This is a genomic window from Paenibacillus sp. SSG-1 (assembly GCF_002224835.1).
In the GTDB taxonomy this organism is placed as follows: Bacteria; Bacillota; Bacilli; order Paenibacillales; family Paenibacillaceae; genus Paenibacillus_AQ; species Paenibacillus_AQ favisporus.
In genome coordinates this window covers 7,098,055-7,155,725 of record NZ_MBRK01000001.1, presented here as the reverse complement: position 1 = coordinate 7,155,725, position 57,671 = coordinate 7,098,055, and the positions used below count along the sequence as shown (strand labels likewise).

Genomic DNA, 57,671 nt, shown 5'->3' with positions numbered 1-57,671 from the left:
CCGATTCCAAATTGTGCGCGTCGCAAGGAGAGGACAGCGTGCCGATGACATTCGGGACGCCGTATAGGACCAGTTCGCTTCCCGTCAGCGGGCCGAGGGCATCCCCGGTGGACCGGTCGGTGCCGATACACACAAAAGTGATTTTATCCAGCGGATGGCGTTCATGGATCTGCCTGAAAAACGCGGTCAGCCCCTGCGCGTTCATCTGCTTGCTGCGCTTGGTGCCGCGGATATGGTGGGGATCTTGAAATGACATGTCCGGCCTCCTCCCTGCTTCGTTCATTCTTCATTCGATAGAATGATTTTACTGCAAAATGATCCGGTTGGAAAACGGGAGCTTCTGGATGGGACAAAAAAACAGAGTAACGGACGTAAAGACATGCTACAATAGAACACAAGCTTAGGCACAGGAAAGGATGGGCGCTTGACATGGATTTATCCCAAAAGACACCTGAAAATATAGAGTATATGATTGAAGGCATTAAAACGAAGCTGAGAATGGCCAGCGGCGCAGCCATGAATGCATCGGCGTTCTCCGTCGACCGGTATGAGGACATCCAGGACGTCTACGACCTGGTGATGTCCAAGGACAATCTGAGTATTTCTGAGGTGGAAGCGCTGGTCTCCGAGCTGGGACGTCTGCGTAAAGCGTAAGGCTCCCCTTTACATTTCGAAAGCCCCCTGATGTCCGGAACCGCTGTAATCAGTCGATTCCCGGAACATCCGGGGGCTTTTCCGTCAAGGGACAGCAATTAAGGTATATCCACCAGTACAAATTCAGACTCTCCTTCGCTGCTTGTTCCTTTAATATGAAGATCGCATGATTTTTTTACCCTGGCCGAGTCTCCGGGCTCCAGATGGAATGTCCCGTCGTCGCAGCCGATTTCCAGGTGACCCGAAATCAGGAACAGAAACGTCCTGCGGTCCTCTTTTTGCGGGAACACCAATTCCTGCCCGGTCTCCAGGATCGGAAAACAGATGGACACGTCGGCATGGATCTGAAGCGCATCCGGAGATTTCGGCAGTCCTTCCGCCGATCCGCTGACAAGCGGAACCAGCTTGTTAAGCCTGTCCTGCCTCGGAAAATGGTGAGCTTTCCATGCGGGCCTGTGGCCTGGTGTGGACGGCAGGAACCACATTTGCAGAAAGCGGACCGGCTCCTCTTCCGACGGATTGGTCTCAGAGTGCATAACACCGGACCCTGCGCTCATGGCTTGAACGGTCCCCGCCGGCAGCTGAACCTGATTTCCCATGTCGTCACTATGTTCAAGCGTGCCGGAGATGACGTAGCTGACGATTTCCAAATCATGATGAGGATGTTTCTTAAAGCCTTGTTTCGGACTTAGCTGATTGTCGTTATGGGCCAATAAGCAGCCAAAATGCGCATTGCTCGGATCATCATAATCGGCAAACGAAAAGCTGAATTCGCTGTGGATCCATCCCCGCTCCGACGTATGGCGCTCCGCTGAAGTCACTACTTTAATCATTTCCATCCACCTCCATGAACTGCATATGTTATTGGAATATGTAATTCTTACCCCCAACTTCGAAGGGCTAATCAGCCCACCCTCGTTCTAGCCGTTAAAGACGGCATGGGCATGAAAAAGCCCCTCACTGCGCGCAGCGGGGGCCAAGGATTTCCTCCAAGAGCATTCATTTACTTCTATATATCAATCCAGACAGGCACCTCTGCCTCTAGCGGGACCGCTCCAGCGTAAATACGGTTTCGGCGTGACCCACCTTCCGGCCGGCATCATTGTAGATGTCTTTGGTAAATTCGGATCGCAAGCCCTCCAAAAGACGGCGGTTATCATACCCGATCTGCTCGAGAATGGATTCGACCACCCAGCCCCATTCTTCTTCCGATCCGTCCAGTATTTTCAGGGCGATGCCGAGCCGCTCCTTTTTCAGACCGAAACAATACACGCCTTTGAAGCCGCCTTTGGCGACAATGTTCGGGTCCTGCAAAATAAACGTGTCCACCCGGCGGGTTCCGCCGACCATGGCCGGATAATGGTTCATGGCTGCTGTGATCGTTCTCACGGCCGTCCGCGTCGGTTCGTCCGGAATGAGGTCCGGGCAGGCCAGCTTCACATAAGCGTTAGCCATGGCGGACAAAGGCAGCGCAAAAACCGGAAAGCCGCAGCCGTCCGTTCCCAGTCCAATCCGTTCCGTTTCCATGCCGCTCATCATCGCAATCACATCCAGAATTTCCCGCTGCGCAGGATGATCCGGTTCCGCATAGGTCTCCTCCGGGTTATGCCGCATCCGGCTGTAGCCCAGCACACCCAAATGCTTTCCGGAACAATTGTGGTACAGACGCCGCTTGCGTCCTTGTTCGCGAATGGTGTGCTCCTTGCTGTCTTCACTTAGAGGATATGTCGGCGCACACACCATCTGCTCCTCGTCCACCCCGATTTTCCGCTGAATGTTCTCCAGCACTTCGATATGCCGGGGTTCTGCCAAATGGGAAGCGGCCATAATGGCGATTTCCTCTTCAGTCAGCCCGTAATAATCCGCGATCCCCGCCCGGATCCCGGGAATGGCCTGCAGCGGCTTGGCCGCCGAACGCGTAAAGGTGACAAAATGGGGATCTCCCGCCGACGCGTACACCTCGCCTTGATCATTTACGATACATATATGTCCATAATGGGTACTTTCCACGATTCCGGCCCGATACTCTTTCACCAATAAAGCGTCCATACAGCCTCTCTCCTTTTCTGGTTGCCTACCTATGATACAACTTATTCACAGCATAATAAAGTTGATTGCCTACAGACTCATTTCCGGTTTAAAAAAAGATGGACACTCCACGATATTTGTAAAGCCACTTAAATGGCCGATTCATTAATAATATCCCATGTATTCGAAAGCATTCCCCATATTTCGCTGATTATCTTCCTTTTTTACCTCTGTTGTTTCACACCATTTCTCACCGTTTATATACGAAGTAAGATCGACGCGTTGACACCATGTCACAGCAGGTTATGCCGCATTTAGAGAATTTTATCAAACCTTATAAAAAGGAGGCGATCGTCATGTGGGGTATTATCATCAGTATCGTCATGGCCATCATTATCGGGATTATCGGTGATGCCATCGCAGGACACAACATGCCGGGAGGCGTGATCGGCGCCATGATCGCTGGCTTTGTAGGCGCATGGGTTGGAGCTTGGCTGTTCGGCGACTGGGGTCCTGTCATCGGTAACTTCGCCGTAATTCCGGCGATTCTCGGGACGGCGATCTTCGTCTTTATCCTTGGCCTGATCAGCCGCTTGTTCTCGCGTACCACCTAAATTGATATACACTAATAATAAATTAAGGAGTGATTGGTATGAATAAAGCAGAGACGGAATATCCGGTTCAAAGTGGAAGCAACTTCTTCAAGGGCGTATTTATCGGAGGCTTGCTGGGGGCGGCGGCGGCGCTGCTGTTTGCGCCGAAGGCCGGACGCGAGCTGCGCGGGGATCTCTCCGACAAGCTGAGCGTCGTTACCGACAAGACGAAGGAAGTGGCCTCTGTCGTGACAGAAAAGGCAACGGATCTGGCTAAGACGGTATCGTCCAAGACGACCGATCTCGCCAAATCCGTCAATGAAAGCAAAAATACGATTATGGAAAGCGTCAAGCAGGCTTCGGCCGACGTGGCGGATGACATGAAGAGCGCATCCGGCGACGTTGCAGACGATGTCAAAAGCGCTTCGAAGGATGTCATGGACAAATCAGCCGATGCATCCAGCGATATCCGCCGGGAGCTTAATAAGACTTCTTACTAAGCTGCCGATTCACCCGATAGCCAGCTGACCAGCTGGCTATTTTCGTGCACAGGTCCGTGATCATTAAAGCCGGAATACCGGCTGAAGAAGGAAGGGATTCTGATGAGCAAAGCCAATCCTTATGACGTGGATGAACATCCTTTTGAGCTAAGGCACGAAGTGAAGAGGCTGAACAACCGCCTTGACCAGATTGCCGATTCCCTGGAGCGGTCCGAGCTTCAAGATATGATCGAGAACTATACAAACACCAAGAAGCGGCTGATCACCAACTTTACGGCCGGCTTGTCCCGCGGGCTTGGCCTGTCTCTTGGAACCTTTGTGGTGCTTGGCCTGCTCGGATACGTCTTAAGCTTGTTTGTCGATATGCCGGTGATCGGCCAATACATTGCCAACCTGCAGGATTACATCACCCAATACAAATCGCAGTAACGGATCTTTGGATGATCAGTTTAAGGGATAAGAAGAACGTCAGTCGACGATTCATTTAAAAAGAAACGGATGGTTCCGGGGAATCCCGGGCCATCCGTTTTGGCGTTATGAAGGTGCCGGTTCTCCGTCCATCGCGAGGGTGACCGGTTCGATCTCCAGAAAGGCGCTCGTCTCAGCCGACTCCCTCGCCTTCAGGCAGATCAGGGCGCTCCGCAGACCGGCTTCGAGATCCGGGCCTGCCGCAGCCTGGCCGGCTAACCTTTCGACGAAGTGGCCAGCCAGCGCGGCGTCCCCGCCAAAATGGCGGCCATTCGCCTCAAGCTGGTATGTCTCGACTTGTGGCGTATGATGCAGATCGACCCGAACCGTTTGCGTATAAAAATCAAACTCGAGCGTCCCTTTGTAGCCCAGCAGCCGGGCGCCGCGCCTTGCCGCACCCCGGCGGGCGAAGAAGTTCTGCGAATAGCTCACGTGCATACCGCTGTCGTACATGAGCATGGCGCTTCCCGAATCCTCGTTGCCCGTGTCCCTGGCGAAACAGCAGTAATCCTGAATCTCGAAGCCGGAATCATCGGCAGTTACTCTTTCGGCACAGTCCGCCTCCTTGCACGCGGAGCAGCGCAGACCGGCCGGCTTGTCGCCCCGGAATACCCTCTTAGAGGTCATGGCCCCGATCCGGACAGGAGTCCCGCCGATGATATGGTGAATATAGTCAAAATCATGTGTAGCCTTCTGCAGGAACAAACCGCCCGTCTCCTGCTCGTCACGGTACCAGTCGTGGAAATAGACCCCGCCGTAGGGGACGTTGTTCACCGCCTGAACATGCTCCACCGTGCCGATTTTGCCAGAATCGACGATTTCCTTCACCAGCTGAACGATCCCCGACATCCGGAGCGGGAACGAGACGACGACCGGCGACGCGGATTGGCGGGCAGCCTCGTGGAGCCTGGTCCAGTCGGCCATTTGGGTGGCCACGGGCTTTTCAAGAAAAAGCGGAATGCCCCGGGCGAGCACCTTGACTGCCATTTCCGCATGCAGGCTGCAGCGGGTGCCGATCAGAACGGCATCCAGTGCTTCCCTCTCCAGCATGTCGTCAGCCTTCGCGTAAAACCGCGGGTCCCACTTGGCTGCAGCAAGCGGTCCCATTCGGTGCCTCACCCGATCCGGATCAACGTCGGTCACAGCGGCAACTTGCAGTCCAGGGACGAACGCTTCCATTTCGCGGATCATCAAGCTGATCCGAAACCCGTAGCCGATCACGCCGAGCCGCATCATCCAGCTCCCTGTTCCGAACCAGGAACCATCGTGCCACCTGGAGTTTTCGAGGTGAGCCGGAAGCTGTCAAAGTACAGCCTAAACGGCTGCTCCAGCTGGAACATCCACAGCTCGATGCCTTTCATCTGCGTCAAATCCAGCTGCACTTCCCGCAGCGGCACGGTGATCGTCCGTGTCTGTCCCGCCGGCACCGAGACGAAGTGTGTATCATCCGAGCTGCCGTTCTTTTGATGAAATTTGACATAGAAGACTGCGGTCCGGTCAGGATTCGGATTCCGGACGTCAAACTGCAGCGCGCCATAGGAAGACCAGTCGGCGGTCGCAAACCCGGTACCCGCGCCAAACAGGCGGATGTTCGGGAACTTTACGCCCGAGGAAAAATCGGCCTGCAGCCCTTGACCGCCGCTGGTCGAGAAGGCATCTGTCAGGTGAAGCGTTACGCCTGTCTTGGTCCAGCGGGACACATCGGCTTCCGAATCCGCCTCGTTCAGCGGAGCCGCGTACGGATAACTCTCAGCTACCTGCAGTTTGCGTACGGAAGTCTTCGTCTCTCCATTCTTCGTTACCGCTATCTCTACCTCGTGCATCCCCGGCTCAAGCGTTAAAGTCCGCTCAAATTTGTCGTAGCCTGCACCGGTATCGGATGCCTCCAGAGGCTCTCCGTCAATCTGCACTTGCGCTCCCTTAGCCGTATAAACGGAGAGCGTCCGGCTCGATTCGTCCGGCTTGCGGACCGTGACCAGCGGGACGCCTTGGGGATCATCTGCGAGCTGCGCAATGAGGCCCGCCACCTCTTTGCGTACTTCCAGCAGACGTTCCGGCTCCTCCGGATAATCCCGCATACTCGTGTACAGCTCGTCGAAGAACGGCTGAAGCACGTCATGCGAAGCGAATTCGTCTCCCAGGCCCAAGGATGCAGCCGATTGCTTCACAAGCTGCTCCAGCCGCCACAAATATTCGTAATCCTCCGCGCCTTCGCGGAGATTCTCCAGCCGCAGCGTCGGTACCGGTCCGTCGATGCCCAGATCATAACCGGGATAGAACAAATAACCGTCGCCATTCGCTCCAGGGAAGGCGATCGGATCGGTCCATACGTCCCGGGGGACGTACTTCTGGCCGTTCCATTTCTGAAAAATGGTCGTCGACCAGTACAGCGTCCCTTCCACGCCATAATCCTTCTGCTCCCAGGACAGCAGCCGGCTGCCCAGCAGATCGTCGTCGGTATGGTAGGTCGGGAACGGATCCTTCGGCACGACGCTCGTATACCACCATACATGATCCCCGCTTGCCTGAAGCTGATGCGCGAAGCTCTCGTCGTATTTATTGACGAGCGCCACCCACGAATGAACGCTGCCCGTCAGCTCATCGACCGGCTGCGTCGTGTTAAAGCTGCGCACGTCCGGTGCCGCCTCCCTCAGCTGCTCGGCGATGCTGACGACCTGAGGATACCTCGCCGGTCCCGGTTCATCCACCATGCTCGGGTAGAAGTAGGCTTTGTCCAGCAGCCCCTTGGAGCGGAGCAGGTCGACCAAGGCTTTGATTTTCGGTACATCTATCGACCCGTCGGTTTTGGTATACACCGGCAGCCGGTAAGCGGATACCTTGGGATTCTTAATATAAGGCTCGGCTCTCCGGACGAATTCCTCCACATCGCCGGTCGGCACCGGGAGGTAGCTCGGGGTCAGCCTCTCCTCGACCGATGCCCAGTAATACTTATCCAGCAGGCTCCAATAAGCTTCCCCTTCGACTCCTCCGTGCGCGGCGGCAACCTGGTCCCCCCATAGGGTAAACGCTGTTTCCGCATGGCTTTCATCGGTCAGCTCGAAGTCCCATACCGTAAACGAGATCGGTATCCGTACCGGGTTTCCCGTCTCGTGCAGCATGATCTCCCCCGTGTAGTTTCCGGCGGGCAGCCCTTTCGGCACATGCACTTTAACGTATATCCCCTGATTTCGTCCGGCTTCGACCTGCAGCGTCCCGTTCAGAGGGACAAGCGCATCAGGGTACCAGCCGGCAGGATACGCGCCGGTCGTCGGCTTCGTGACTTGTATGTAATGCTCTGTGAACAGCTCGATCTGATCCTTGCCGATCTTGGCGCTGCCCCCCTCCTGCTTCAGCTCGCTGATGCTGACCTGAAGGCGGCTGAGAGCTTGATCCCCGGCGTGAACGATCACCTGTCCGCCTTCGTATTCGTTACGCGCCGCCGCCATCTGAAGTACAGGCGCCGCCTGCTGCGGCACCGGATCGTCCCGGAGAATTTTATCCATGTTCGTCGGAACGTACACCGCAAACAGCGGGGAGCTCTCAGCCCGCGCAGCCGCCGGGCCCCACCAGCCTGTACCCAGCTGCATCCCGGCAAGCAGCATGGCGGCAGATACCGCCATCATCCCTTTCCTTTTCATCCAAACAGCCTCCTTAAGCCATAATGATGATCCTTCTTTGGGCAGGCCTATCATCTCCCAGTCAGCCGGACGACAAGGTCCCGCAACCTACAAAAGTTTATAACGTGTTATGTAAACTCCAATTGGTTTCGATAGCAGTATTTATTATAAATGCACCTCCTGTCTATGTTTTTCTCCGAAATACTTTTGAACACAAAAAGTAACGAACGTTATTTTTCCTGATTATGGCAGGTAGAATATAACATGATAAATCCCTGGGGTCAATCCTTTTGAAACTCCTTATTCAGACTGTAATTTCTATGTTAAATTTCAAAAAAACGCTTGACTTTTAAGTCCCGTGCCCTAAAAATGTGGAATTAAAAACAGGCTCATTTTTATAACGCGTTATTAAATTTGTTTGGAGGCGCCGCTATGAGAGTGTTCAGGAAATACTGGGATTTATATCTGCTCATCCTTCCCGTCTTGGTGTATGTGCTCGTCTTCCACTACTATCCGATGTTCGGCCTACAGATTGCCTTCAAGAATTTTGTCGCCGTCAAAGGCATTTGGGGCAGTCCATGGACCGGACTCGACCACTTCCAGCGCTTCTTCGACAGTTATTACTTCTGGCGCCTCATCCGCAATACGCTGGGCATCAGCTTGTATGAGCTGGCCGTCGGTTTTCCGGCCCCTCTTCTCCTCGCGCTGATGATTCACGAAGTCCGTCACCGCTCTTTCCGCAAATTTGTCCAAACCGTCACCTATGCGCCGCATTTCCTGTCCATGGTCGTTCTGGTCGGCATGGTCCTGATGTTTCTGTCGCCGCAAAAGGGCGTCGTCAATCATCTCATAACCTGGTTCGGCGGCGAGCCGATCTCCTTCCTGACTGAACCCGAATGGTTCAAGACGGTGTATGTACTCTCGGGCGTCTGGCAGTCTGCAGGCTGGGGTTCCATCATCTATCTGGCCGCGCTCGCCGGCATTGATCCGGGCCTTCATGAAGCCGCTATCATTGACGGAGCCAGCCGCCTGCGCCGGATTTGGCACATTAACCTCCCCGGAATCATGCCAACCGTCGTGATCCTGCTGATCCTGAACCTCGGCAGCCTGATGGGGGTTGGCTTCGAGAAGGTCTATCTGATGCAAAACAGTCTGAATAAAGAAAGCTCCGACGTCATTGCCACCTATGTCTATCAAAGCGGCATCCTCGGTTCCCAATACAGCTTCTCGGCCGCAGTCGGATTATTCAATTCGGTGGTGAACTTTATTCTGCTGGTGATCGTCAACGCCGCCGCGCGCAGGCTGAACGAAACCAGCCTTTGGTGAGGAGGGATTACCGTGGATCATCCAACGATCGGCGACCGCATTTCGGGGGCATTGATTTACGCCGCCTTGGCCGTCATTCTGGTTCTTGTGCTTTATCCGCTCATTTATGTACTGAGTGCATCGGTCAGTGAGCCTTCCGCCGTGATCGAGGGCCGAATGTGGCTGTTTCCCGTCGACTTGACGTTTACCGGATACAACAAAATCTTCCACAACGAGGAAGTGCTGATCGGCTACCGCAATACGATTCTCTACACCGTGGTCGGGACGGCCATCAACCTGTTCATGACGACCGCCGCGGCCTACCCGCTGTCCCGGAAGGACTTTGCAGGACGCGGTGTCATTACCGCCATCCTTGTGTTCACCATGTTCTTCAGCGGCGGCCTGATCCCTACATACCTGCTCATCAAAAGCCTTCATATGATCAACACCATCTGGGCGCTCATTCTTCCGGGTGCCGTGTCGGTCTATAACATCATTATCATGCGCACCTTCTTTCAAATGAGCATCCCGCCGGAGCTTCAGGAAGCGGCAGCGATCGACGGCTGCGGCAATCTGCAGACGCTGTGGCGGATCGTCCTTCCGCTGTCGATGCCCATTCTTGCGGTCATGGTGCTCTTTTACAGCGTTGGACACTGGAACTCTTACTTCAATGCCCTCATTTATCTGTCCGAGCGCAGCAAGTTTCCGCTTCAGCTGTTTCTCCGCGAAATCCTCGTCAAGGGGGAAGTCGACAACATGGTTCAGGGCGGAGCGGCCATGATCGGCCAGGACCAGCAGATTCTGGATGCCGAGATTATTAAATACGCCATGGTGGTTGTCGCTAATGTTCCCATTTTTCTGCTGTATCCGTTCCTGCAAAAGTACTTCGTCAAAGGCATTATGATCGGCGCGATAAAGGGCTAATCCGCTCTTGTCGATAAATTTGATGTGTTCAGGGAGGTCTTATCCGTATGAAATGGAAAAAAGGCGCGCAGCTGCTGACTACGGTTTTGATGGTGACCGGGATCCTCGCAGGCTGCAGCGGGGGTTCTGGAAACGGGCAGGCGGAGGAAAAGCCCGGCGGTGAAAGCAGCGGTAAATCATCCGTTAGTGCAACCGGGTTTCCTATCGTGCAGCAGCCGATTACGCTGAACTTCTTTGCCGGGCAGGCGGCCAGCGCGCCCCCGGACTGGAACAAGGTCGAGATTTGGAAGGAATATGCGGCAAAGACGAACGTCAACGTCAACTGGCAGCTTACGCCTGTGGACAGCCTGACCGAAAAACGCAACCTGCTGCTGGCGGGCGGGGATCTGCCCGACGCCTTCCATACGGCGAGGTTTACCAGCGTCGATCTGGCCAACTACGGTGCTCAGGGGCTCTTGATCCCGCTGAACGACCTGATTGACCAATACGCCCCTAACTTTAAGGCGCTGATGGAAAAGCATCCGGAAATCAAGAAAGGACTGACGATGCCCGACGGCAACATCTACTCCCTCCCCACCTTCTACGATCCCGATTTCAAATCCGTCGTCATCGGCTCGGAGCTGTGGATCAACAAAAAATTCCTTAGCGCACTCGGAATGAAAGAACCGACCACGACTGAGGAGTTCTATCAGTATCTGAAGGCTGTGAAGACAGGTGACCCGAACGGTAACGGCAAGAACGACGAAATTCCGTACGCAGCCAGCGGAGTCGGAGGACTGCTCGATCAGCTGAAGGGCTCTTGGGGTCTCGGCAACCGGGGGAACACCCACCCCCGAGTAGATATGGACCCGGATACCGGCAAGCTGAGATTTATTCCGGCGGATCCGAAGTACAAGGAGCTTTTGCAGTATGTGAACCGGCTGTATAAGGAGAACCTGTTCATTCCTGAAATTCTGACGATCAAAGGCAATGAGGTGCTCGCCAAAGGCAAGGACGGCCTGTACGGCTCCTTTATGTACACCAATGCCGATACGTTCGGCGACCATAAAGACGATTATACGGGCGCAAACGCCTTGACCGGCCCGGGTGGGGAGCGGCTGTTCTCCCGGGCACGCTCCCCGCTCGTGGATGCCGGCGCCTTCGCCATCACCAGCAGCAACAAGTACCCGGAAGCGACGATGCGGTGGGCGGATTACTTCTACAGTGAGGAAGGCAGCACGATGTTCTTCATGGGCATCAAGGACAAAAGCTATGTCGTCAAACCGGACGGCTCCGTGGACTACACCGACGAATACAAGGCCGATCCGGAATTCGGGAAAAAGTACGTCACCTGGGCCGGCGGATATTATCCGGCGATGCTGACAGCCAAGACGTTTAAGGGCGGCGAGAGCTCGCCGGCGAACCTGGAGGCTGCCAAAAAAATCGAGCCTTACTATCCGGAAGAGGTATGGCCTCCATTCACCTATACCCAGGATGAGGTGGCCCGCTTCACCTCGCTTGAAACCGACATCAGCGCCTATGTCGAAGAAATGACGACCAAATTCGTGACGGGGGATGCCCCGTTCTCCGAATGGGACAATTACGTGGCCACGCTCAAAAAAATGGGGCTGGACGAATACATGGACATCTATAACCAAGCTTACGAACGGTACAAGAAGGAATAGGCAACTTTTTTCAACGGAAATCGACCTATGCTATAATACAGCAAAGAACAGCCCGCAAGGCAGCCCATGTCTCGCCGCCACGGTTACAAGGAGAGTGTAATACGCATGTCCGTTACAAAAAAAGAAATTGCCGAGTACCTCGGCGTGTCCCGCTCCGCGGTTTCCCTCGTTCTCAATAACGCGCCGGGCAGCACGATTTCGGAAAAGACGCGCCAAAGGATCCTTCAGGCCGCCAGGGAACTCGGATACGACGGGGCGGATGTCACGCCGAAGCTGTGCTTTATTTTGTACGGACGCGCCCCCGACGACCCCAGGTACATGTACGACCTCGCGACGATTGAGCAGGCGGCAAGCCGCCACCATTTTTCGCTGCTGTTTATGAACGTGCAGGCGGATGCCGAGGGGCTCGAAAAGATGCGCAAGGCGGTCCTGAGCAAGGAGGCGGAGGGCTACTTCGTGACCGGCGATCTGGACGATAAAGCGATCGACCTGATTACCGAAGCCAAGGTACCCTATCTTTTCTACGGGGGCATCCCCCGTGAAGGCACGAACAGCATCGTGATGGATCATGAAAAAGGGGCTTACGAGGCCGTGAAGTATCTGCTGTCGTTCGGGCACAAACGGATCGCCTTCTTCAGCGGGAATTTGAACATTCCCATTCATCAGAAAAACCTGAACGGCTACTACCGCGCGCTGGAGGAAGCCGGGATTCCACTGGACAAATCGCTGGTCCAGGCCAGCAGCGGCGAAGACGGCTACGAGCTGTGCGCCCGGATGAATGTGCTCGATATCGGCTATACGGCGGTATTTTCCGTCAATACGGTTATTCAGTTCGGTGCCCTGCAGTGGCTGAAGGAGCATGGCGTGCAGGTTCCCGGCGAGGTCAGCCTCGTCGGTTACGGCTTCTCGGAGCTGGCGAAGCTGAGCAAGCCGCCGCTGACCACCTTTTACGTCGCCCCTGCGAGCCGTGAGCTGGCGGTTAACCGGATGATCGAAATGATCCGCAGGAAGGATCTGGAGCCCCAAGTGACCTATTTGACCGAGATGGAGTGCTTTCCCGGAGAGACGGTTGCCGCGAACACGGCGAACACGAAGCTTTAAGCAATGACAAGCGTAAGGTCGGGACTGGTGTTCCGCCCATCGAAGTAGACAGCTATAGGAATAAACCAGGCAGCCTTAGTACGGTACTCCACCGGACTAAGGCTGTTTCATTTTAGGCGTTTCCTGTTTTCGTTCTATTCGATTACCATCGTATAGCATTCTCTCGATAAATCATTCTTGACTTAATCCAAAACAAACAAAGCCGGCGGCTGCCGGCTTACGTTACGTGAAATGCTCCCTTGAACGATGCCGCATGCAGAAAATGCCCCGTCACTCTGCCCGCTCTTCCCCATAAAGCTCCGTCAGGTGAGCAATGTGATTGACTCCCCAATCATTCATCGCCTGGAGCAATGGCGTCATGCGTTGGCCGTAGTCTGTAATGGAATATTCGACCCTTGGCGGGATCTCCTTATAGACCTCACGATGCACGATATCGTGATACTCCAGTTCCCTTAACTGTTGGGTCAGCATTTTCTTCGTGATGTCCGGGATCGATTTCTGAAGCTCGCTGAACCGCAACGTTCCATGGTTCAACAGACGGAGCAAAATCACGGGCTTCCATTTCCCGATCAGAATATCCAGCGCCGTTTCAAACTTACAATAAGTATTCACGCACATCCTCCTATCCCTTGATTGGCTTAAGGTATATTTTTCGATACTACGTTTATTTAAAGTGCCTACTTCCATCATCCCACCCTTACTCCCTATTATATATCCATGGTTAAAGACGAAACAGAGCCAGGATAAGGAGCAGTGAAGACATGAACGTTGTACTTTGGATTGTGCAAGGAATCTTGGGAGCCGGATTCCTATATTCCGGTTGGATGAAGGCGTTTCAGCATGAACAAGCGCGAACGGCCTGGCCGTGGGTTGGAGACGTACCTAAAACGCTCGTTTGGGGGATCGGATTGTTGGAATTGGCCGGGGTTCTCGGGGTGATTTTGCCTTTGGCCACGGGGATCGCACCAATATTAACACCGATCGCTGCACTCGGCCTGGCCGTGACGGTACTGCTCGGCGCCGCTTTCCATGTGAGTCGGAAGGAATATAAAGAGATTGGCATCAATATCGTGTTTCTGGTGCTGGCAATCATAGTCGTTATCGGCCGCTGGTAATGGCGTTAAATGAAAGATCCCCTCCTAGCATACGGCTGTGCACTAACTCAGCACTTGTTTGCTTGCAGGGGATCTATCCGTCGTGCGGGATTCACCGATTAACTCGAGTCCTGTTTTTGATATTCGGCGGGATGCTAAATCTTCGATTTTTTGGATTTGACCTTGAGCAAATCGCCAGTCCATCCCTTCCGGTGCATCCAAAGGTACATGATGGCGGTGCTGAGGAACGTGATCAGCATGATCCCGACGAACCCCCATGGTACCTTGATGCCCGGCAGGTTCTCGAAGTTCATCCCCCAGATCGCGCCTGCTACGGTGGCCGGAGTAAAAATCGCCGTCAGGATCGTCAGCGTCTTCATGATTTCATTGCCGCGGAACGCCGAAATGGCATCATCGATGGATATCAGTGTATCAATCTCATCTTCGTAATGGCGGAACGCCCGGTCCATCCGCTCGATCCGGTGCAGCAGCTGCATGAACGGCCGGCTGTTCTCCAGCTTGTCCAAATACCCCTCTCTGGCAGCCGCGATCAGCTCTTGAAACGGCGTGAACAGATTGCTCCAATACAGCAAAGCAAACCGCGAGTTCAGGATTTTGTCCATCAAATACCGCTGGTTATCCATCTCCATCGCATGCTCCAGCTTGCGGAGGTTCGCTTCGAAATGATCCAGTCCGAGATGAAAATAGTGCAGAATCGTCCGGGCCAGCACGAACATACCATCTACCGCACTGTGGCATTGGTGCAGCATGGCCGTACGTTCTTCGGTAGCCATGATTTCGCGGGTATTCTGATCCAGGTTGATCGTAATCAGCTTGTCGCGCTGAACGTAAAAGTGAACCCGGTCCACGTGCGCGCTGTCCTCCACTTCCGCTTTGACCGAGTAGGGCAGCGTGCCGAACATAACGGCATCCACGCCGTTGGGAAACCGGACGGACATATAGTTCTGTGCGATGTTCGGGATGACTTCCAGCCATTCCTCGATCAAAGGGCACGCTTCCTGCAGCTGCCTGAAGTCTTCCGATGACCAATCCTCCACCACCAGATCATGCCATGTCCAGTGACCCGCAAAAGATAATATATTGCTTGAAACCTCAGCCACCATATGACCCCGCCTCCTCTATCTCACCATCCATATCTTTGTTCACCAAAAAGGACACGCCGTATATTCTCAAGGGAGAACTGGCGTGTCCTTACGAACTTCCGGTTGAGTCGAAACATAACATAAGCTTGTCCGTCATTGGTATGAATTAGACATGATTTCTTTCAGCTTTTCTGTTGCACGCTTCTGAATCCGCGAGACACTCATCTGGGAAACCCCCAGCTTCTGGGCGATTGAGCGCTGGGATTCACCATCCTGGAAGGCAAGCAGCAGCACTTTCTGTTCCTGTTCCTTCAGCTGGCTCATCGCCTGCTGGAGGTCCATCCGTTTTTCCACCGAATCATAGTCGTTGACGTCCGAACTGATCAGTTCACCGAGCGTTGCACCCGTTTCTTCCTGGGACAGCGGAGAGTCCAGTGAAACATAGTGGTAGCATTCGCGTCCTGCCAGGACCTCTACCGTTTCTTCCACCGAGAGATCCAGGAATTCGGCGATTTCGCGGACGTCCGGCGAGCGCTCCAGCTTGACGGTTAACTCATCAATAGCCTGCTGGACGAGTGCGCCTTTCTCTTTGATCCTTCTTGGAACCTGGATATACCAGGACTTATCCCGCAAAAAGTTTTTCATATGCCCGATCATGCTCTTCATGGCATACGGTTCAAACGGAATGCCCAAGCTGATGTCATACTGCTGCAGCAGCCGGATCAGAGCCATCTGGCCGACTTGGTACAAGTCCTCATAGAGGTCCGGGCGGTTACGGGCGATTTTACCCGCGGCCATCTTGACCATCGGTTCATATTTTTGGATAAGCACGGTGGCGATATCGTTGTCTTTCGTCTGCTGGTATTCCCAGATCAGACCGACCGCCTCGCTCATGGACTCGGGGGGAGTCACCTTATCATTCATACTTTCTCCTCACTTCTCATGAGCCGTTTGGTCATAACCACCTGGGTGCCGCGTCCGGCCTCATTATCTACCATCACATCGTCCATGAGCGCCTCCATCAAGTAGAAGCCGAGTCCCCCGATTTCCACATCATGAAGGTCTTTGTCATGCAATGTCACGGTGTTTTCGGTACGGTTCATCCGGTCAAAGCTCTCCCCGTCGTCCTTGACCTTGATGGACAATTGGTCATTGCCGATTTCGAACGTTACTTCCACCATGCCGCCTTCCTGACCATAAGCATACAAAACGGAGTTGTTACAAGCTTCCGATACGGCTACCTTCATATCTTCAATGTCCTCATAAGAAAAACCCATCTTCGATGCGATTCCATACAAGTTCAATCTTACGATATCTACAAAATCAGCATTGGCCGGTAATGTTATCACGACTTTTTGAACTTCAGCATTCATACTGTCTTCGATCCTTTCCTATTGGGAATTCCTACTGGCGGCAAAAAACTTCGCAATACCCGTCATGTCAAACAGCCTTTGGATTTGGGAAGGAACCTCTTCCACGACAAAACGGGCATCCATCCCATGTCTGGCCTTCAATATAGACAATAGAATGCCGATCCCTGTGCTATCGATATATTTCAGATCCTTCAAGTTAATCACTAGATCGATTTCGGAATCCCCAACTAGCGGTTCCATGACAAGCCTGAAGTCGGGCGCCACCGATAAATCCAGTTCCCCGCTCAGGTACACCGTGCAGGAACCTTCATGGCGTTCTGTCGTTGCATTGAATTTTTCGTTCTTATTCGTATTCATAGACATTCTCTCCCGAATTTTTTGTTTTTCTTGTATAAGAACAGTTAACCCTAAATTCCCCCGTTTGAATCAGCCTGTACGCAAGCTTATGCCTGGCAATATTTGGGCCCCGTCACATGGAGTTGGCATCGGAGGTCTGCAAGCCTTTGCTTTGTGCAGGCACGGGATGCTTCATCAGAATCTCCTTCACCGATTTCATATTGACCGGCTTGCTGATATAATCGTCCATCCCGGCTTCTCTGCACCGGCTTCGGATGCCTTCCATCACATTGGCGGTCATGGCGATGATAACCGGCCGGTATCCCTGAGGCTGCATCTCGCGGATAAGGGCCGTGGCCTCCAGACCGTCCATGACCGGCATTTGCAAATCCATGAAGATCAGCCGGTACACCGGATTGGCGCGGATTTTATCCACCGCCTGCCGCCCGTCCTCGGCCACTTCTGCTCTCAATCCCAGCTTGCCCAGCATGCTCACCATCAGCTTCTGGTTGACCGGATGGTCGTCTACCACGAGGATCAGCGGTTCTTCGTCTTTTGCAGACGGCAGGGAAACAAGCAGGTCGTCGCCCATGCCCATCATGCCGTCATCCGATTCAGGCTCGCTCGTCTGGATCGTAAAGATAAACGTGGCGCCCTTCTCCTCGGTCGATTCCACCTTAATGCTGCCGCCCATCATTTCAACGAGCGATTTGCAGATGGCCAGTCCCAGCCCCGTGCCCCCGTATTTCCGGGTCATCGAAGAATCCAGCTGGGAGAACGGCTGGAACAAGCGGTTTTGCTTATCCGGCGTAATGCCGATACCCGTATCCTTTACCGCAAATTCGATCATGAGGCTGCCGTCTTCGGCTCTTTCCCGTAGTGACACCATCAGATAGACTCCGCCCTGATGCGTAAACTTCACCGCATTGGAGATCAGATTGATCAGCACCTGACGCAGGCGGGCCATATCCCCGTAAATGATGGGCGGGATGGCTTCATCGATAAAGTACACCAGCTCCAGGTCCTTTTTCCCTGCTTCCATAGAAAAGAGGCTGAATACTTCCTTGATGCAGTTTTGCAGCTCAAACGGATGCTCCTCCATCTCCATTTTCCCGGATTCCATCTTGGTAAAATCGAGGATGTCGTTGATCACCGTGACCAGTGCGTCGGCGCTTTTGCGGATAATCTCCGTATATTCCAGCTGCTCTTCCTTAAGCTCGGTTTCCATCAGCAGATCCACCATACCGATCACGCCGTTCATCGGCGTGCGGATTTCATGGCTCATCATCGCCAAAAATTCGGTTTTGGCCTTGGCCGCGATTTCAGCCGCCTCTTTGGCTTTAATGAGCTCCTGATTGGCTTTTTCCAGTTCCTGCGTTTTTTGCTGCAGCAGCATGGACTGGGTTTTATGCTTTTTGTTGGTCAAGTACATTTCCACAAAGCCTTCAATTTTGGACTTCAGGATTTGCGGGATAAACGGCTTCACCATATAATCAATCGCACCGGCTGAATAACCTGCGAATAAATGCTCGGCTTCTTTACTGTTCGCTGAAATGAAGATGATCGGAATGTCCTTCGTTTTATCCCTTGCCTTGATCAATTTGGCTGTTTCAATCCCGTCCATACCTGGCATTTGAACATCCAGTATGATCACAGCAAACTCATCCTTCAGCAGGCACCGGAGCGCTTCCTCACCGGAGGTCGCCTTCACAAGATTATATTGCTCACTCTCCAGCACTGCTTCAAGGGCGAGTAAGTTCTCCGGACGGTCATCAACCAGCAGAATATGAATCGGTTCTTGAGACCCCATGGAATCCTCCCACTTCTCTAGTTAATCTTCCTGTAGATTTTCTCCACACGATCCAGCGGTTCGTAAGAATCACTGTATTCTGTAAACTGTATCGACTCTTTTGCTCCAAGAACCAGAATTCCGAAACGGCTTAAGCTTTCATAAAACAGGCCGTGGACATGATCCCGGAGCGTGTCGTTAAAGTAGATCATCACATTACGGCAAAATATAACGTTAAACTCGTTGAAGGAGCGGTCCGTTGCCAGATTATGCTCCGCAAAGATCATATTTTTGCTTAGAAAGGGCTGGAAAATCACCGAGTTATACTTAGCGGTATAATACTCGGAAAAGGAACGGGTTCCGCCCGCCTCAATGTAATTTTTCGTATACAGCTTCATTTTCTCAATCCCGAAGATCCCCTGCTTCGCCTGCTCCAGGGAACGGTCGTTCATATCCGTGGCGTAAATCCTCGCCTTGTCCAGAAGTCCCTCTTCATGCAGCAGAATCGCCATGGAGTAGACTTCTTCTCCGGTGGAGCATCCTGCATGCCAGATGCGGATATACGGATAGGTTCTCAGCAGGGGGACGATCTTTTTTCGAAAAGTCAGAAAGAGGTTCGGATCGCGAAACATCTCTGTGACGGGAATCGACAGATTATGAACCAGCCGCTCAAAAACGGGCCGGTGATGCAGCACCTTCTCCTGCAGCTGGGAAATATTGCTTAAACTTTCCGCGCGTATAAAATGCCATATCCGGCGCCGGAGCGACGGAATCGCATAATTGCGGAAATCGTAACCATATAAACGGTGAATGCCTTCCAGAAGAAGCTCAAGCTCGATATCTTCCCGTTCCGTCTCATCCTTTACGGGGATGTCCTGATCTGTATGCCCCAAATCCATTCTCTTTCCTCCTGCTTACGTTTGCTTCAATGATGAAAATGTAATGCTATTACCTATTACCCCGTTATTGCCCTTACGAATACAACCAAACCCTCATCAGGGATAATAACTGTTCCGTTTGGATCGGCTTCTTCACGTAATCGGAAGCACCGGCCTCGATACACTTGGAGCGGTCTTCTTTCATCGCCTTGGCGGTCAAGGCAATAATCGGAAGCTTATGGAACTGAGGTATCTGGCGAATCTGCCGCATCGCCTCGTAGCCGTCCATCTCCGGCATCATCATATCCATCAGCACCAAATCGAACGGCTGGCCTCCGGTCAGGATATCGATCGCCTCGCGTCCGTTCTCGGCGAAGGTCACCTCCATGCCATAATTCTCCAGAACACTCGATAGCGCAAAGACGTTCCGGATATCGTCGTCGACGAGGAGGATTTTCTTCCCTTCGAACAGCGCTTCCCTGTTATGAAGCTTCTGCAAAATTTGACGCTTGTCCTCAGGCAGATTGGCTTCCACCCGGTGCAGGAACAAGGTAGTTTCGTCCAGAAGGCGCTCAGGCGATTTCACGTCCTTGATAATAATGGACTCGGTGTATTGGCGCAGGCGCATTTCTTCCTTGCTGTCGAGATCTTTGCCGGTGTACACAATGATCGGAAGGTAGCCCAGGTTCTCGTCCTGCTGGATCTGATCCAGCAGCTCGAAGCCGGTCATATCGCTCAGCATCAAATCGAGCACCATGCTGTCGTAGCGTTTCTTCCGCAGCTCGCTGAGCGCCTCCTTGCCAGTGGACACAGCGGTAATGGCCACGTCATCGTGATCGATAAGCTCAATAATCGAACGGCGCTGGATGTCATCGTCCTCAACGATGAGGAGATGCTTCAGCGACTGCTCGGTATACGACTCAATATGTGAGAAGGCATGCTCCAGGGACGCTTTGGTCGAAGGCTTCTTCAAGTAGGCGATAGCCCCCATTTTCAGCCCTTGCTTCACTTCATCCGATACCGAAATGATGTGAACCGGGATATGGCGGGTTGCCGAATCCCCCTTCAGCTCGCCCAGGATCGCCCAGCCGTCCATGACCGGAAGCTGGATGTCCAGGATGATCGCATCCGGCAGGTAAGTCTTCGCCATATCGAGGCCGATATCGCCCTGCATCGCCGCGAGGGCCTTAAAGCCTCTCCCCCGCGCCATATCCATCAGAATACGGGCAAATTTGATGTCATCCTCAATGATGAGCAGTACCTTATCTTTATCGGCAATCCGCTCGCGGTCGTCTTCGAGAGGCTCCGCCGCGTTGATGGCGGATTCCTCTTCATCCACCATGTTCTGCGCCGGCTTGGGCAGCATCAGCTCGCTGGAAACGGCAGCCTCGTCCTGAGCGGAAGAAGACGCCTCCGGCTTCTCCTCCGTGACCGGCAGATACAGCGTAAAGCAGCTGCCATGCCCTTCGACCGATTCGACTTCAATTCCCCCGCCAAGCAGGCGGGACAGCTCACGGCTGATGGAAAGGCCAAGTCCGGTACCGCCATACTTGCGGCTGGTCGTACCGTCCACCTGCTGGAACGCCTCAAAGATCAGGTCGGTCTTATCTTTCGGTATACCGATGCCCGTATCCTTGACGGCCGCCGCGATATATTCCTTGTTCCGGTCCAGATAAGCCGGCAGGGCTTCCGGATCCGCCCGGCGGACCGTGAACACGACCGAACCCTGGCTGGTGAATTTAAACGCATTGGACAACAGGTTGCGCAGGATCTGCTTGACCCGGTATCCGTCGGTAACGACGGAATCCGGCACATCGTTGTCCACGTGAACGTGGAGCGCAACCTGCTTCGAATTGGCCAGCGGCTTGAAATTCTGGTTGACGAAGGTCTGCCATTCCTCGATCGGCACGGTTTCGGAGTTGATCTCCATTTTGCCGGCATCGACCTTGGACAAATCCAGAATTTCGTCGATCATCTTGAGCAGATCGGCGCCCGACATGTAGATCGTATGAGCATATTCCTTCTGCTTATCGCTCAGGTTTCCTTCCTTATTCTCGGACAGGAGCTGCGACAGGATCAGCAGACTGTTGAGCGGCGTGCGTAGCTCGTGGGACATATTCGCCAGGAACTCCGACTTATATTTGCTGGTCACCGCCAGCTGCATCGCCTGCTGCTCCAGTCTGGCCTTCGCATCTTCAACCTCGATGTTCTTCTCCTCAAGCTGCTGCATCTGCTCTTCCAGCGCGCGCGTCTTGCCGATCAGCTCGGTATTGTAATGCTCGAGTTCCTCCTGCTGGCGCTGCAGCAAATCCTCGGAGCGCTTGAGCGCTTCGGTCTGCTCCTCCAGATTTTCGTTGGAGCGGCGCAGCTCCTCCTGCTGGGTCTGCAGCTCCTCGGATTGGCACTGCAGCTCCTCGGTCAGCGCCTGCGATTCACGCAGAAGCTCCTCGACGCGAACGCGGCGGTTAATGTTATTAATAATGACGCCCAGACTCACGGTGAGTTGGGACAAGAGCTGTCTGGACAGCTCACTGAACGGCTCGAACGACGCCATTTCAACGACGCCGAGCAGCTCGTCTTCAAACACGACCGGATAGATCAGCAGATGAGCCGGCTTCGCCGAACCAAAGGCCGAGTCCACTGACAGGTATTCTTCCGGCAGCTCGGTGATAATCGGTTTGCGGTCCAAAGCGCTCTGCCCGACCAGCCCTTCTCCGATTTCAACTCTGCCTCTCGGCGAGCGTTCTCCCTGGCCGGCGTATGTTCCGCCAAGAGACAGCATATTCGGATTTTTATCATCGTCCTGAATATATATAGCCCCATAGGCCGCCCCGATGATCGGCGTAAACTCGCTGATGAACATTTGGGACACCTGCTTGCTGGAATTGATGCCGCGAAGAAGCTCGGTAACCCGGCTCGCATTGGAATTAAGCCAGTTCTGGTCCTTCTGGGCCTGGAGGTAGTTCTGCTCCAGCTCCTGCTTCTCTTCCAGGTCTTCGGCGATCTCCTTGAACACATGGGCCACCTGGCCGATTTCATCTCTTGAGGTCACCTTAATCCGGCGGATGGCCTGGATCCGGCCTTTGGCAAAGCTGTTGATCATCATGTTCACGACGCCGAGTCCCCTCGTGATGGTGGAGATGACCCACAGAATAACGGCAAGTCCAAGCAGCAGACCGGCAATCATAATGGCGGTCGTGATTTGAACGGACCGGTTGTAGGCCGCTTTGGCATTACTGATCTGCTGATCGACCAGCAGATCCTGATATTCGGACAGCGCATTGATGCTGTCTATCGCTTCCTGCTGGATCGGGGTTCCACTCCCATTTCGATAGGTGTTGGCTTCGTCCATCATCCCTTTGGATAACAAAGCGGACTGCTTGTTGATATATTCCTTGTAATCCGACCACGCCTTCTGAACGCGGTTGAGCATTTGTTTCTCCTCAGGAGAGGTGGTGGTTGCATTCAGCTTCTGCAAACTTTGTTCGCCCTTGGCGATCATATCGTTGATCTGGGAAGTGCTGTTATCTGTCGCCACGCTGTGATTCAGCATCATACTCATAACGAACCTGGACATATCGTTCACTTCGCTCCGGACCCCGGTGGAATACCGCACTTTCAAATACCGGTCCTCATAGATACGATCCATTTGCTTGTTCATATAATTCATGCGGTCGTAGCCGACCACCGTCAAAGCAATCAAAATGAGCATGAGCGAACCGAAGCCGATCACCAGCTTAGTCTTCAGTTTCATTCTTCATTCGCTCCCTCTTTTAACGAAATCCAGACGAGACATTTATCGTCTTCCCGCTCCTGGGTTCCGTGGTCTTCAAAAAATGCCTGGTACATCTTCTCTTCATTCCATTCATGCGAATGCTTCAGGTGGCTGACCAAAAAGTCGACCTGTTCGTCATGATCGCCCTGGACCAGTTCCAGCAAGCCGTCGGTGTACAGCGCAATATGGCCTTCCCCTTCGTAAGACAAGCTCTGCGGATCGATGTCCATCTTGTCGAATAGGCCGACCGGACAGCATGCCTGGTCAAGCAGCAGCATGTCTCCGTTCTGTTGGAAAAATAAAGCCGGGGGATGCCCGGCGTTGACGTAGTCAATCCGTTTCATCGAGGTATCAACAACTAAATAAATCGCCGTAAAATAATATTGGACAAGCTGATTTTCGATGTGAAGCTGGTTGAACCGGCGGTTCAGCTCCTGGATCACTTTCTCCGGCTCCACATAAGTCGTTACCGTATCCTTCAGGACCGACGCGATGAACATCGTAAACAGGGACGACGAGATGCCATGGCCCATCATATCCAAAAGAATGACACCGTATCGGCCGTTGCCGAGGGAATACCAGGCATACAGATCACCGGCAAGCTCAGCGGAAGGCTGATAAATGGCGTGGACCTCAAACAGCTCGTCCTCAATAGCGGGACTGAGCACCGCGTTCTGAACAAGCGCAGCCAATCTCAGCTCCTCCTGAATCCGCTGATCGCGCTCCTTATGCCAGTCCTTCTCATGTTTGAGACGGAGTGCCAGGCGGATCCGGGCCATCAGCTCCACTTTGTTGATCGGTTTGGTCACATAGTCGACCGCTCCGGCATCCAGCGCCTCGGCTAACTTTTTGGAATCTCCCACCGCCGTGACCATGATGATCGGTATATCCTTGAGATGCTCGTTTTTCTGGATCACCTGACAGGCTTCGATCCCATCCATTTCAGGCATCATCATATCGAGCAAAATCAAGTCAAAATCGGACGCCTTCGGCTGACCTTCTTTGGCATAGCCGTCAGCCCCCAAGATTTCAAACATTTCTCTTGCCGATGCGGCTTTATCGATATCCCGGTAGTTTTCTTTCTTTAAAATCTCCCGGATGATTATGACGTTAGTCGGATTGTCATCAACAATTAATATTCTCATAACCCTCTCCTTACGATCCTATGAAATTGTTGAAATCTCTATTTATATACTATATACCATACCGTGTGAATATTTCAGCATCTAAGGTCTATCAGTCGTTGGAACTCGGGGCATGATATCCCACTTGTTCCAAAAACATAGATAAGGAATGGGAAGCGTTATCCCATTCCTTATCTATGTTTTTGACATGCGCTGTATGCGGGAAATACCGGTCTCATGCCTTTTTAGCAACTACCAGCACCTTGCCCAGATCCAGTTCCTTTTCATAAAATTGAGCCTCAGCCTCCGTGAAGCCCAGCGACGTGATTTTGGCCCGGAGCTCGTCTCCGCGTGAACGGAACAGATTAGCAAGAGCATCAAACATGCCTTCTTCTTTAATGCCAACTTCACTTGCCCCTGCCGTGTCCGCAATCCGGTCGGTCCGGTCGCCGTCATGGGCCAGTACGAAAATATCATCGTACACATAACCCGCGCTGCGCAGCTGATTGACTTCTTCCACCGCTTGGACGCCGTTTTCCACAACTTTCGCAAATGATTTGGTATTGGTTGATGAATTCATCGTTCTCACTCTCCTATTCTTTGTTGATCCCGTACATGTTCTAATTAACCTCTGCGGGTTTAGTTGAAACGCCGTTTCCAGGAAACGGCAGGTTATTCACTCGCTTGGTCAAAAAAGTCGACTCCCGCGAGCCTTCCCGTTTCCGGATCCGTGTAAACCTTGACGGCATGGTGTCCGCGAAGATAGACGTCACCATCCTCCGCACGGAACTGCGGCTGACCTAAAGCATCGGCAACCCGGTATTTGCTCAAAGGGATCCAGGAACCGTTGATTTGCATCTTCCCTGCAGCCGCTCCCACATGAACGTAGTCCACGATGCCGTCGCAGAGCACGACGGCCGCGTCCTGGTAGACGTAAGCCGAGCAGCCGGTGAACGGATCGGGCGTCACTTTCAGCGGCTTGCCCTTGTGAGCGAGGACCTCCTGCTTGGTATCGTTCAGTGAAACCCCGTTCATCGTATCAAACGCGGTAAAGCGATCAGGGGTTTGCTGGACGGTCTGCCGGACAGCCTGGGCATTCGCCGTATGGCCCGGGTCAGGCTGGGCAGCGGACACGAAGGACAAGGGTGACAGTATTCCAAGCAGCAGCGTAATCATTTTCAACATGATTCTCATCCTTTCTGTTGTCAATGGGTCCAGCCTGAGCCATAGGTCCTACCGGCGCAGTCTCTGCCAGACCGTCGCGGCGGTGTCGATCCACTTCACCACGTTAGCCGCAGGCTTGGCCTTTGCTCCCGTTTCATATACAGCCGAATAGGACTCAAACGTGCGCTCCTCCGGCGTCGACGCGGAGGCAAGCATGTGCCGCGGACGGGACTCTACCTGGTGCTTGGGCTGCTTAAACTTGTGAATCAAGGTTGTGGAAGCCTGTTTCGCAGCCAGGGTTAACTCGCTGAGCACTTCACCCAAATTTTTCACCGAATTCATGACCGGATCAATCTGTTTCATCTTATGCTCGACATCCGCCGTAATATCGTTGGCGTGCCGAACGATTTGCTTGATCTCATAGCTGAGTTCGTCGATCGTCTGCTGAACCTCCTGCAGAGTTTGCGTCGTCTTCTCGAGCGAACTTTTCGCGGCCAGCAGCGTTTTAATGAGATAAACGACCAGGACCGCAAAAGCGACCGCGATTAACGCGACACTGAGCGACATAATCATGTGCATAACCTCTCTTTCTTGTCTCTTCAAGATGCCTTCCATGCTTCCTGTAAGGCTCACTTAAGCGTTAGTTACCCTATCGCCCAAATGACGAAACAGCGCCGCTTTTTACCAAAGTCAGGGCTTGTTTCATTCCCCTTGGGCCCGGTTAAGTATGACTACGAGGGTGAACGGGACCCGCTGGTTTATCGGCGTATGTCCAGTCATTATATCGCCCAAACTCTACAGGAAAGAAAGGTGAGCAAGATGTTGAAATGGTCGATTATCTTCTTAATTATTGCGATCGTCGCCGGAATCTTCGGATTCTTCGGAATCGTATCTGCGGCGGCTACGATTGCCAAGGTGCTGTTCTTCATTTTCCTGGTTCTCTTTATCATCTCCCTGTTTACCGGCCGCAGCCGAACGCCTTAACGGTATAAGGGCAGCTGATACGAGAAGACGAACAAGCCCAAAGAGATAAGAAAAAGGTTAGAATGAGCAAAAAAACCAAGCGGTCCTTCGGATAGAAGGCGCTTGGTTTTTTTAATGCCCGCAATCTTTTGTTTCATTAAAAGAGCGACGGCAGATCCAGCCAGTTCAGCTTGAACGTCAGCTTGACGCCGTCATCCAAGAACTGAACATCGTCCACTCTAAGGATGTCCGGCAAGTGCTCCTTGAGCGGCACGGAAAGGGTGCCTAGCCCCCAGGTCTCCGCCGGGACGCGGATCGACTTGATCCTCGTAGATTCATGCTTCAGCACAATGACGCTGCCGTCGGCATCCATCGTGAAGGTCAGCTCAGCACCAAAAGGGATAAACTCCCACTTGCCGTTAATATCTGCCGTAACCTCCTGCCCATGGAACTGGAACTCGGCTCCGGTAACGGTAACCTGCGGGGGCATATCACCCATGTGCTTGATGAGCTCTTTCTTGGCCAGCTCGTTCAACTCTTCGCTGTTCAGCGTAATTTCCGGTTTCTTCGTCTTCAGCATCTGCATCGCTTTATCCTGGATATTCAGATCCGTATAGTTCAAATTCAGCTTGTGGTCCGGAGCGATGTACCAGATCAGCACGCCGGCGGCGATAATGACCACGATGATGATCGTTATGATGAACCGAAACAAAAATTTCCCAAGGCGCATGTCCGCCCCCTTTCTGCCGAAAAGCAAGTTCACTCCACCATTCGGCGCATTTCTAAAGTTTTATTTTTGGCCTATTTCAAAAACAGGCAGCCGGGATATTTGGTACCATCCTCCCTGACGCTTCTACCATATTTATGGTAAACTAAAACAATCTTTTTTTCTACGATACTAGATAACTTGGTTCAATTGTCTGTAAGAGGGTTATTTGGATAGTGTAGAAGCATACTATTCCAAGGAGGAACACAGTCTATGAAAAAAATCATCACTATTGCAGCAGCACTCGGATTAATGGCTTCCATGGGAACCGCAGCGTTCGCGGACAGCGCATCCACAACGTCTCCAACGAACAGCACTCCGTCCACCACGACTTCGGCCACAGGCTCGTCGGAGACCGTTGCCGAACCTACCAAGCTGGTACCTGAGCCGATCATCTCGGCAGGAGAAGAAGTAACGAATCCTACGGTGCCTCTCATCCTGACGGTAAATACACCGTTCTACTTTGAGCCCGGCGGTAAAGTCGCAAGCGTCCTTGCTCCGCAAGTCGTGGACACTACGGGCAACCGCGTTGGATCGCTCCTCGGCGAGTGGGTGGAAGTGTACACGTGGCTCGGAACGGCCTGGATTCTCGTAAAATAAGACATCCAAAAAGCAACATGCCAGTACTAGAATGAACTAAGGGTTTTACTAACGGGTGTCGGCGTCATTTAGTTCCTTCTACATAGAATATCATCAAACCTCCCGCACAGCGAAAACTTTGCGGGGGACAACAAAGGACCGGAGAATTCTCCGGTCCTTTGCATTTACGCGACCTTTATTTCAGAACGCTGCCTCCATACAGAAATCTCAGCTTCCAAGAGTTGCTGAAATCGGATACCGTAACGCCGCCGGCTTGATTGGAGTAGGTATGCAGCAGCTTGCCGTCGCCCAGATACACCGCCACATGGGTAATCCGCTGGCTGGACTTATCAACGCCTTGATAGGCGGAAGCGCTGGATCCGCGGTAACTCATAAAGAACACGAGATCTCCCCGCTTCAGCTGGTCCGTGCTGTATACAGCTCCGCTGTTTTCCTTCACCCAGGATCCCTGCTGTCTGGAATCTGCCGGAAGCACAACGCCTGCAGCCTCTTTGAAGATTTGGCGGGTAAAATCCGAACAGTCGAACGTGGTCGTCGTATTCCGGTTGGAACCAAACTCGTAAGGGGTTCCCAAATACTTCATGCCGGTCTGGATCACCTTTTCGATCATGGCATTCGTATTTTCCGCGGAGACGGGTGGTGCCGCTTCAGAGGATCCGGTACTCGGCTGGGATGCCGAACCGGTGCCCTTAACGGCTATGTATTTTTCGCGGGTGCTGACGTAGCCAACCTTGCCCGACGAAGTTTTCACTTTATAATAATAAGCCGTGCTTTTCTCCAAAATCTGCACGGTCTCTCCTTTTTTCACATAACCGAGCACGTTGCTGGACAGGGAAGGCTTGTCCCGAAGATTCACCGAGGCCTGGATAACGCCGACCTGGCTCTGTGCCTGAACCTGGCTGGATGCCGATGCCGCTTGAGCCTCATGTCCGGTCGGGATGATGACGGCTGCAGAAATGGCAGCGGATAGTAGCAGGCATCCGAGTAAGCTTTTCTTGATGTTAATCATTTCATTCCTCCTTGAGATGTCTGAGTCGCTTGTAGAAACCGGGGAACGCCGGCCCGCTTAGCGCTTGCTCTCATTATAGGCAGGAGGATCGAGAAACCGCATGGCCCTTTTTACACAAATAAACACTCCAAATGTTGGTAGTAAACAGGTCTATGGTCTTAAATACACCTGGTCCCTGGAAATCAGGGAACATTAAGGAAATGCCTGCAGCGGCCAAATAGTAGAACAAAGCCGGCCCTGTTCAGGCCAGCCTTGTTCATCCATGTTTTCATCAGACGAAACTTTACACGATTATTCCACTAATGAATTCTCCAGATCCTCCCCGTTATCCGTCCCGCCTTGATCCGGAAGGTCAGTGCCGATTGGAGCAGCGGCGCGGACGACCTGAACCGAGGCCATCGTCCGGCCTCCCTTATATTGAGCAGAGATCTGGGTCAAGCCCGGCTTATGACCGATCAGATTTCCTTCCCCGTCCACTTCGGCAACGTCCGGATGACTGCTGCTGAATTGAACCTGCTTGGTAATATCCGATCTCGTCTGTGTCGAATAGTCATACAAAAAAACCTTGATATCCAGCGTCGAACCTTCCGAAAGCGAGTATTGGGACGAATCCAGCTCGAGATAGCCGTTCAGGGGATCATACTCGCCCGTATCTTCCGGCAGTACAGTCACGATCAATCTTGCTGTATAACCCTCGTAAGATGCTTCCACATAGGTGTCTCCCGGCTCCTTTCCCGTGATTCGGCCTAATGCGTCGACTTCGGCAATCGCAGCGTCCCCCGAAACGTAGACTGCGGCGTTGGACAAATCGCTTCGGGTTCCGTCATCATATACCGCTTGCAGCACCGTGGAGACGCTTGAACCTGTTTTCAGTTTCTTTTCCTTTTCCAAAAATGCGATGCCTGTTAGTGTTCGCTCAACAGGCGGCTGGTCCGCCGGCGGCGTGAGCTTCATCAGCTGAAATTTCGCGCTGTCTCCCCGCTGAACGGTTCCAGGGAAAATATAACCTCCGTCCGGAGTTCCCGATGCGGTACCGACCCTGTAGATCGGAGGCCCCTTGAACAATTCCCTGCTGATCAGCCCCCCGCTCCGATCGACGCTTAACACGCTGTATTGATGCTTCCACTCTGAGCTCCAGTCCAAGTATGTAACATGTTCCCCCAGCAACGCGTAGCCCTCTTCCGTCTGGACCAGACGATTGAAATTCTGCGAATTGGCACCATCCGGGTATGTCTTTTCCCATTGCACCTGTCCGGTCAGGTCCGTCTTGGTAAGTACCGGCACGCCGTTGCCGTTAACGGATTTACGGCTCAAGATCATATAGCCTCCGTCCTCGGCCGGAATGACCGAGTAGGCTGTCCAGCCGCTGCGCGGCTCGACCGTTTGCTTCGACCACACCTCTTTGCCTTGATCATCGATCTTCATTACCAGCATCGCATCATGTTCTCTCGATTCATATTCCACCATACCTGCGTGGCCGACAGCGATGTAACCCCCGTCGCTCGCGGGAATCAGATCGGTTAAATAGTCGCTCCCCGAAAAACTGTACTGGTTGTACCACAGCGTATTCCCATTTTGATCGATCTTGGCGATATAAGCTCTGTCATAAGCAACCCAGTGGACGATCCCGCTTCCGGCGATCAAAAAGCTGCCGTCCTCCGTCTCGACAATGGCTTTCGGGTTTTGATCATACCCTTGTGCATCCAGGACCTTCTGCCACACCACATTCCCCGATGCATCCAGCCTGATCAGGAACAGCTGCCGAATCGGCTCAAACTCTTCACCCGTGTTCCCTGCAATGAGATAACCCCCGTCCTTGGTCTCAATGGCCCGGTATGCCGTACTGGACCCCCAGTCATAATAAGCCAGCTTCTGCTCCCATTCCACCTGCCCTTCTCCATCCAGCTTTACCACATAGGCCTTTCGATACGAGTCATAGATGTCGCCCAGGGCTAGATAGCCACCGTCTGATGTAGGGATGACCCCCTCTCCGCCGGACTGCCTTCCGTAATCCTTGGACCATTCAATCGCCGACCGCGTCGGCTCGGCAGCCGCAAGGCTGAATCCGGGCCACATCCCAACCATCACCAGCAATCCGGCAGTGCAAGCAGTCCACAATCGCCAAAACGTTCTGTTCACAGCCTTTACTCCTTTCCATCGTAAGCATGATTTGAGACAGGAATTTGTAAAATCCCTCCATCTATGTCATTATTCATCGAATTTCTCCAACTGGATATCCCACAAACTTCATAATTACCTGCTACGTTGGAACCGTTTTCCAATTTTAATTTTCACGCTTCGTCAGACCCATTGCTGAGACCATTTCTCCGAAAGGCTACGGGCGAACGCAAAAACAGCCACAATGCGTATGCACTGCGGCTGTTCACTGAAGCTGATCAAGAACACGGGGGCTTTTCAAAGGAACCGGCCTTCACAAGCTTTTCTCCCGAGGCTCCACATGGACGTGGACGTTCATAATATTATGAATTCTCTTCATCCGCTCTTCGATCTTGTCGCTGATGGCATGCCCTTCGATCAGGCTGAGGGTGGGGTCAACCACAATGACGACATCGACCAGGACATGATTGCCGTGAACCCTGGCCTTCACATCGTTGATGCCTTCAACGCCGGGGGTTTTGGCAATGGTGCCCCGCAGATCGCGGAGTTCCTCCTGATCGAACCCGTCAGTCAAGCGGTAGGTGGAATCGCGGAAAATATCCCAGGCCGTCTTGCAGATCAGCAGACCTACGGCAAATGCCGCCACCACATCCAGCCATGGCAGGCCGAACTGTGCCCCGACAATCCCGACCGCCGCCCCGATACTGACCAGCGCATCGGACAGATTGTCTTTGGCGGCCGCCATCAAGGCCTGGCTCTTAATCTCCTTGGCCAGCTTTCTATTATATAAATAGACGAACAGCATGCATACAGCGCAGACAGCCGCCACGCCGGCCGACCATAAATCCGGCGAGGCTTCTTTGCCCATAAACAGGGATTTGACCGCCTCCACCAGCACCTGAATACCGACCATGCCCATAATAAACGAAGCGATCAGCGATGCTACCGTCTCCGCACGGAAATGACCGTACGGGTGGTCTGAGTCCGGCGGTTTCTGCGATATCCGCAGGCCGATCAGCACGGCGGCCGACGCCACGATATCGGTCAGATTGTTAAACCCGTCTGCAAGCAGGGCGCTTGACGCAAAGAAGTAACCGCCGACCAGCTTGCCCGCGGAGAGGATCAAATACGCCGCAATGCTGATCCAGGCGCCGCGTTCCCCTTTTCGGATATCTTCATAGATATGATCCAAGTTCGTTGGCCCCTTTTCACCGTTTCATGCCCAAAGGCACTTTTTTATCCTAGCAAACGAAAGTCGTGTGGGTCTAGAGAAACATAGTTGCTTATGTTCAAGAGGTTTTGTCTCTCCCATCTCTTGTGGGGAGCCGCAAAAACAGCTAGAATAAGGACACAACCCCAAAGGGAGGAACCCTACCCATGACGGATAATCAGGACGCCAAAAAGGTCAATTTGGCCGACGCCATCCGCGCGAAGCTGGAGCAGAAGAAGCAGCAGAACAAGGGCGGTAAGCCCGGCGGCTTCCAAAGCAATGCCCCGCACGCGATGAAGAGCCAAAACACGAAAAAGCCCAACAATCAGCGCCGCCGCACTGGCGGGTCCTAAACAAGCCACGAGCTTTACGGACAACACAGAAAAGCTGCCACCCCCGCTTAAGGGAATGGCAGCTTTTTTTCATGGCTTGAAGCGTTAAACTTCCTGCGGATACATCTGCTCGCGCAGCGCCTTGATTTCATCGTTCTCCAGATACTCGTCGTATGTCATGACTTTGTCAATGATGCCGTTCGGCGTAATTTCGATGATCCGGTTGGCGATCGTCTGAATGAACTGATGGTCATGCGATGTGAACAGGATCGTCCCGTCGAAGTCGATCAGCCCGTTGTTCAGCGCGGTGATGGACTCGAGGTCCAAGTGGTTCGTCGGCTCGTCGAGGAGCAGCACGTTCGCGCCGTTCAGCATCATCTTGGCCAGCATACAGCGCACCTTCTCTCCCCCGGAGAGAACGCTCGCCTTCTTCAACGCTTCTTCGCCGGAGAACAGCATCCGGCCCAGGAAGCCGCGCAGGAACGTCTCGTCCTGATCCTTGGAGAATTGGCGAAGCCATTCCACCAGGTTCAGGTCCACCCCGTCAAAATATTCGGAGTTGTCTTTCGGGAAGTACGCCTGTGTCGTCGTAACGCCCCAGGAGAACTCGCCCGCGTCCGGCTCCGCCTTGCCCATCAGCACTTCGAACAGCATCGACTTCGGCAGTCCGTTCGGGCCGACAAAAGCGATCTTGTCGCCTTTGTTTACGACGAAGCTCAGCTCATCCAGTACCTTCTCGCCTTCAACGGTCTTCGTGAGGCGGTCTACCGTCAGCAATTGCTTGCCTGCTTCACGCTCCGGCTTGAAATGAAGGAACGGATATTTCCGGTTGGAAGGCCGGATATCGTCCAGCGTAATTTTATCCAGCTGCTTCTTCCGGGAAGTCGCCTGCTTGGATTTGGAAGCATTCGCGGAGAACCGCTGAATAAATGCCTGCAGCTCCTTGATCTTCTCTTCCTTCTTCTTGTTGGACTCGCGCTGGAGCTCCAGCGCCAATTTACTGGATTCGTACCAGAAGTCATAGTTACCCACGTACAGCTGGATTTTGCCGAAATCGATATCCGCGATATGCGTACATACCTTGTTCAGGAAGTGACGGTCGTGGGATACGACGATGACAGTGCCTTCATAGTCCATCAGGAAGTTCTCGAGCCACTGAATCGATTCGAGGTCCAAGTGGTTGGTAGGCTCGTCGAGCAGCAGATTGTTCGGACGGCCGAACAGCGCCTGCGCCAGCAGGACGCGGACCTTCTCATTGCCGGAGAGCTCCACCATCTTCTTGTCGTGCAGCTCGCGCGGAATGCCAAGGCCGATCAGGAGCGCAGCCGCGTCAGGCTCGGCGTCCCATCCGTTCAGTTCGGCGAATTCGCCTTCAAGCTCACCCGCACGAAGTCCGTCTTCCTCGGAAAAGTCCGCTTTCGCATACAGCGCATCCTTTTCCTTCATAATGGTATACAGACGGCTGTGACCCATGATGACGGTTTCCAAAACCGGATACTCGTCGTATTCAAAATGGTTCTGCTTCAGCACCGCAAGGCGTTCGCCCGGTGTCATGTGAACCTCGCCCTGGTTCGGCTCGATTTCGCCGGAGAGGATCTTGAGGAACGTCGATTTGCCGGCTCCGTTGGCGCCGATCAAACCGTAGCAGTTGCCTGGCGTAAATTTTATATTTACATCTTCAAAAAGTGCGCGTTTTCCGTAACGGAGTGTCACGCCGCTTGTACTGATCATGAAGTATTACCATTCCTTTCGCTAGTAGGCTTCAGCACATTATAGCATAAATCAACGTGCGTTCGAAGCCCATTTCATAATAGAAGGAACAAAGTATAGCCCGCGGATTCGGCCGAGCCCGGATATTCCTTCCCCTACCCGGACGTTTGTCCTATCATTGCCTATCTCTATCAATATAATCGTTTTTATCTATTTCTATTCCCGCTCGCGCTAAGAGATAATCAAAAGGACCCCAACATGAAAGGATGGGGGGCGTTGTCCAAACCGCTCGAATTCACCATGGTATAAGGGTCCATGCAAAAACACCGGAAAGAAGCCGCCCGGCGGCCTTTCCGGTGTTTCGTATGGATCTATCGGCGTATCCGATTCCTGTTCGGTATCCGGAACTACCTCCGCTCCGGGTGGATCGTCAGCGTCTCCCCGTAATGCATCACTTTAATCCGCTCCTCACTCAGACCGAGCCGGACCCGCTCCGCCTCCATCCGGTCCAGCGCCTCCCGGGCCGTATCATCGGCCAGGCGGAACGTGCCGTAATGCATCGGGATCATCATATCGGCCCCCACATCCAGAAAAGCCTGCAGCGCCTCTTCGGGATTAACGTGCTGCGACGTCATAAACCACTCGGGCTCATACGCCCCGATCGGCATCAGCGCCACGTGTAGGTTGAAGCGCCGGCCAATCTCTTTGAAGCCGGCAAAATACCCGCTGTCCCCCGCAAAATAGACGTTGGGCGGCAGCATCCTGGTGCCGTCTTCCGCTTCGGCGTTACCGGCTTCCCCTGTCTCATGCGGCTCCAGCACAAAGCCGCCCCAGTGCGAGGTGTTGGTGTCAAACGGCGTGCGGCGCGTCCAATGCTGCGTCGGGACGAAGCTGATCTTCACCTGGCCGATGACTACATGCTCCCACCACTTCAGCTCCCGGCAATTGTGGAACCCTTTGCGGACCATCTTCGCGCGGAGGCCGACCGGAACGATCAGCGTCGTGCCCGCCCGGTACAGCTTCCGGATGGAAGCCATGTGCATATGGTCATAGTGGGAGTGCGATATGAGAATGATGTCCACCGGCGGCACATCATCGATCAGGAGGCCGGGCGCACCGAGGCGCCGCTCAAAACCCATTCTTTTGGCCCAGACCGGGTCCGTCAAAATGTTGAGGCCCTCATACTGGATGAAAAAAGTGGAGTGGCCGATCCAGGTAATCGACGTATCCTGTCGGTTGCCGTGCAGATACTCCAGATCCGGCGGCATATTCGGGATTTGGAAGCTGTAGTCCTTTTTCTTCTGCCGCCGCTCCTGGCGCCACTGTCTAAACTGCTTCAACGTTTTATCCGTACTGACATTATCCATGTTATTGTAGCGGATCTTCGGCAAGAGTCCCCCTCCTTCCCGGGTGTAATCGCTGTTTATTCCATTTTACCCGATCCGAAAGCCTGTGTACCACTAGCGCTGACGCTCGAATGCATCCCTCTTTCCCAAGCTTGCTTACCGCTAAGTCTATGAATTATTCGTCATGCAGGTCGGAGTAATGAATGACGTACAGCGCCAAAAGCATCATCGTCACGACGACAATCAGCATCGGCGCGAAATAAATGGTGAATATCACTCGGCAGTACAGCTCCTTCTATGCAGCTTGGTAACCTCTTAGTCATTGTCGTCCTTCCATCCGTTTTCTATCCGCGGCAAAAGGTTTATGTTTGGGGGCAAAGTGAGGTAAACTGTAGTTTAGATGGTGGTTTCATCTATATAGGAATGAGTTGTATCATTTTTTTCAATAGTAAAAGGTATTGAAGAAGAAGGAGGTCTTTATCTGTGAAGATCAAATTTATCGAGCCAACGCCGAGTCCGAACTCTATGAAGCTGCACCTGGATGAGAGTCTGGAGCCCGGTATCCGCAAAACATATACGCTTGACAATGAACGCTCCGCCCCGGCTTGGATCCGGGAGATGCTGCATATCCAAGGGGTCAAGAGCGTGTTCCATACCCTTGACTTTGTCGCCTTGGAACGCCAGGGCAGCGCGGACTGGTCCGCCATCCTTGGCGAAGTGCAGGAGCGGTTCGGCCAGGAGGGCCTGACAAGCCAGTTCACGGAAGAAGACGCGGAAGCCGGCAGCCACTACGGCGAGGCGGAAGTGTTCGTTCAGTTTTTCCGGGGCATCCCGATGCAGATCCGCGTGAAATCGGGCGCTCAGGAGGTTCGCCGGGCGCTGTCCGACCGCTTCACGAAAGCCGTAATGGAAGTCACCGCGGCGACGATGATCAAGGAGCGCAAGCTGAAGGATTACGGCGTCCGCTACGGGGAGCTGGAGGATATCGCCGGTGAGGTCGAGCAGGAGCTTGAAGCGGCGTTTCCCGAGGATCGGCTGAAGCAGGTCATCGAGCAGGCGATCGCCCATGGCGCCAGCGAGAGCGAGTTTGAAGAGGAGCGGCGCGAGCTGAGCGACGCCGAGCTCGCCGAGGCGATGCAGAGCGTCGACTGGAAGGTTCGCTATGCCGCCCTGGACGGCATGCAGCCGACCGAAGAGCGGCTGCCGATCATCCGTCAGGCGCTGCATGACGAGAAGATGCAGACCCGCCGCCTGGCGGTCGTCTACCTCGGCGATCTGCGCACACCGGAAGCGATGGAGCTGCTGTACGAGGCGCTGAAGGACAGCTCGCCGACCGTCCGCCGGACGGCGGGCGACACGCTGTCTGACATCGGCGACCCGGCGGCCACGCCGGCGATGCAGGCGACGCTGAAGGACAGCAGCAAGATCGTCCGCTGGCGCGCCGCCCGCTTCCTGTACGAAGTGGGGACGGAAGAAGCGCGCGATGCCCTGGAGGAAGCGGTAAACGATCCCGAGTTCGAAGTGAGCCTGCAGGCACGGATGGCCTTGGAACGCATCGAATCCGGCGAGCAGGCCGCAGGCACCGTGTGGCAGCAGATGGCCAAGCGGAGCCGCTCCTGAAGACTGCAGGGAACGGCTCTTCCGGAGTTCCAGCTTTAACCATTGCCTTTTCCCGGCGTAATACGTTACGATGTTACGTGTTCAATACATCAATACAAAGAAATATGTAAAAGATAACCTCATCCGTCCAAGGTGAGGTAGAGGTTGCGGAAGCGATGAGTAGCTGTTCCGAGGCGTAAGAGCCGCCGGTGACGACAGCGAAGGGCGCCTTCCGCCGAAGTGTGCGAACCCGCTCTACGGTTGGCATGCTGGGTCTGTTCTCCGAAAGGGACAGAACTGTCGCGGTGTTCCTTCCTCCTGCAGGAAGATTCAAGCGCCGTGATGAGCTATCTTTCATGGAAGCACGGGTGCGGAAGCCATAGCGTCATTTATCGGGACCGCGGGTACTTCATACCTGGGGTCCCTTTTGGTTGTTCCCCTTCCACTCCATGAAGTCATATTCATATTTGAAGGGATGATTTCTTTTTATGCGTTTAAAAACACCGGCAACGGCACTCAAACAGAGCCTGAAATCCCGGCACATGACGATGATCGCCCTCGGCGGCTCTATCGGCACCGGGCTCTTTCTGGCAAGCGGCAGCGCCATCTCCTCCTCCGGACCGGGCGGAGCGATTCTGGCCTATGCCGCCGTCGGCCTGATGGTATATTTTCTGATGACAAGCCTGGGAGAAATGGCTACCTACATGCCGGATTCCGGCTCGTTCAGCACCTACGGCACCCGCTTCGTCAGCCCGGCCTTCGGATTTGCCGTCGGCTGGAACTTCTGGTACAACTGGGCGATCACGATCGCGGCCGAGCTGTCTGCGGCGACGGTCATTATCAAATATTGGTTTCCGGACTCTCCCTCCTTTTTGTGGAGTCTGCTGTTTCTCGCTATCATGTTTGCCCTCAATATTCTATCAGCCAAGGGCTACGGCGAATCCGAATACTGGTTTGCCATTATTAAAATCGCGGTCGTCATTATTTTCCTGATTGTCGGCATTCTGATGATCTTCGGGATCATGGGGGGCAAGCCGGTCGGCTTCGAGAACTTCAACCTGGGCGGCAGCTCCTTCCATGGCGGATTCTTTGCTTTCGTCGGCGTCTTTATGGCGGCGGGCTTCTCCTTCCAAGGAACCGAGCTGATCGGGGTCGCCGCAGGGGAGAGCGAAAATCCTCGCCAGAACGTGCCGCGCGCCATCAAGCAGGTATTTTGGCGGATCCTGATCTTCTACATTTTGGCGATCATCGTCATCGGCTTCCTGATTCCTTATACGAATCCGAACCTGCTGAAGACCGATCTGAACAATATCGGCGTCAGCCCGTTCACCCTCGTATTCCAAAAGGCGGGTCTGGCCTTTGCGGCGTCCGTCATGAACGCGGTCATTCTGAGCTCCGTGCTGTCGGCGGGCAACTCCGGCATGTACGCCTCCACCCGCGTACTGTATGCCATGGCCAAGGACGGCCTGGCACCTAAATTTTTGAGCCGGCTGAACAGCCGCGGCGTTCCCGTATACGCGCTCCTGATCACCACGGCGATCGGTATGCTGGCGTTTCTGGCCTCCCTGTTCGGCGACGGGGTCGTGTACAACTGGCTGCTGAACGCCTCCGGCATGTGCGGCTTTATTAACTGGCTCGGCATCGCCGTCTGCCATTACCGTTTCCGGCGGGCTTTCCTCGCCCAGGGACATTCCCTGGACGAGCTGCCCTACCGGGCGCGCTGGTTCCCGTTCGGACCGATCTTTGCCTTTATCCTGTGCATTATCGCGATCCTGGGACAGAACACCGGAGCGTTTACCGGCAGCAAAATCGACTGGTACGGCATTCTCGTGACGTATGTCAGCATTCCGCTATTCCTGGCCGTATGGTTCGGCTACAAGTGGAAAAAGAAAACCAAGCTGACCCCGCTGGAGCAGTGCGACCTGACCACCCACGATCCTCGGTAACGTTAAAAAGGAGACTCACAGATGAACATGTGAGTCTCCTTTTTTGTGTGCTGATGGCTTTCCCAAAATACCAGATGGCCAAAAAGCCCTCTCCTGCCAAGCTCCTGGGCTTCGCAGTGAGGGGGCTTTCTGCTGCTCCGACGACCTTTTGCCCGCCAATACACGCTTTGCCTATTTCCAAGTGACGTAAATTCTCAAATCCTCCGTCTCATCCAGCGGGCTTTGCGTGTATGAGATCGAGCTCACCCCAAGCCGGTACAAATCCTGCAGGGCGCCGAGCAGCTGCTCCTTGTCCCCGTGGAACCGGAAAAGCAGCGAGTGCCCTCCCGCAGCGACCACTGGTTTGGCCTTGGCACTGAGCTGGGCGGATGTCGATACGATCTGCGCCGGATCATACAGCTGGTACTCAAGCTGTTCCTGCAGCTTCTGGTAAAACGCCAAATGGCTTCCTCCCTGCCGGATCAGGCCGGACAGCGTATCGCGATACAAGGTCATGGCAGCGGGATAAGCTTTGGTCCATGCATGGTCCTTCCTCATCTGCGCGTCCGTGCGCAGGTAATAGCCCGTACCGACCTCACCGGCCTTGTCCGGAGCGGGATCATCCCAGGTCGTGTCCAAGTGGTACCATTTGCCGTCAAGAAGCACCAGATTCCAGGCATGCAGCTGACTCACGCCCGTATCTCTCGGGGCGGCGGTGCCTTCCACAATTTTATTCGGAATTCCGGCTTCCTTCAGCATTTTGTAAGTCAGCAGCGAATATCCCTGGCAGACCGTGCTGCCCGAGCTGAGTCCGTCATACGCGGTATATTTCTGAAGGGTCCTATCGTATTTCAAATGGAGTATCACCCAGTCGTGGATCGCCTTGATCTTCTCATGATCGTTCATGCCAGGCCGGATCAGGCTGCCGAGTACCGCCTTCACCCGCTGGTCGACGTAAGCCGTCTGCGCGGCCGTTTCCCGGTAGCGGAGCTGCACACTCACCGTGGCCGATTTCGAGCTGCCGCTGTAGGAGTAACCATAGCTTTCGATCGTGTAATTGATGTAGGGATCGCTCTCCAGCGCCTGTTCGAGGGCGCTCTTCAGCTGGCTCTTGAGGGCCGACGTCTTGCCCTGGTACACAAACTGAATCTTCTCCAGGCGCTGATTCATGGCGGCCAGCAGCTTCGCCTGAATCCCGTCCACGGTCGTGACCACATTCGCCGGAGAGGTCGCGGCCGCATATACCCTTTGCCAATCAATGCTCGGGGAAACGGCGGCGGCAACCACCGTTCCAAAGAGCAGCAACGAAACGAGCGAGAAGCGCTTTACAATCATATGGCCCCCTCCCTTCCTGACCATCATGCCGGTCCACACCTGTACCGCTTTTGTCATCCCATGGCCGAACGAGCCTACCCGTACATGAAAATGGCCCTTCCAAATGACTCTATTCCAGCTATGGGCAAGTTATGACACAACGCTTCTTTGCTGCTTTGCGAACGACCATCTGAGGCGGTTTGTGACCGGCTAACGAACGATTCCATGCAGCACACCTGCTGCCTCCTGCTGGCTTAAAGCACCTCTTGCCGCTCCATTACTTATCCGTTTCTGTTCGGGCAGCCGCCTGAACAAACGCCGCGGCCCGTTCCTGGACGGCCTCGACATTTCCCGACTCCAGCTCCGCCTTCGGCAGCAGCGAGCTGCCGATCCCGACCGCGCACGCCCCTGCTTCGAAATAATCGGCAATATTGCCGATCGTCACCCCGCCTGTAGCCATCAGAGGTATATGATCCAACGGCGCACGGATCTCTTTCAAATAGCCAATTCCGAGGCTGCCCATCGGGAACAGTTTCACTGCGCTGGCACCGGCCTCGTAAGCGGCCACAATCTCAGTCGGCGTCATGGCACCAGGCCATACGTCGATGCCCTGCTCCAGAGCAAAGGAGATGACGGCTTGATCGACATTGGGCGAGATCAGAAACTGCGCTCCAGCCTGAACCGCCTCCTTGGCCATGGCCAGGTTCAATACGGTTCCAGCGCCTACATAGGCTCGTCCGTCGTATGCCGAGCGCCAGCCTTCGATCATGTGCAGCGCCCCATCGGTATTCAGCGTAACTTCCATAAGCCGGACGCCTCCGGCGATCAGTCCCTCACCTGCCGTCCTGGCCTGATCCCGGGTGATCCCCCGGACGATCGCAACCATTCTTGCGGACAGCAGTTCCTGCATTGCTTGTGATGTATGCATGCGTTTCATTCCTTCCGAATCTATTTTTCTTAGTATATTCGGACTTTACAGGCGTTTTCCTTCCCGGACATGTCAATTCGGCAGGATCTCTCATGCTTCCGTTTATTTCGTCCTTGGCACAGGATTTGACGAAAAATCGACGTATTTTTCCCCCGAATCTACGGAAATGCAGGCCGGGTTTCGTATATAATAGGAATGTTGTATAGAAATGATTGTTTGTGGACGTTGGTAAACCCGATGATTTTACCTTAGGAATGGAGAGATTGTCCGTGACTTACGTGGATATTTCCAATATATCGGTCGAGGTATTCGTGACCGTGCTGCTGTTTCTGCTGATTATCGCCCCGCTGTTCAGCCTGGCCATTCTGCGTTTTTTTCAGGGCCGTCCCAAGGCCGGATTCACGCTCATCGCGACGGGCATTATCATCTACTTCGTGCTGCAGCTGGTCGGGAAACTGTTCTTTTGACAGCGTTTTAAAAGTAAAAAAGCCTAGGGATACCCCAGAGCGGCCCGGATCGCGGCCTGCTTTTGGCGGTCATCCCTTATTTTTTGCGCCTACGAAAAAAAGGCCGCCCCGGCGGAAGCATCTTTGCTCCAAGGGACGACCTCTAATTTAGCGGTTATAGAATGAACAGAAAATTATTGTTGATTCAAAAACTTCTCAAACTGGGTTGTGTTCATGCCCAGCACGCGGTTCTCGCCAATGACGGTCAAAGGAACGGCGCGAACGCCCATGTCCCAGACCTGCTGTGCATACTCATCGTTTTGCTCGATGTTGCGTTCTTCGAACTCGATGCCCTTGTCGGCCAGGTATCCTTTCACCTGACGGCAGTGCGGGCAGTTGGTGCTGGTATATACAATCACTTTATCCATCGCTTTAGGTCACCTCGTATCGTGAAAATGTCGTGTATGTCAACAGGCTCTTGCGCCGGCCTGATCGGTCCACTTCATGCATCCATTACAGAGCGACTGCGCTGTGCTCCAGACTTTCAATATACTTCTCGCAATCGATTGCTGCCATACATCCGCTTCCGGCTGCCGTAATGGCCTGTCTGTAGCGGGTGTCCTGAACGTCGCCGCAGGCGAAGACGCCAGGGATGTTCGTTTCCGTCGTTCCCGGCTGCACAACGATGTAGCCGTTCTCGTCGAGCGTAATTTGGCCGCCCAAAAATCCGGTATTCGGGTGATGACCGATGGCAACAAACACGCCGCTTGCTTCGATCAGTTCCTCTTCACCTGTCTCGTTGTTCAGCACTTTGAGGCCTTTCACGCCGCGTTCGTCAGCCACAACTTCGAGCGGAGTACGGTTAAGTGCCCATTCCACCTTCTCGTTGGCACGCACGCGATCCTGCATGATCTTGGAGCCGCGCAGCTCAGTACGGCGGTGTACCAGCGTCACTTTGGACGCAAAGCGTGTCAGGAAGCCGGCTTCTTCGAGCGCAGAGTCGCCGCCGCCGACCACGATAATTTCTTTACCGCGGAAGAAGAATCCGTCGCAGGTCGCACAGGTACTTACGCCGCGTCCGACATTCTCCTGCTCCCCGGGAATGCCCAGGTATTTGGCGGTTGCGCCAGTGGACAGGATCAGCGTCTCGGTTTCGATATGGCCGATGCCTTCCACGTCAAGCTTGAACGGACGCGCGCCCAGCTCTACGTTGTTCACCCAGCCCGTGCGGAATTCAGCGCCGAAACGCTCCGCCTGCTTGCGCATATTATCCATCAGTTCCGGTCCCATCACGCCTTCAGGGAATCCCGGAAAGTTCTCAACTTCTGTCGTCGTGGTAAGCTGGCCGCCCGGCTGCGGCCCTTCAATAATCAGCGGACTCATATTGGCCCGTGCCAAATAAATCGCTGCCGTCAATCCGGCAGGTCCTGTCCCGATAATTACGGATTTATACATAGGATCTCCCTCCAAGCTTCCCGTTCCCGGTGCATCGTCCCTTAGCGGGTTCGTCCGGGATCTATTTATCATTTAATTTAAAATAATTATTATCTGATAATCATTATCATACATTTTTCATAAGATGTCAATAGATCAAGTATACATGCCTTTCACCTGAATTGTGAACAATTTAATTTTTACAAATCGTTTAACAATTTCCTGCCGAGCAAAAAAGGAACCTCCGACTCTCTTTCGGAGGTTCCTTCATTTATGAGCCGCTTCGGTCTCGACACCGCACTTACCGCAGCAGACGGAGCCCGTTCAAAATGACAAGGATCGTGCTCCCTTCATGGCCGACCACGCCGAACGGAAGGGCGATGCCGGCGGCAAAGTTGCTGATCATCAGAAGCAAAATCACCGACACGGCGAACACCATGTTCTGCTTGACGATGCGCCGGGCGCGGCGGGCGAGCGTAATCGTCGAGGCGATCTCCTCAATGTTGTCGTTCATCAGAACGACATCCGCCACCTCGAGCGCGGTGCCGCTGCCGTTCATCCCCATACCCATGCCTACGGTGGCCGTAGCCAGTGCAGGCGCGTCATTCACGCCGTCCCCGACCATCACCACGTGGCCGTACTGCTCGCGCAGCCGTTTCACATGGTTGACCTTCTCTTCAGGCAGCAAATCGGCAAAGACGTAATCAACACCGATGCTGCTGCCGATGGCGTTCGCCGTCAGGCTGTGATCGCCGGTCAGCATCGCGACCTTGACGCCGATCGACTGCAGCTGCTTCACGGCCGCGGCTGCCTGTGGGCGGATCACATCAGCGAGAGCGACCAACCCGGCAATCCGCTCCCCGTCCAGAATCACGGACACGGTTTTGCCGGCCGCGTTCAGCTCCTGACGCAGCCGGAGCCATGCGGCATGTTCGCCAGACGGGTCGGCCTGGTCCAGCATATCCGCCTTCCCGATGCGCCAGCGTCTACCCTGAACCCAGCCTTCCATACCCCAGCCGGTCAACGAGGTCACCGATTCCGCTGAAGGCAGCATCGCTCCCTCTTCCTCGGCTTTCACCACGATGGCTTTAGCCAGCGGATGCTCGGACAGCTGTTCCACGGATGCGCAAATACCCAGAAGCTCCAGGCGGTCGTATCCGTCCGCCGGAATGAAATCCGTTACCTGCGGCGTTCCGAGTGTCAGCGTTCCTGTTTTGTCAAAAGCGACCACGGACGTCAGCGCCATGTTCTCTACATGCGCACCGCCCTTGAACAGAATGCCCCGGCGTGCCCGGTTTGAGATAACGGACAGCATCGCCGGCATAATGGAAGACACCAGTGCGCACGGCGAAGCTACCACCAGGAACACCATCGCTTTATAAAAGGAGGTTCCAAAGCTCCAGCCCAGCACAAACGGAGTCAGGAAAATGAGGACCAGCGTCGCCGCCACCACGATACGCGCATAAATGGCTTCAAACCGCTTCATGAAACGCTGCGAATCCGGAACCTCGGTCTCGGCTTCCTCCACGAGCTTTACGATTTTGGCGAAGACGGTGGATTCCGCGGAACGAGACACCTCCACGTACAGCACGCCTTCCCCGTTCAGCGTTCCGGCAAACACCTCGTCGCCCGCGGCTTTGTCGGCCGGGACCGATTCGCCGGTGATGGACGATTGGTTCGCCGAGGAGTTCCCCTTCTGGATGATTCCATCCGCCGGGATCAGTTCTCCCGGTTTGACCAGGACCAGGTCGCCGATGGCCAGCTCCCCAATCGGAACGAGCTTCATCTGCCCGTCCTGAATCCGCAGCGCGGTTTCCGGCTTCAGCGCCATCAGCGATGAAATATCCTTTTTGCTTCGTTCGGTAGTGTAGCTTTCCAATGCTCCGCTCAGGGCGAAGATAAAGATGAGCATGGCGCCTTCGTTCCAGTAGCCGATGCTTGCGGCACCCAGCGCGGCAGCCACCATCAGCAGGTTGACGTCCAGATCGCGCTCATGGATCAGCGTTTCGACCCCTTCCTTCGCTTTCAGCCAGCCTCCTGCGGCATAGGACAGAATATACAGCACGATCGATACGACGGCCGGGGCGGACAGCCAGCTGGCTGCCCAGCCGCCCAGCATAAGCAGTCCGCTTGCTAGCGCCGCCTGCATTTCCGAATTGCGGATCAGCGAGCGTAGATCAAAGCGCCCTTTCTTTCCGGGACCTGGGCGGTTCAGATTGGCCTGACGCTGAATCGATTGAGCAGGAGCATTTCGTATGTTTTCCATGAGTGATCACCTTCCTAATGAGAATGAATAGCATTATTAGTCCCCTTAAAATGGCACATGCTGCTCCGGACTAGCCGGAGCAGCATGGTATGCGGATGGAAACGGAACGCCTCTGACGAACCTTTCTTCCTACGCGATTGTTGTTTTTAAATGAGAATGATAATCATTTTTGCGTCAATACAATAATTTTGTGTTAAGGAAACTTTTTGTTAATTACAGTATACGCGCCCTCCCATAAAAAGTAAACGGGGATGCTATTTTTTACGCAAAAAAATAGGCTTTAATGAATCCGAAGCAGGCCTTCCCGCCCCAGTAATCATTAAGCCTATTGATTATTTATCCTATAAAGCGCGATGCTACGTTCTTCCCTGTGCGGATCTGCGCCTTAGTTCGTGCTGCCTTTCCAGGAGCTCCCACTGCGCTGCGGCGAGCCGCACGCCCGGCAGCTCGGAGGGAACCGTGCTGACCGCGTTCAGCCCCAAACGATAAACATAAGCGAGATCCGACGGTTTTACCGCCCCGGAGAGGCAGATCCGAATGGCCGGCTTCGTCCGGCGGATGCTGTACACCAGCTCCTCCAGCACGCTGTACGGAATGCCCGCACTGAGCACTTTTCCCCTCTCCTCTTCGCTGGCCAGGTATTCCATCAGCCAGGCCCCTTCATGCTTCCCGTTGATCACGATGAAATCCGCGAACCTGGCGATTTCCGCTGCCGCCGTTTCGCGAACGTCCCAATCCAGCATCGCTCCGACCCGGTATCTTAAGGATCTGCGCTGGTGACAAAGGGTTTCCTCGCCGACCCGATCGATAAACTCATGAATCCTATGAAAAGCCTCCCCGTCCTCTGGATAAGGAACCAGCAGTTCCAGACTGCAGTCGATCCTTTGCATTTGGCAGGACTGGGCGGCCCGAAACAGGGCTTCCAGCTGAATATCCCGGAGCATATCAATGTCCAGCGCCGCGTCGCCTTTCAGCTTACGGTAGTCTTTCAGGCGTCCGGACACGAGAGCCACCGTCAGCGGCGCTCCCTGCAGGCTGTGCAGGAGATTCACCAGATGCCCCTTCCACCGGTTCATCAGCCTCTCCTGAATCTCCCGTTCGCGGCCGTCAACTCCCGGATCCCGATTGAGCCACTCCGCATAAATTTCCTTCAGATGGCCGGTTCTCAGCCACTCTTCTTCCCGAAGCAGCACTAAACCGGCCGCTCCGTCCAGGCGTTCGTTTTGCCGGTACAGGTAAGGAGCTTCTTCCGTATATACCCGCAAACTGCGCATGGAATCACTCCAATCCAACAGCATTTCCGGGGTCGTGCCTTCCTCTGGCTTGGACCGGTATTCCTCCGCTTCCTGAAGGATTTCCCCAATCCGCTCGGAATCCGCGGACAGAAGCGCCTTCTCCCTCGTAATCGAGCCGATGGATGCAAGCTCTACCAGGGATGCGATCTCGGGAAGGGAGCCCGCCCTTGCATAGTCTCCGGCATCTTCCAAGTGGGGGGCATCCGATTCCTGGCGGCCGTTCTCCTCTTCCCTGCCGGAACGCCGGTCACGAGCGGTCCCGCCCATTTGTCCGCATGCCGGCTGGTGAACCGCTTCCACACCGCAAGGTGCGGGGCAGGAGCCGAATTGGCAGAAGCTGTTCTGACACCGTTCACCCTTCATTTTTGGCTGTCCACCCTCTCTTCAGAGATAAATGAGCTTCCACTTGCGTAAATTGCTGTACAGAATGAACTCAAGAAATTCATGTTGAAAGACTTGGATAAGCCGTTACAATGAGGGTTTTCATTCGAAACTTGAGTTCAATCTATATACCCTACAGAATATTAGCCGAAAGGGCGAAATATACGGAATTTGCGCGGTTTCCCAAGGAAAGCCTGCGGGCGGAGAGCCCCCATTGGGCAAGTTTACGATTCACAACACAAAAAGCCGCCTCAAACGAGGCGGCTGATCAGGATAAGGACGGGATTTAACTTCTATAGCTTTATATAGCTTTGGATGGCTTAGGCTTGCTGGCTGGCCTCAATGGCCTGCTCCAAATCGTGCAAAATATCGTCAATCGCTTCCGTACCGATCGACAGCCGCAGCATTTCCGGGTTCACCCCGGCGGCCACCTGCTCCTCTTCCGACAGCTGCTGGTGCGTGGTGCTGGCCGGGTGGATGATCAGCGACTTCGAGTCGCCGACATTGGCCAAGTGGGAGAACAGCTTCACGTTCTCGATCACCTTGCGGCCTGCCTCCGTGCCGCCCTTGATGCCGAACGTCAGAATCGCTCCCTGTCCCTTCGGCAGGTACTTCTTCGCCAGTTCATGCGAAGGATGGCTTGCGAGCCCGGGGTAACTGACCCACTCTACCGCATCGTGGCTTTCCAGGAACTGCGCGACTTTCAGCGCATTCTCGCTGTGCCGCTCCATCCGCAGGTGCAGCGTTTCCAGACCTTGAAGCAGCAGCCACGAGTTGAACGGGGAGATCGCCGATCCCATATCCCGGAGCAGCTGTACACGCGCCTTGATAATGTAGGCGATCGGGCCGACAGCTTCCGTATACACGACGCCGTGGTAGCTTGGATCCGGTTCGGTCAGTCCCGGGAACTTGCCGCTGGCCGCCCAGTCAAACTTGCCGCTGTCGACGATCACGCCGCCGATGGACGTGCCGTGGCCGCCGATGAACTTCGTTGCCGAGTGAACGACGACGTCAGCACCGTGCTCGATCGGACGCAGCAAATAAGGGCTCGGGAATGTATTGTCCACGATCAGCGGGATGCCATTCTCATGGGCGATAGCGGCAACGGCCTCCACATCAAGCACGTCCCCTTTCGGGTTGCCGATCGTTTCGGCGTACAGCGCTTTCGTCTTATCCGTAATGGCCGCGCGGAAATTTTCCGGGTTGCTGGCATCGACAAAGTGCACTTTAATGCCAAGCTTCGCCAGCGTATTGGCAAATAAATTATAGGTTCCACCGTACAGCGTTGAGGACGAGACGATCTCATCCCCGGCGCCGGCAATATTCAGGATGGAGAAGGTGATCGCCGCCTGTCCGGAGGAAACCGCCAACGCTCCGGCACCGCCTTCCAGGGCTGCAACGCGCTGCTCAAATACGTCGGTGGTCGGGTTCATAATGCGGGTATAAATGTTGCCGAACTCCTTCAGAGCAAACAGGTTGGCGGCATGATCGCTGTCCTTGAATCCGTAAGACGTCGTTTGATAGAGCGGCACGGCACGCGAAAAAGTCGCTGGATCGATTTCCTGGCCTGCATGGACGGCGAGCGTTTCAATGGATAATGGGCGTTTCTCGGACATAGGTGGATCCTCCTTCATGTAACTGTGGAAAATGATTCCACACGCGAATTTTTTTCATATTTTCTCATACTTTGTGAGGTTTGAAAAGAAGGAAATTATTATAAATCCGATAAAGTTTATTGGAATTATACATCCGAGAACGTGAGACCCAAACGCAGCGCATGGACAGGCTGATCAAGAACATCCAAATTTCAGCAAAAGTCCGGAAGATCAAATCCCGATCAGATCGGATATAAACGAGCCCATCAGCAGGACGGCCATGACCGCAGTAGCCCATACCGCTTTGGCAGAAAAGGCGCCTCCGGCGATTTCCGGCGCGTTCCGTGCCCTTAATCGCACTGACCGATAATACATGACTGCACCCACGGCAATAAGAAGAACCTCCAAAGCGCCGCTGATGAAAGGCCATTTCCATAAGCCGAACCCCATCAAAGGCAATGAGCCCAGATTTCCCGGCAGAATCGGCATGTCACTCCGGTGCACCAGCAGATCGAGCAGCCAGTGGCTGAAGACCACGCCGCCGATAACCCCTGCACTTCGCTTTCCCCATAGCCTCCAGGCCCCAAGGCCGGCAAGCAGGGCGATGATCAGCGCACTGACCAGCGAATGCGTATAGTCTGCATGGATAACGGCTCCGCCGTATCCTCCACCATCCGTTTCCACGGTTGTCTCCATTCCCGTAAGCAGCAGCGGCACAAAAATGACGTCAAGCAATTGCGTGCCCAGCATGATCGCCCACAGCGGAGTTTTGGGACTTGCGGCTTTGGCCGCTGCGGCGAGTCCAAAATGACCTGCGAACATCTTACTTCCCCTCCTTTTTCGTCGTCCGGCCGATTCGGGAATCAAGCCAGCCGCAAACCACTGTAAACAAAAGCATCAGAACGATAAAGCTCATCCATCAACCTCTCCTTTGCGGATCGTTATTTATCCGGCGCATGTTGTGCGCGGAAGCCCAGCAGCAAAACCTCGATCGCTTCACGAAACGTGGGAAGCAGACGCTCCATCAATTCCTCGGCCGATTCTTCGGACAGCTGATAGGTGCCCACAATGCCATGAAGCAGGTAAAAATAAATCCGGGTGGCCGACAGCAGCCGCTCGCTTCCCTCCGGTAAATCCAGACACTGCCGGACAGCCTGCATCAGCAGACGGAACATCCCGTTACGGACGCGGTTAATCTCAAGTTCGGGCTCCGCTTCGTCCACCCTTACGGAGCGTGCCTCAAAAAAGATGCGATGCATATTGCGGTGAATCAGGCAAAAGCGGATAAAATCCAGGCTGATTTGCCTCAATGCTTCTTCCGGCTCCAGCTTTCCGGACACCTTCTCCTCAATCTGCAGCTGCAAGTCCGTTAACGCCGGGATGGACAGTTCGTGGAGCAGCGCCTCCTTATCTTCAAAATAAATGTAGATCGCTGTATGGGAGCAGCCCGCTTCCTTGGCCACTTCCCTCATGGTGACGGCATCGTACCCTTTGGCCGCGAAAAGCCGGCCGGCCGCATTCAAAATGTCCTGCTTGGTTTGTTCGGATCGAACTTGTTTTTTTCTGGGCATCTGGGTGTTTGTTCCTTTCGGTCTTTTTTAACTAACCAACGGTTACTTAATCTGTATGTTATAAATATAACCAGCGGTTACTTTTGTGTCAATCCTTTTTTTAGGAGATCAGAAAGTATAAATTTCGGAGCTTCTGCTTCCTGATCCCGCAAGAAAAACTTCCTCTAGACACGGTCTCCGGGCGCCTTATTGTACTTGCAGGCAAAAAAAAGAGCAGCCGCGTCGCGGCTGCCATAAAAAAGGAATCCTGAGAGTTATAAAGAGAGTAATCGATGTCGAATTAAGCGAATGAATGGTTGCACATTCGGATCACATAATCCTATCGATTGATAAGTAAGAGCTTATTGGATATAAGCTTACTTTTAATAAGTGCATGGAAAAGTATATATCTTCCACAAGCGGTTTGTCAAGCACATACCGTCCCCATGGAACCCATCCGGTGAAAGTTGACGGTATCTTAAAATCAAACTAACATGTCATTAGGACCAATTAAATGCATGAACGGACGTTTCGAGCCGAGCCGGCTTGTCCGTTGCCTCCAGGAGGGAGATTAATTTGCATTCTACATCTACAGAACTCGCGACCCGATATTTTGAATTGATGGACAGACTTCCTAGAATTATAGATTATGCAGGTCTGGTTCGCCAGGTGAAGCTAAGCACGACAGAATCGTTTATACTTCAATATTTGCAAAATAGCGGCAGCCAGCGCGGAACGGACATCGTCAAGGTCACCGGCCTGACCACCAGCGCCATTACGCAAATCTGCGACAAGCTGGAGCAGGAAGAGCTCATCGTGCGCAGCCGCAGCGAGCAGGACCGCCGGTTCGTTAACATCTCGATTACGGACAAAGGCTCTGCGCTGCTGAAGAAGCTGGCAGAAATGAGCGCCGTCCGCATCGTCGAGACACTGGGAAATTTGACGGACGATGAAACCGAGCATCTGCTGGACACCATCCGTCAGCTTGGCGAGCTCATTCAGCTGCAGCGGAATGAGCGGCAGGCACAGTGATCCCCCTCATCAAGTGGATCCGAAGCAACGAGTTCGAATCCGAAGAGAACGGGCTCTAGAAGCGTTGTACTTTCGAGAACAAACCCAATTAAAAGCACCCTGAATTGCGGCGAAACGCCGGCAAGTCAAGGTGCTTTGTCATTTATCCAGGCATGACCCGCCACGGAAGTGCACGCTCAAGGAAGCTTGCGGGAGGTCACCTTCGCCTGGGTGAACAGCAGCAGGTAATCATGCCCGCCGGCTTTCGAGTCGGTCCCGGACATGTTGAAGCCGCCGAAGGGCTGGCCGCCCACGAGCGCACCGGTACACTTGCGGTTGACATACAAGTTGCCGCAGTGCATGCGTTCCAGCGCAGCCGAGATCCGGTTCTCGTCCGTCGAAAAGAACGATCCGGTCAATCCGAACTCCGTATCGTTATAAATCTCGATCGCTTCCTCCCAATCCCGTGCAGATACGACCGCCAGCACCGGTCCGAAGATCTCCTCCTGCATGATCCGTCCCTTGACCGGGACATCGGTAAAGATGGCCGGCCGGATATAATACCCGGCTTCCCCGACCTGTTCCCCACCGGTCACGAGACGCCCTTCTTCCCTGCCGATCCCAATGTACTCCAAAATTTTGTCCCGCGACTTCTCATCAATAACCGGTCCGACCGGCGCATTATCCTCTGGAGATCCCACCTCCAGCAGGTTGGTCAGCTCCGTCACGCGGGCAAGCACCTGATCGTAGACCGACTCGACGATGATCGCCCTCGACCCGGCGGAGCATTTCTGCCCCTGGTAGCCAAAGGCCGAGACCACGATGGCCTTCGCCGCCGCTTCCAGATCCGCCGTCTCGTCCACCACGATACCGTCTTTGCCGCCCATCTCGGCGACGACCCGCTTGATCCAGATCTGCCCCTCAGCCTGCTCCGCGGCCAGCTTGTTGATCCGGAGGCCGACCTCCTTCGAGCCCGTGAAGCTGATGAACCGGGTCTGCGGATGCGCCGTCAGGTAATCGCCGATGACGGCCCCGCTTCCCGGCACAAAGTTGATGACCCCGTCCGGGAATCCGGCTTCCTTCATCAGCTTGAAGAACTGGTAGGCGATAACGGACGTGTTCGATGCGGGCTTGAGCAGGACGGTGTTGCCGGTCACCACCGCGGCCGTCGTCATGCCGGCGCATATAGCCAGCGGGAAATTCCACGGCGGGATAATAATGCCGACGCCCAGCGGGATGTACTGCAGCCGGTTCTCTTCACCCGGCACCCGCGGCAGCGGCTGGTGCAGTGACGTCTCGCTGAGCCGGACGGCTTCCCTGGCGTAATACTCCATAAAATCGATCGCTTCCGCCGTATCCGCATCGGCCTCAGCCCAGTTTTTACCGGCTTCGACGACCATCCAGGCGGAAAACTCGTGCTTGCGCTGGCGCAGCAGGGAAGCCGCCTTGAGCAGCAGCGCCGCCCGCTCGGTGGCCGTCGTTCTTTTCCAGGTGGCAAAAGACTTTTGCGCCTGCTGCATCGCCTGCTCCGCAAGGTCGGTACCGGCCTGGCTCATCCGGCCGACCACCTCCCGCACATGGCCGGGATTCCGCGAGACCAGCTCCTGCTCCGTGTATACTTCTTTTCCGCCGATCACGACAGGATAACGATGTCCCAGCTGCCCTTTCACGGCGGCCAAAGCTTTCAGAAATGCTTCGCGGTGCTCCGGCTGGTTAAAATCGGTGAAGGGCTCATTTTGAAATGCGGCGCTCCAGGCAAACGAGTTCATGGCTACCTCACTCCCTTTTTACTTAAAAGTATTTTTGAGCACAAACCAGACATTGGCCGGCCGTTCCGCCAGCCTGCGCATGAAATACCCGAACCAGTCCACGCCGAACGGGACGTATACCCGGAACCGGTAGCCCTCCTCGACAAGCTTCAGCTGCAGTTCCTCGCAGATGCCGTACAGCATCTGAAACTCAAAGCGGGAGCGCGGAATCCCCTCCTCTTCGATGAACCGTTTAGCCTCGCTGAGGATCCGCTCGTCATGGCTGGCGATCGCCGTGTAGCTGCCGGACCGCAGGTGCATCTTGATCAGACGAATCAAATTGTCGTCCACGTCTTCCTTCCGGGGATACGCGACGCTTGCGGGCTCCTTGTACGCCCCTTTCACCAGGCGCAGATTGACCCCTTGGGCGCCCAGTTCCTTCACATCCTCCTCCGACCGGTACAAATACGACTGGATAACGATACCCACATTGTCATACCCGCCCCGCAGCTTCTTCAGCATGTCGATCGCCGGCTGGCAGTGGGCGTGGTCCTCCATGTCGATGCGCACGAACAGTCGGTAGCTCTGCGCCCTGGCCAAAATTCTCCGCATCAGCTCAAAGCACAAGTCCGGGCTCAGATCCAGACCGAGCGACGTCAGCTTGAGCGACAGGTTGGCCTGCACCTTGGACCGATGGATCGCATCCAGCGTTTTGAGGCACATGTCGGCCGTCTCGCGCACTTCCTCCTCGCTGCTCGTGAACTCCCCCAGGTAATCGAGGGTGGCCATCCGCCCGCTGGCGTTCAGCTTGCGGACGGCGTCGATCGCATGCTCGATCGATTCGCCCGCAACGAAGCGCCTGGCCCCGAGCCGGAGTCCGTACCGTTTGGCCCATCGGTTCGCCGCCCGGTTTTTGGCCAGCGTCAAAAACAAAGACTTCATGGCTTTCTCCAAGGAGACGCCTCCTTTCGCCTACAAAATCCGGCTGCCGAACAAGGAGCCGAGCAGCTCCACCGCCAGCTTCGACGTCTGGTTGTTCCGGTCAAGGCTGGGATTGACCTCCACCATATCTACGGATGTGATGAGGCCGGATTCGCTCATCAGCTCCATAGCCAAGTGGGCTTCGCGGTAGCTGAGCCCGCCGCGGACCGGCGTGCCCGTTCCGGGCGCCTCAAACGGATCGACACTGTCGATGTCAAAGCTGACGTGCAGGCCGTCCGTGCCGGTCCCGGCGATCCGCAGCGCCTCCTGCACGACATGCTCGATGCCCAGCCGGTCGATCTCGTACATCGTGAAGCAGGTGATGCCCCGCGAGCGAATGAGCGTCTTCTCGTCCCGGTCCAGATCACGGGCGCCGATGATGACGCAGTTCTCCGGCTTCAGTTGAACGGCGCCGGGCAGGATCTGCGTCAGCTTCAGCTGCGTTAAGCCGAGGGCGGCTGCCAGGGGAATGCCGTGCATGTTCCCGGATGGGCTGGTGATCTCGGTGTTCAGGTCCGAATGCGCATCCACCCAGATGACGCCCATGTTCGGGTAATGCCGGCTGAGCCCTGCCAGCGAGCCCATGGCGATGCTGTGGTCCCCCCCAAGCATGAGGGGAATGCTCCCGGCTGACGCCGCCGACGCCGCCTCCCGCGCCAGCTGTGAGCAGACTGCCATGACCTGGTCCACATGCTTCATACGCGTGGTGGGATAGGGCGTCAGGCTGGTGGGCAGCTGGATCCTCCGCCCGGCGTCCACATCGTAGCCGAGCTGCTCCAGCTTTTTGACCAGACCGAACTTCAGGATGCTGTCCGGCCCTTGCTCGCTTCCCGGCCGTCCCGCCCCGTAACCGAACGGTACGCTGATAATCGAAATGGTTGGTTGCCCCATACGTTTTCACGCCCTCCCTTGACCGGTGAATACCTCCCGAATTCGGCTGAGCGCAAATTCTAGTTCTTCTTCGGACAGGATGAGCGGCGGCGCAAACCGGATCGTGGTATCATGGGTTTCCTTGCATAACAGGCCGATGCGGGCCAGCGCCTCGCAGTAAGGTCTTGCCGCCACAGACAGCTGCAGCCCGATCAGCAGGCCGCGACCGCGGACCGAGACGATATCGGGATGGGAGATCGATGTAAGCTTTTTCATAAACAGGCGCCCAAGCGTTTCGGCACGCTCCGCCAGCTTCTCCTCCTCCAGCACTTCCAGCGCAGCGGCCGCCACCGTGGAAGCCAGCGGATTGCCGCCAAAGGTCGAGCCGTGCGAACCCGGTTCAAACACGTCCATAATCTCCCGGTCTGCCGCGACGGCCGAAACGGGCAGCACGCCCCCGCCGAGGGCTTTGCCAAGGATGTACACGTCCGGAACGACGCCCTCCCAATCGCAGGCAAAGCGGCGTCCCGTCCGGCCGAGCCCCGTCTGAATTTCGTCGGCCATCAGCAGCACCTGATGACGGCGGCACAGCTCCCGCACCTGGGTTAAATAGCCTTCAGGCGGCATCACGATCCCGGCCTCACCCTGAATCGGCTCCACAAGAAAAGCCGCCGTGTTCGGCGTAATAGCCTGCTCCAGCGCGGAAGCATCGCCGTAAGGGATGATCTGGAAGCCGGGTGTGAACGGCCCGAAATCCCGTTTATACGCCTCTTCGGAGGAGAACGAGGTGACGCTCAGCGTACGCCCGTGAAAGTTTCCGGTACAGACAATGATCTCGGCTTGATTCTCCGGAATGCCCTTGATCCGGTAGCCCCATCGCCTAGCCATTTTCAGCGCGGTTTCCACCGCTTCGGCGCCCGTGTTCATCGCCAGAATCTTGTCCTTGCCGGTATATGCCGCCAGCTTGCTCACAAAGATGCCGAACGCCTCGCTCTGAAACGCCCGCGATGTAAGAGTCACCTTGCCGGCCTGTTCCTGCAGCGCCTGCATGATTTTGGGGTGCCTGTGGCCGTGATTGAGGGCGGAATATGCGCTGAGCATATCCATATACCGATGTCCGTTCAAATCCTCAACCCATACGCCCTCCGCCTTATGAATGACGATCGGCAGCGGATAGTAATTGTTGGCGCTGTGCTCATCCATCATTTGCAGAATCTCGTCTGTCGTTGCCATGGCTGCACATCCTTCTCTTGGCATCATGTTCTCACCCTATGTGTATTGCTCTCCATTTCATTTCATGTTTGTAAAAATCCCGTAACGGGTGTATGCCAAATAACCCGATGGGGCGGGCTTTTCCAAAAGAAAAAGCACCCTCCGTCTTCACGTTCTACCGTGAATCGGGGGTGCTTGGCCGATGGCTTCAGTTCATTGCAAATTATTGCTTGGACTCCAGCGTTTGAAGGTATTCCGATACTTCACCAGGCGTTTTGGCGAATTTGCTGTGCAGATGGGCGATTTTCTTCCCGTCCTTGTACACGAGCAAACTTGGGATGCCACGCACATCGTTCTGGGAAGATACGTCCTCCAACTGCTCTACATCCAGTGCATAAAATTTCTTATCCGGATGTTTGGCCATGATGTCCGGCATAAATTTATCGAGCGTTTTGCAGTCCGGGCACCAGGTTGCATCGTACTTGATGACCGTGATGCCGTCCCCTTGAATCAGTTCGTTATATTGGGCTTCCGTTTGAATACGTTCCATGATCCTATCCCCTTTGTCCATTAGTCGGTATACAGCGGTCCGGCAGGCTGCCGGACACCCGGCGATGTAAGTGTAACCAAAATCATTACAATTCAGCCGTTACCTGTATTGTATCCGTTTATGAACGATTTTGCAAAGGACTTACATGGAATGCATCTCATGCCCCGTTACCGGAACTTCTCCGGCAGGGACCGAATGGCTGAATATAGCTGCAGCGCAGAGGGTCACGACCGGCAGGATAATATACAGCATCCAAAAGGACAGCCGGATCGGCATCAGAGCGGGCACCTGTCCAGCCCCTTCCGTCCGCTCTTCTTCGTCCGCAGCCTCCCGGGCTTTGTATTTCTGGTTATGGATCAAATACATGACCATGGCGGTCATCGCAATAAACAGCGCATCCATAATAAACAGCATGACGTCCCACCTTGCCCGGGGAATCATCTCGCCGAGCATAGCGCCATGCAGTCCGCCCATGATCCCCCCGCCGATGCCCTCAATGACCGCCAGCAGATGGAGCGGCTTGCCGACCAAATAGCCAATCGCAAAGCAAAACAGCACCGACAGGCCGGTAGACAGTACGAGGTCGCCGGCAAACATCATGCCCAGGATGACCCCGATCGTCAAGTTGGAGATCAGCCCTGTCGTCATCGCCACCATGTTGCCGGTCATGTTTAAAAGATGCTGCCGGTGAATTTGGACATACCCGATACATACCGCCGTATACACCAAAACCATCACCACGCTAATATTTAACAGCATGAAGCAAAACCCGCCTTTCTGGATGCGGCTATTCAGGTTTGGCCGCCCCGCCCCTTCCGCCTTTTTCCGATGATTCAGCTATAAACAGCCTATTCGGAAGAGCACCGTAATATTCAGGCAGGAAAGCGCTGCTGCAGCAGGTCAAAGAACGGCCAAAGCCTCCGTCGTTGACGGAGGCTTTGGCCGATCATGGTGACTGAGGACTGATGCACAATTTAAGGATATATTTTTTCGCCTTTTTCCAGCATGTCGATAAACTGGTC

At 54.4% G+C, this 57,671-nt stretch carries 55 protein-coding genes and 1 riboswitch (2 of these 56 only partly in view); of the genes, 16 read left to right on the top strand and 39 right to left on the bottom strand.

Annotated elements, in window-relative coordinates; translation table 11 throughout:
* A protein-coding gene (yyaC, locus tag BCV73_RS32620; protein ID WP_076176062.1) for a spore protease YyaC crosses the window boundary here: on the bottom strand, positions 1-256 show its 5' portion. The gene continues 323 nt to the left of window position 1, outside the view; 256 of the gene's 579 nt are visible here — the first part of the coding sequence; it begins with the start codon at positions 254-256; the stop codon falls past the left edge of the window.
* A gap of 173 nt (positions 257-429) precedes the next feature.
* Here yyaC and BCV73_RS32615 point away from each other — a divergent pair, with 173 nt between their 5' ends.
* A complete protein-coding gene (locus BCV73_RS32615; RefSeq protein ID WP_076176065.1) occupies positions 430-654 on the top strand; it encodes a DUF1128 domain-containing protein in 225 nt (74 codons plus the stop codon).
* A gap of 98 nt (positions 655-752) precedes the next feature.
* Here the strand turns inward: BCV73_RS32615 and BCV73_RS32610 are convergent, their stop codons facing one another.
* Positions 753-1,487: a pirin family protein gene (locus tag BCV73_RS32610; protein WP_076176068.1), complete on the bottom strand. Its 735-nt coding sequence runs from the start codon at positions 1,485-1,487 to the stop codon at positions 753-755.
* A 208-nt stretch (positions 1,488-1,695) separates the two neighbouring features.
* The gene (locus tag BCV73_RS32605) at positions 1,696-2,703 is read right to left on the bottom strand and encodes an asparaginase (RefSeq protein ID WP_089549861.1); all 1,008 of its coding nucleotides are present in this window, start codon (positions 2,701-2,703) and stop codon (positions 1,696-1,698) included.
* Positions 2,704-3,038: 335 nt separating this feature from the next.
* Between BCV73_RS32605 and BCV73_RS32600 the strand changes: the two genes are divergently transcribed.
* From BCV73_RS32600 to BCV73_RS32590, 3 genes are all read left to right on the top strand, one after another.
* Positions 3,039-3,296 (top strand): GlsB/YeaQ/YmgE family stress response membrane protein, encoded by a 258-nt coding sequence (locus BCV73_RS32600; protein WP_076176073.1) that lies wholly within the window; start codon positions 3,039-3,041, stop codon positions 3,294-3,296.
* Positions 3,297-3,334: 38 nt separating this feature from the next.
* The gene (locus BCV73_RS32595; RefSeq protein WP_089549860.1) at positions 3,335-3,775 is read left to right on the top strand and encodes a YtxH domain-containing protein; all 441 of its coding nucleotides are present in this window, start codon (positions 3,335-3,337) and stop codon (positions 3,773-3,775) included.
* A gap of 102 nt (positions 3,776-3,877) precedes the next feature.
* Positions 3,878-4,204 carry a DUF5665 domain-containing protein gene (locus BCV73_RS32590; RefSeq protein WP_076176078.1) on the top strand — a complete coding sequence of 109 codons (327 nt, stop codon included), beginning with the start codon at positions 3,878-3,880 and terminating at the stop codon, positions 4,202-4,204.
* Positions 4,205-4,309: 105 nt separating this feature from the next.
* Here the strand turns inward: BCV73_RS32590 and BCV73_RS32585 are convergent, their stop codons facing one another.
* Together BCV73_RS32585 and BCV73_RS32580 are read right to left on the bottom strand one after the other, a co-directional pair.
* Positions 4,310-5,476 (bottom strand): Gfo/Idh/MocA family protein, encoded by a 1,167-nt coding sequence (locus BCV73_RS32585; protein WP_089549859.1) that lies wholly within the window; start codon positions 5,474-5,476, stop codon positions 4,310-4,312.
* Complete coding sequence (locus tag BCV73_RS32580; RefSeq protein ID WP_089549858.1) at positions 5,476-7,881, bottom strand: DUF4091 domain-containing protein; 2,406 nt, start codon at positions 7,879-7,881, stop codon at positions 5,476-5,478. The genes BCV73_RS32585 and BCV73_RS32580 overlap by 1 nt, the downstream gene beginning before the upstream one ends.
* Positions 7,882-8,292: 411 nt before the next feature.
* Between BCV73_RS32580 and BCV73_RS32575 the strand changes: the two genes are divergently transcribed.
* The 4 genes from BCV73_RS32575 to BCV73_RS32560 all read left to right on the top strand — a co-directional run bounded on the left by BCV73_RS32575 (position 8,293) and on the right by BCV73_RS32560 (position 12,854).
* Positions 8,293-9,186, top strand: coding sequence for an ABC transporter permease (locus tag BCV73_RS32575; protein WP_089549857.1), 894 nt, complete (start codon positions 8,293-8,295; stop codon positions 9,184-9,186).
* Between the two features lie 12 nt (positions 9,187-9,198).
* Positions 9,199-10,089 carry a carbohydrate ABC transporter permease gene (locus BCV73_RS32570; protein ID WP_089549856.1) on the top strand — a complete coding sequence of 297 codons (891 nt, stop codon included), beginning with the start codon at positions 9,199-9,201 and terminating at the stop codon, positions 10,087-10,089.
* 47 nt (positions 10,090-10,136) lie between these two features.
* Positions 10,137-11,753, top strand: coding sequence for a type 2 periplasmic-binding domain-containing protein (locus BCV73_RS32565; protein ID WP_089549855.1), 1,617 nt, complete (start codon positions 10,137-10,139; stop codon positions 11,751-11,753).
* 105 nt (positions 11,754-11,858) lie between these two features.
* Positions 11,859-12,854 carry a LacI family DNA-binding transcriptional regulator gene (locus tag BCV73_RS32560; RefSeq protein ID WP_179232108.1) on the top strand — a complete coding sequence of 332 codons (996 nt, stop codon included), beginning with the start codon at positions 11,859-11,861 and terminating at the stop codon, positions 12,852-12,854.
* A 270-nt stretch (positions 12,855-13,124) separates the two neighbouring features.
* Here the strand turns inward: BCV73_RS32560 and BCV73_RS32555 are convergent, their stop codons facing one another.
* Positions 13,125-13,466: a winged helix-turn-helix transcriptional regulator gene (locus tag BCV73_RS32555; RefSeq protein WP_256993076.1), complete on the bottom strand. Its 342-nt coding sequence runs from the start codon at positions 13,464-13,466 to the stop codon at positions 13,125-13,127.
* A gap of 149 nt (positions 13,467-13,615) precedes the next feature.
* Here BCV73_RS32555 and BCV73_RS32550 point away from each other — a divergent pair, with 149 nt between their 5' ends.
* Positions 13,616-13,969 carry a DoxX family protein gene (locus tag BCV73_RS32550; protein WP_089549852.1) on the top strand — a complete coding sequence of 118 codons (354 nt, stop codon included), beginning with the start codon at positions 13,616-13,618 and terminating at the stop codon, positions 13,967-13,969.
* A gap of 134 nt (positions 13,970-14,103) precedes the next feature.
* Here BCV73_RS32550 and BCV73_RS32545 read toward each other — a convergent pair whose 3' ends face one another.
* From BCV73_RS32545 to BCV73_RS32495, 11 genes are all read right to left on the bottom strand, one after another.
* Positions 14,104-15,072, bottom strand: coding sequence for a magnesium transporter CorA family protein (locus BCV73_RS32545; protein WP_089549851.1), 969 nt, complete (start codon positions 15,070-15,072; stop codon positions 14,104-14,106).
* A 132-nt stretch (positions 15,073-15,204) separates the two neighbouring features.
* A complete protein-coding gene (locus tag BCV73_RS32540; RefSeq protein WP_076176089.1) occupies positions 15,205-15,975 on the bottom strand; it encodes a sigma-70 family RNA polymerase sigma factor in 771 nt (256 codons plus the stop codon).
* Positions 15,972-16,424, bottom strand: coding sequence for an anti-sigma B factor RsbW (gene rsbW / locus BCV73_RS32535; protein WP_076176092.1), 453 nt, complete (start codon positions 16,422-16,424; stop codon positions 15,972-15,974). Before rsbW ends, BCV73_RS32540 begins: the two co-directional genes overlap by 4 nt.
* A gap of 18 nt (positions 16,425-16,442) precedes the next feature.
* Positions 16,443-16,781 (bottom strand): STAS domain-containing protein, encoded by a 339-nt coding sequence (locus BCV73_RS32530; RefSeq protein WP_076176095.1) that lies wholly within the window; start codon positions 16,779-16,781, stop codon positions 16,443-16,445.
* A 112-nt stretch (positions 16,782-16,893) separates the two neighbouring features.
* Positions 16,894-18,570, bottom strand: coding sequence for a response regulator (locus BCV73_RS32525; protein WP_089549850.1), 1,677 nt, complete (start codon positions 18,568-18,570; stop codon positions 16,894-16,896).
* Positions 18,571-18,587: 17 nt separating this feature from the next.
* Entirely contained in the window at positions 18,588-19,448 is an 861-nt protein-coding gene (locus tag BCV73_RS32520) for a CheR family methyltransferase (protein ID WP_076176101.1), read from the bottom strand.
* 73 nt (positions 19,449-19,521) lie between these two features.
* Positions 19,522-23,181 carry a response regulator gene (locus BCV73_RS32515; RefSeq protein WP_089549849.1) on the bottom strand — a complete coding sequence of 1,220 codons (3,660 nt, stop codon included), beginning with the start codon at positions 23,179-23,181 and terminating at the stop codon, positions 19,522-19,524.
* The gene (locus BCV73_RS32510) at positions 23,178-24,347 is read right to left on the bottom strand and encodes a PP2C family protein-serine/threonine phosphatase (protein WP_089549848.1); all 1,170 of its coding nucleotides are present in this window, start codon (positions 24,345-24,347) and stop codon (positions 23,178-23,180) included. Before BCV73_RS32510 ends, BCV73_RS32515 begins: the two co-directional genes overlap by 4 nt.
* Positions 24,348-24,561: 214 nt before the next feature.
* Complete coding sequence (locus BCV73_RS32505) at positions 24,562-24,906, bottom strand: YflT domain-containing protein (protein WP_076176109.1); 345 nt, start codon at positions 24,904-24,906, stop codon at positions 24,562-24,564.
* Positions 24,907-24,998: 92 nt separating this feature from the next.
* Entirely contained in the window at positions 24,999-25,511 is a 513-nt protein-coding gene (locus BCV73_RS32500; RefSeq protein ID WP_089549847.1) for a hypothetical protein, read from the bottom strand.
* Positions 25,512-25,559: 48 nt separating this feature from the next.
* Positions 25,560-26,063 (bottom strand): DUF948 domain-containing protein, encoded by a 504-nt coding sequence (locus BCV73_RS32495; RefSeq protein ID WP_076176265.1) that lies wholly within the window; start codon positions 26,061-26,063, stop codon positions 25,560-25,562.
* Between the two features lie 246 nt (positions 26,064-26,309).
* On the opposite strand from BCV73_RS32495, the gene BCV73_RS32490 reads away from it, so the two are divergent.
* Entirely contained in the window at positions 26,310-26,474 is a 165-nt protein-coding gene (locus BCV73_RS32490) for a DUF1328 domain-containing protein (protein WP_076176112.1), read from the top strand.
* Positions 26,475-26,610: 136 nt separating this feature from the next.
* On the opposite strand, the gene BCV73_RS32485 is transcribed toward BCV73_RS32490, so the two are convergent.
* On the bottom strand, positions 26,611-27,210 hold the full coding sequence (locus tag BCV73_RS32485) for a hypothetical protein (protein ID WP_143811921.1): 600 nt from the start codon (positions 27,208-27,210) through the stop codon (positions 26,611-26,613).
* Positions 27,211-27,432: 222 nt separating this feature from the next.
* On the opposite strand from BCV73_RS32485, the gene BCV73_RS32480 reads away from it, so the two are divergent.
* A complete protein-coding gene (locus tag BCV73_RS32480; RefSeq protein WP_089549845.1) occupies positions 27,433-27,819 on the top strand; it encodes a hypothetical protein in 387 nt (128 codons plus the stop codon).
* A gap of 175 nt (positions 27,820-27,994) precedes the next feature.
* Here the strand turns inward: BCV73_RS32480 and BCV73_RS32475 are convergent, their stop codons facing one another.
* The 3 genes from BCV73_RS32475 to BCV73_RS32465 all read right to left on the bottom strand — a co-directional run bounded on the left by BCV73_RS32475 (position 27,995) and on the right by BCV73_RS32465 (position 32,138).
* Complete coding sequence (locus BCV73_RS32475) at positions 27,995-28,828, bottom strand: C40 family peptidase (protein ID WP_089549844.1); 834 nt, start codon at positions 28,826-28,828, stop codon at positions 27,995-27,997.
* A gap of 291 nt (positions 28,829-29,119) precedes the next feature.
* On the bottom strand, positions 29,120-30,967 hold the full coding sequence (locus BCV73_RS32470; RefSeq protein ID WP_143811920.1) for a PQQ-binding-like beta-propeller repeat protein: 1,848 nt from the start codon (positions 30,965-30,967) through the stop codon (positions 29,120-29,122).
* A 292-nt stretch (positions 30,968-31,259) separates the two neighbouring features.
* Positions 31,260-32,138, bottom strand: coding sequence for a cation diffusion facilitator family transporter (locus BCV73_RS32465; RefSeq protein WP_089549842.1), 879 nt, complete (start codon positions 32,136-32,138; stop codon positions 31,260-31,262).
* A gap of 185 nt (positions 32,139-32,323) precedes the next feature.
* Here BCV73_RS32465 and BCV73_RS32460 point away from each other — a divergent pair, with 185 nt between their 5' ends.
* Positions 32,324-32,509, top strand: coding sequence for a hypothetical protein (locus BCV73_RS32460; RefSeq protein ID WP_076176128.1), 186 nt, complete (start codon positions 32,324-32,326; stop codon positions 32,507-32,509).
* 84 nt (positions 32,510-32,593) lie between these two features.
* On the opposite strand, the gene BCV73_RS32455 is transcribed toward BCV73_RS32460, so the two are convergent.
* On the bottom strand, positions 32,594-34,219 hold the full coding sequence (locus BCV73_RS32455; protein WP_076176130.1) for an ABC-F family ATP-binding cassette domain-containing protein: 1,626 nt from the start codon (positions 34,217-34,219) through the stop codon (positions 32,594-32,596).
* A gap of 386 nt (positions 34,220-34,605) precedes the next feature.
* On the bottom strand, positions 34,606-35,589 hold the full coding sequence (locus tag BCV73_RS32450) for an MBL fold metallo-hydrolase (protein ID WP_089549841.1): 984 nt from the start codon (positions 35,587-35,589) through the stop codon (positions 34,606-34,608).
* 438 nt (positions 35,590-36,027) lie between these two features.
* On the opposite strand from BCV73_RS32450, the gene BCV73_RS32445 reads away from it, so the two are divergent.
* Positions 36,028-37,164: a virulence factor gene (locus BCV73_RS32445; protein ID WP_089549840.1), complete on the top strand. Its 1,137-nt coding sequence runs from the start codon at positions 36,028-36,030 to the stop codon at positions 37,162-37,164.
* Between the two features lie 130 nt (positions 37,165-37,294).
* A riboswitch (Lysine riboswitch) is annotated at positions 37,295-37,501 on the top strand.
* 130 nt (positions 37,502-37,631) lie between these two features.
* Complete coding sequence (locus BCV73_RS32440; RefSeq protein WP_076176136.1) at positions 37,632-39,089, top strand: amino acid permease; 1,458 nt, start codon at positions 37,632-37,634, stop codon at positions 39,087-39,089.
* Positions 39,090-39,260: 171 nt separating this feature from the next.
* Here the strand turns inward: BCV73_RS32440 and BCV73_RS32435 are convergent, their stop codons facing one another.
* Entirely contained in the window at positions 39,261-40,403 is a 1,143-nt protein-coding gene (locus BCV73_RS32435) for a transglutaminase domain-containing protein (protein WP_089549839.1), read from the bottom strand.
* A 256-nt stretch (positions 40,404-40,659) separates the two neighbouring features.
* Positions 40,660-41,310: a bifunctional 4-hydroxy-2-oxoglutarate aldolase/2-dehydro-3-deoxy-phosphogluconate aldolase gene (locus BCV73_RS32430; RefSeq protein ID WP_244879524.1), complete on the bottom strand. Its 651-nt coding sequence runs from the start codon at positions 41,308-41,310 to the stop codon at positions 40,660-40,662.
* 269 nt (positions 41,311-41,579) lie between these two features.
* Between BCV73_RS32430 and BCV73_RS32425 the strand changes: the two genes are divergently transcribed.
* Complete coding sequence (locus BCV73_RS32425) at positions 41,580-41,777, top strand: hypothetical protein (protein WP_076176143.1); 198 nt, start codon at positions 41,580-41,582, stop codon at positions 41,775-41,777.
* Positions 41,778-41,950: 173 nt separating this feature from the next.
* Here the strand turns inward: BCV73_RS32425 and BCV73_RS32420 are convergent, their stop codons facing one another.
* From BCV73_RS32420 to BCV73_RS32385, 7 genes are all read right to left on the bottom strand, one after another.
* The gene (locus BCV73_RS32420; RefSeq protein ID WP_089549838.1) at positions 41,951-42,184 is read right to left on the bottom strand and encodes a glutaredoxin family protein; all 234 of its coding nucleotides are present in this window, start codon (positions 42,182-42,184) and stop codon (positions 41,951-41,953) included.
* 85 nt (positions 42,185-42,269) lie between these two features.
* Positions 42,270-43,211 carry a thioredoxin-disulfide reductase gene (trxB, locus tag BCV73_RS32415; RefSeq protein WP_076176148.1) on the bottom strand — a complete coding sequence of 314 codons (942 nt, stop codon included), beginning with the start codon at positions 43,209-43,211 and terminating at the stop codon, positions 42,270-42,272.
* Between the two features lie 280 nt (positions 43,212-43,491).
* Complete coding sequence (locus BCV73_RS32410) at positions 43,492-45,456, bottom strand: heavy metal translocating P-type ATPase (protein ID WP_089549837.1); 1,965 nt, start codon at positions 45,454-45,456, stop codon at positions 43,492-43,494.
* A gap of 356 nt (positions 45,457-45,812) precedes the next feature.
* Positions 45,813-47,114, bottom strand: a complete 1,302-nt coding sequence (locus BCV73_RS32405) for an aldolase/citrate lyase/malate synthase family protein (RefSeq protein WP_143811919.1) — start codon at positions 47,112-47,114, stop codon at positions 45,813-45,815.
* Positions 47,115-47,452: 338 nt separating this feature from the next.
* The gene (locus BCV73_RS32395; RefSeq protein ID WP_076176155.1) at positions 47,453-48,748 is read right to left on the bottom strand and encodes a homocysteine synthase; all 1,296 of its coding nucleotides are present in this window, start codon (positions 48,746-48,748) and stop codon (positions 47,453-47,455) included.
* Positions 48,749-48,958: 210 nt separating this feature from the next.
* Positions 48,959-49,549, bottom strand: a complete 591-nt coding sequence (locus tag BCV73_RS32390; RefSeq protein ID WP_089549834.1) for a permease — start codon at positions 49,547-49,549, stop codon at positions 48,959-48,961.
* Between the two features lie 119 nt (positions 49,550-49,668).
* Positions 49,669-50,298 carry a TetR/AcrR family transcriptional regulator gene (locus BCV73_RS32385; RefSeq protein ID WP_089549833.1) on the bottom strand — a complete coding sequence of 210 codons (630 nt, stop codon included), beginning with the start codon at positions 50,296-50,298 and terminating at the stop codon, positions 49,669-49,671.
* Positions 50,299-50,853: 555 nt separating this feature from the next.
* Between BCV73_RS32385 and BCV73_RS32380 the strand changes: the two genes are divergently transcribed.
* Positions 50,854-51,309 (top strand): MarR family winged helix-turn-helix transcriptional regulator, encoded by a 456-nt coding sequence (locus tag BCV73_RS32380; protein WP_076176161.1) that lies wholly within the window; start codon positions 50,854-50,856, stop codon positions 51,307-51,309.
* Between the two features lie 176 nt (positions 51,310-51,485).
* Here BCV73_RS32380 and pruA read toward each other — a convergent pair whose 3' ends face one another.
* From pruA to BCV73_RS32345, 7 genes are all read right to left on the bottom strand, one after another.
* Positions 51,486-53,057, bottom strand: a complete 1,572-nt coding sequence (pruA, locus tag BCV73_RS32375) for an L-glutamate gamma-semialdehyde dehydrogenase (RefSeq protein WP_089549832.1) — start codon at positions 53,055-53,057, stop codon at positions 51,486-51,488.
* Between the two features lie 18 nt (positions 53,058-53,075).
* Positions 53,076-53,990: a proline dehydrogenase family protein gene (locus BCV73_RS32370; RefSeq protein ID WP_089549831.1), complete on the bottom strand. Its 915-nt coding sequence runs from the start codon at positions 53,988-53,990 to the stop codon at positions 53,076-53,078.
* A gap of 18 nt (positions 53,991-54,008) precedes the next feature.
* Complete coding sequence (gene rocF / locus BCV73_RS32365) at positions 54,009-54,908, bottom strand: arginase (RefSeq protein ID WP_076176167.1); 900 nt, start codon at positions 54,906-54,908, stop codon at positions 54,009-54,011.
* Positions 54,909-54,914: 6 nt separating this feature from the next.
* Positions 54,915-56,120 carry an ornithine--oxo-acid transaminase gene (gene rocD / locus BCV73_RS32360; RefSeq protein WP_089549830.1) on the bottom strand — a complete coding sequence of 402 codons (1,206 nt, stop codon included), beginning with the start codon at positions 56,118-56,120 and terminating at the stop codon, positions 54,915-54,917.
* A 202-nt stretch (positions 56,121-56,322) separates the two neighbouring features.
* Complete coding sequence (locus tag BCV73_RS32355) at positions 56,323-56,649, bottom strand: thioredoxin family protein (protein WP_076176171.1); 327 nt, start codon at positions 56,647-56,649, stop codon at positions 56,323-56,325.
* 141 nt (positions 56,650-56,790) lie between these two features.
* The gene (locus BCV73_RS32350) at positions 56,791-57,408 is read right to left on the bottom strand and encodes a hypothetical protein (RefSeq protein ID WP_076176173.1); all 618 of its coding nucleotides are present in this window, start codon (positions 57,406-57,408) and stop codon (positions 56,791-56,793) included.
* A 215-nt stretch (positions 57,409-57,623) separates the two neighbouring features.
* Positions 57,624-57,671: the 3' portion of a YdeI/OmpD-associated family protein gene (locus BCV73_RS32345; protein ID WP_089549829.1), read on the bottom strand. 549 nt of this gene lie beyond the right edge of the window; the window shows 48 of its 597 coding nt (coding positions 550-597); the start codon falls outside the window, past its right edge — the gene reads right to left on this strand; it ends in the stop codon at positions 57,624-57,626.

Excerpts from the sequence above, each read along its gene's own strand:
- BCV73_RS32615 (WP_076176065.1), top strand. The coding sequence starts at position 430 with ATGGATTTATCCCAAAAGACACCTGAAAATATAGAGTATATGATTGAA.
- BCV73_RS32610 (WP_076176068.1), bottom strand. The coding sequence starts at position 1,487 with ATGATTAAAGTAGTGACTTCAGCGGAGCGCCATACGTCGGAGCGGGGA.
- BCV73_RS32605 (WP_089549861.1), bottom strand. The coding sequence starts at position 2,703 with ATGGACGCTTTATTGGTGAAAGAGTATCGGGCCGGAATCGTGGAAAGT.
- BCV73_RS32600 (WP_076176073.1), top strand. The coding sequence starts at position 3,039 with ATGTGGGGTATTATCATCAGTATCGTCATGGCCATCATTATCGGGATT.
- BCV73_RS32595 (WP_089549860.1), top strand. The coding sequence starts at position 3,335 with ATGAATAAAGCAGAGACGGAATATCCGGTTCAAAGTGGAAGCAACTTC.
- BCV73_RS32590 (WP_076176078.1), top strand. The coding sequence starts at position 3,878 with ATGAGCAAAGCCAATCCTTATGACGTGGATGAACATCCTTTTGAGCTA.
- BCV73_RS32585 (WP_089549859.1), bottom strand. The coding sequence starts at position 5,476 with ATGCGGCTCGGCGTGATCGGCTACGGGTTTCGGATCAGCTTGATGATC.
- BCV73_RS32580 (WP_089549858.1), bottom strand. The coding sequence starts at position 7,881 with ATGAAAAGGAAAGGGATGATGGCGGTATCTGCCGCCATGCTGCTTGCC.
- BCV73_RS32575 (WP_089549857.1), top strand. The coding sequence starts at position 8,293 with ATGAGAGTGTTCAGGAAATACTGGGATTTATATCTGCTCATCCTTCCC.
- BCV73_RS32565 (WP_089549855.1), top strand. The coding sequence starts at position 10,137 with ATGAAATGGAAAAAAGGCGCGCAGCTGCTGACTACGGTTTTGATGGTG.
- BCV73_RS32560 (WP_179232108.1), top strand. The coding sequence starts at position 11,859 with ATGTCCGTTACAAAAAAAGAAATTGCCGAGTACCTCGGCGTGTCCCGC.
- BCV73_RS32550 (WP_089549852.1), top strand. The coding sequence starts at position 13,616 with ATGAACGTTGTACTTTGGATTGTGCAAGGAATCTTGGGAGCCGGATTC.
- BCV73_RS32545 (WP_089549851.1), bottom strand. The coding sequence starts at position 15,072 with ATGGTGGCTGAGGTTTCAAGCAATATATTATCTTTTGCGGGTCACTGG.
- BCV73_RS32540 (WP_076176089.1), bottom strand. The coding sequence starts at position 15,975 with ATGAATGATAAGGTGACTCCCCCCGAGTCCATGAGCGAGGCGGTCGGT.
- rsbW (WP_076176092.1), bottom strand. The coding sequence starts at position 16,424 with ATGAATGCTGAAGTTCAAAAAGTCGTGATAACATTACCGGCCAATGCT.
- BCV73_RS32530 (WP_076176095.1), bottom strand. The coding sequence starts at position 16,781 with ATGAATACGAATAAGAACGAAAAATTCAATGCAACGACAGAACGCCAT.
- BCV73_RS32525 (WP_089549850.1), bottom strand. The coding sequence starts at position 18,570 with ATGGGGTCTCAAGAACCGATTCATATTCTGCTGGTTGATGACCGTCCG.
- BCV73_RS32520 (WP_076176101.1), bottom strand. The coding sequence starts at position 19,448 with ATGGATTTGGGGCATACAGATCAGGACATCCCCGTAAAGGATGAGACG.
- BCV73_RS32515 (WP_089549849.1), bottom strand. The coding sequence starts at position 23,181 with ATGAAACTGAAGACTAAGCTGGTGATCGGCTTCGGTTCGCTCATGCTC.
- BCV73_RS32510 (WP_089549848.1), bottom strand. The coding sequence starts at position 24,347 with ATGAGAATATTAATTGTTGATGACAATCCGACTAACGTCATAATCATC.
- BCV73_RS32505 (WP_076176109.1), bottom strand. The coding sequence starts at position 24,906 with ATGAATTCATCAACCAATACCAAATCATTTGCGAAAGTTGTGGAAAAC.
- BCV73_RS32500 (WP_089549847.1), bottom strand. The coding sequence starts at position 25,511 with ATGTTGAAAATGATTACGCTGCTGCTTGGAATACTGTCACCCTTGTCC.
- BCV73_RS32495 (WP_076176265.1), bottom strand. The coding sequence starts at position 26,063 with ATGATTATGTCGCTCAGTGTCGCGTTAATCGCGGTCGCTTTTGCGGTC.
- BCV73_RS32490 (WP_076176112.1), top strand. The coding sequence starts at position 26,310 with ATGTTGAAATGGTCGATTATCTTCTTAATTATTGCGATCGTCGCCGGA.
- BCV73_RS32480 (WP_089549845.1), top strand. The coding sequence starts at position 27,433 with ATGAAAAAAATCATCACTATTGCAGCAGCACTCGGATTAATGGCTTCC.
- BCV73_RS32475 (WP_089549844.1), bottom strand. The coding sequence starts at position 28,828 with ATGATTAACATCAAGAAAAGCTTACTCGGATGCCTGCTACTATCCGCT.
- BCV73_RS32460 (WP_076176128.1), top strand. The coding sequence starts at position 32,324 with ATGACGGATAATCAGGACGCCAAAAAGGTCAATTTGGCCGACGCCATC.
- BCV73_RS32455 (WP_076176130.1), bottom strand. The coding sequence starts at position 34,219 with ATGATCAGTACAAGCGGCGTGACACTCCGTTACGGAAAACGCGCACTT.
- BCV73_RS32440 (WP_076176136.1), top strand. The coding sequence starts at position 37,632 with ATGCGTTTAAAAACACCGGCAACGGCACTCAAACAGAGCCTGAAATCC.
- BCV73_RS32435 (WP_089549839.1), bottom strand. The coding sequence starts at position 40,403 with ATGATTGTAAAGCGCTTCTCGCTCGTTTCGTTGCTGCTCTTTGGAACG.
- BCV73_RS32430 (WP_244879524.1), bottom strand. The coding sequence starts at position 41,310 with ATGCATACATCACAAGCAATGCAGGAACTGCTGTCCGCAAGAATGGTT.
- BCV73_RS32420 (WP_089549838.1), bottom strand. The coding sequence starts at position 42,184 with ATGGATAAAGTGATTGTATATACCAGCACCAACTGCCCGCACTGCCGT.
- trxB (WP_076176148.1), bottom strand. The coding sequence starts at position 43,211 with ATGTATAAATCCGTAATTATCGGGACAGGACCTGCCGGATTGACGGCA.
- BCV73_RS32410 (WP_089549837.1), bottom strand. The coding sequence starts at position 45,456 with ATGGAAAACATACGAAATGCTCCTGCTCAATCGATTCAGCGTCAGGCC.
- BCV73_RS32405 (WP_143811919.1), bottom strand. The coding sequence starts at position 47,114 with ATGAAGGGTGAACGGTGTCAGAACAGCTTCTGCCAATTCGGCTCCTGC.
- BCV73_RS32395 (WP_076176155.1), bottom strand. The coding sequence starts at position 48,748 with ATGTCCGAGAAACGCCCATTATCCATTGAAACGCTCGCCGTCCATGCA.
- BCV73_RS32390 (WP_089549834.1), bottom strand. The coding sequence starts at position 49,549 with ATGTTCGCAGGTCATTTTGGACTCGCCGCAGCGGCCAAAGCCGCAAGT.
- BCV73_RS32385 (WP_089549833.1), bottom strand. The coding sequence starts at position 50,298 with ATGCCCAGAAAAAAACAAGTTCGATCCGAACAAACCAAGCAGGACATT.
- pruA (WP_089549832.1), bottom strand. The coding sequence starts at position 53,057 with ATGAACTCGTTTGCCTGGAGCGCCGCATTTCAAAATGAGCCCTTCACC.
- rocF (WP_076176167.1), bottom strand. The coding sequence starts at position 54,908 with ATGGGGCAACCAACCATTTCGATTATCAGCGTACCGTTCGGTTACGGG.
- rocD (WP_089549830.1), bottom strand. The coding sequence starts at position 56,120 with ATGGCAACGACAGACGAGATTCTGCAAATGATGGATGAGCACAGCGCC.
- BCV73_RS32355 (WP_076176171.1), bottom strand. The coding sequence starts at position 56,649 with ATGGAACGTATTCAAACGGAAGCCCAATATAACGAACTGATTCAAGGG.
- BCV73_RS32350 (WP_076176173.1), bottom strand. The coding sequence starts at position 57,408 with ATGCTGTTAAATATTAGCGTGGTGATGGTTTTGGTGTATACGGCGGTA.